Consider the following 56,865-nt stretch of genomic DNA (forward strand, 5'->3'; position numbering starts at 1 on the left):
CGACCAGGGTGGCGACACCGGCGGTCGCGCCCCACAGCGCCATCGCGCTGCCGCGACGGTCCACCGGGAAGATCCGGGTGATCACGGCCATGGTCTGCGGCGTCATCAGCGCGGCACCGAGACCCTGGGCCACCCGGGCGAGCACCAGCCCGGTGATGGAGCCGGTGAGACCGCACCACAGCGAGGCCAGGGTGAAGACGACGAGCCCCACCAGGTAGAGCCGCTTGGGCCCGTAGCGGTCGCCGAGCCGTCCGGTGATCAGCACCGGTACGGCGTACGCGAGCAGGTAGGCGCTGGTCACCCAGACCACCGAGTTCACGTCCGCGCCCAGGTCCTCCATGATCGACGGGGTCGCGACCGTGACGATCGTGGTGTCGACCAGGATCATGAAGAAGCCCAGACACAGCGCCCACAGGGCGGGCCAGGGGTTCTCCGGGAGGGTGGGCGCAGCACTGCGCGGCTGGGTGGTCTGGGTCACTGGAAAATCATGCACCTTGACTGGTTGGTGCGTGGCTCCAGGCCTGTGCTCGACTCAGCCCAGGAGTGCGTCGTACGCCGCGGGGCTGGAGTCGCGCAGGAACTCCGAGCAGCGCTCCCACTCCGGGGTCTCGCCGATCGCGCGGGCCGAGAGGGCGAGCAGGGCAAGCGCCCGCAGGAAGCCGCGGTTGGGCTCGTGCTCCCACGGCACCGGGCCGTGGCCCTTCCAGCCGTTGCGGCGCAGCATGTCCAGCGAGCGGTGGTAGCCCACCCGGGAGAAGGCGTAGACGGTGACGTCGTCGTCGCCGTTGTCGCGGGCCTCCTCGGCCAGCGCGGCCCAGGCGAAGGGGGAGGCCGGGTGGTGGCGCACTGCGGTCGCGGGGGCGGTGCCGGCAGCGAGCTCGGCGGCGGCGGGGTCTTCGGGGAGGAGCGTGGCCGGGGGGCCAGCCATCAGGTCTTGGTGAGTCATGCCGCCAGCATCGCACGCGACGACGAGCGCCCTGAGGTGGCCGTGGTGTTCCTCATCCGACCTGCCACCCGGACACGTAGGTGTCGGGTGCCGGGTCGTCGTTGTGGGACCAGCCGACCACGAGGCGTCCACGCTCCTGGTCGTAGGCGGCGGACTCGGCCCGGTAGGCCACGAGCTCGTCGAACCACATCCGCGTCGCGTCCTGCCACACCTTCGTGCCGTTCCACGTATAGGCCGCGACGGTTCGGGCGCCGATCAGCACCAGCCGGCGCTTCGGGTCGATCTCGATCTGGGCGACGTCGGTCTCGCCACGGGTGTGCTTGATGGTCCGGATCGGCTTGCCGTTGGCGCGCATCACGCGCACCCGGACGGTGTTGGCGTAGGTCCCCGCCGCGGCGACGAAGATCCGGTGACTCCTCGGGTCGACCGCGATCGCCTCCGCCCGGTGCGCCCGGTGCGCCCGGTGCGCCCGCTCGGCGCGCCAGGCCCGGTCGGCCTTGCGGTGCCCGGTGGCGCTCCACGAGACCAAGGTGATCCGGTTGCCACGGTGGGCGCCGGCCGAGTGGTGCCCCGCTACGTGGATGCGGTGCGATGCGGTGTCCACCGCCAGGGTGACGTCGGTGGTCTTGGTGGTCCCGCGGAGGTCACGGGTCCGTCGCCAGACCCGCTCCCGCCCCTCGCGGAAGGCCAGCAGCACGGTCCGGGTGTCGCCGCCCTTGAGGTGGGCCCCCGCGAGGTACCAGCGGTTGCGCGTCGGATCGACGGCGAGTGCGGTGTCGCCGGAGTCGGCGCCACCGTGTCGGAATTCCCGGTTCATCACCGTCGCGCCGTTGCGGTCCACGCAGTCCAGCCGCCAGGCGGTCGGGGTGCCCCACTTCGCCGACGCCTTGCTCACCCGGGTGACGCAGGCCGTCCCGGTCCGCGGGTTGACCTCGACGTCCTGCAGGGTGCCTGCGCCTCGGCACGGCCCTTCGCACTCGCGAGCCGACAGCGGGACCGACCACTGCACGGTCCCCTGGAGGTCCAGGGAGTGGACGACCGCGCCGCTGCGCAGGGCGGAGACCAGCACGATCCGCTGGCCCGCGGGGTCGATCGCCAGGTCGGCGAGGTCGGACTCCTTGTCGGGGCCCAGGCCGATCTCCCACTCGCTGCTCCCCGTCTCGCCGTCGAGGCGGCTCACCCTGATGCGCTCGTCGAAGTCGTCGTCGTACCGGGCGGCGAAGACGTCCCCGCTGGTGGGGTCCAGCACCACCCCGGTCCCGTAGACATGGCTGTCGTAGGGGCGGTCGCCCTCGAACGGCGTGATCCACAGCGCCTGCCTGTCCTCGGCGGGCTCGCGGGTCTCCGCGCTGGCGGGCACGACGGCTGCGCTGAGCGCGAGCGCGAGCGCGAGGATCGGGACGGTGACGCGGCTGATGCGGCTCATGCGGTGCTCCCCCGGTGGACGGCGGGTCTCAGGCGTGTGACGCGCCGAGGTGACGTCTGGTTGCCACCCACCGTAGATCGTCTCAGGCGGGAGCGGTGAGCAGTCCCCGCACGGTGTCCGCGCCGAGTGCCACGATCAGCGTCGGCAGTCGCGGGCCCCGGTCCTTGTCCACGAGGAGGTTGTAGAGGAGCTTGAAGAACTCCTTCTGGTCGGCCTTGACCTCGTCGGTGGGCGCGGCGTCGACGGCGAGGCCGTGGGCCAGCTTGGGCACGCCGTAGACCACGGTGGTGACCGAGTCCAGCTCCAGCTCCTCGGGCAGGTGCTCAAGCAGCAGCGACAGCCACCGCGCCTCGCGCTCGGTGAGGGCTGCGAGCCGCTCGGTGTCCGGGGCGCTGCGGACGATGGTGCGGTCCTCGGCGGGCACGAACTCCGCGGTCCACTGCATCGCCTTGGTCAGCCGGGGCTCCAGGTCGGCCACCGAGTCGTGGGCGAACCCGACCTGGCCGATGACGGCGCTGATCAGCTCCGCGGAGCCAGCGGTCACGTCGGCCACCGAGGAGAGGGTGCGGAACGGCACCACGACCCGCGAGGTGGGCAGCGGACCGGAGGCCGGGCCGATCGCCCGGTCGTGGGCCAGCACGGCGGCGTCGCGCTTGGCGGGGTCGGCGGCCTTGCGGCCCAGGGCGTCCCACTCGTCGTACAGGCGGACGACCTCGGGGCCGAAGTCGATGTTGAAGGTCTGCTTGGGCGCCCGGCGGACGTAGAGCCAGCGCAGGATCGGCGCCTCGAGGACCCGCAGCGCGTCGCTCGCGGTGGGCACCCCGCCCGCGGAGGAGGACATCTTCTGCATGCCGGCGAACCCGACGAAGCCGTAGGCCACGAACGACGGGGCGCGGCCGCCGAAGAGCTTCACCACATCCTTGCCGACGGTGTACGACGACCCGGGCGTCGCGTGGTCGGCGCCGCCGGGCTCGAAGTTGACGTTCTCGAAGGCCCAGCGCATCGGCCAGTCGGCCTTCCACACCAGCTTGCCCTCGTCCTGGGTGGCCAGGTTGGTGACGCCGGAGAAGGTGCAGGCGGTGCAGGTGTAGGCGAGGTCGGTGCTCTCCTCGTCGTACGCGGTGATCGTGGTGGTGTCGCGTCCGCAGTCGCGGCAGTAGGGCTTGAACGGGAAGCGAGCGAGGTCGTCGCCGGCCCCGGTGGGCGCGTCGTCGGCCTCGGCGACCGACTCCTCCAGCGACTCCGCCTCCTGCTCCGAGGTGGGCTCGGGGGCCTTGGCCTTGGTGCGGTAGCGGTCCAGGATCGCCTCGATCTCCCCCCGGCGGCGTACGGCGAGCAGGATCTGCTCGCGGTAGGTGCCGGCGCGGTACATCTGGGTCTGCGACACCTCCTCCATCTCCACGCCCATCTCGGCCAGCGCCTCGATCAGCGGCGCCTTGAAGTGCTCGGCCCAGGACTCGTGGCACTCCCACGGGTCGGGCACCGCGGAGAGGGGGCGGCCGATGTGCTGGGCCCACGACGGGTCGACGCCCGCGGGGACCTTGCGGAAGCGGTCGTAGTCGTCCCAGGAGTGCAGGTGGCGGACCGGGACCCCGCGGCGCCGCAGCTCGTCGGCGACGAAGTGCACGGTGAGGAACTCGCGCAGGTTGCCCAGGTGCACCGGGCCCGAGGGGGAGGCCCCCGAAGCGCAGGTGACGAGGTTGCCCTCCCCGGCGTGGCGGACGGCCTCGTCGGCGGCGCGGGTCACCCAGTCGACGGGCTCGGAACGGGCGGCTCCTGCGGACACGCTGAGTCTCCTGGCGATGATGGGATGGCGATGGGGGCCTGGGGCGGGCTGGCACACCAACGCTACCGCTGGCCGCCGACCTCCCGGGTGCTCAGGGCAGGCTCAGGGTAGGATCATCGAGTACGCGCCGGACTCGACGTGCCAGGTCCGGGTCCGCTCCGGGCCGTAGAGCTCGCCGTCGGCCGAGGCGAAGAACTCCTCGCCGGAGACCGAGACCTCCCGGCCGCGCAGGTAGGTGACGTTGTCCTGCTCGTGGTGGGTGCCGCGGGACAGCCTGGCGACGTAGGCGAACTTGGCCAGCGGGCCCGTGGCGCGCGAGACCATGATGTCGACGAGGCCGTCCTCGGCGTCCGCCTCCGGGGTCAGCTCCGCGCCGCCGCCGACCGAGGTGCCGTTGCCGACCGCGACCATCAGCACGGGCCGGTCGAAGTCGTTGACCACGCGGCCGTCCACCTCGACCCGCACGCGCAGCGAGGGCGGCAGGAAGGCGGCCTGCAGCGCGCCGAGCGGATAGCCGAGCCGGCCCAGGTTGACCTTGCCGATCCCGACCGAGCCCAGCCGGTTCTTCCAGCGGTGGCCGCGACGACTGGCCTGCGCGCCGGCGCCCACGTGCACGCTGTTGACCACCACCTCGCCGAGCTCGTCGACGATCAGGTCGACCGGTCGGATGTCGCCGGTGACCAGCACCCGGGCCGCCTCCTGCGGGTCCAGCGGGATCTCCATGTGGCGCGCGAAGTCGTTGCCGGTGCCGAGCGGGATCAGGCCGAGCACCTTGTCCTTCAGCTCGTTGCGCCGGTGCAGCACCGAGACCACGGCGTGCAGGCTGCCGTCGCCGCCGGCGACCACGATGCGCCGCGAGCCGGCGCGGTGCAGGACGCCGTCCAGCTCGCCGGGGTTCGAGGTCGCAGCCACCTCGACGGACGCCTTGCCGTGCAGCACTTCCAGCGCGGCGTCGAGCGACTGCTGGTCGGCGGTGCCCGCCTCCGAGTTGGTGATGACCAGCAACGATTCCATGGCACGGACCATAGCGGAGAGGCTGCACTCAGAGCCGAGCGAAAATGACGACTCCGGGCTGGGTCCCGGACTTTGGTAAGGTCTCGCTGCAAGAGCTCCGGTGCACTTGTGCCGGAGCTGCTTTTTTGTGTGCGAGTTCGTGGACCCGATCTCGCCACCGACGTGAAGGGGGCTGCGATGCCCGCGATCATGGTTCTGGGTGCCCAGTGGGGCGACGAGGGCAAGGGCAAGGCCACCGACCTGCTCGCCTCCACCACCGACAGCATCGACTACGTGGTGCGCACCAGCGGTGGCCACAACGCCGGCCACACCATCGTGGTGAACGGCGAGAAGTTCGCCACCCACCTGCTGCCCAGCGGCATCCTGACGCCGGGCGCGAGCTGCGTGATCGGCAACGGGGTGGTGGTCTCGCCCGAGGCGCTGTTCCGCGAGCTGGACGCCCTGATCGCGCGTGGGGTGGAGCCGGCGCCGCTAGTGGTGAGCGCCAACGCGCACGTCATCGCCTCGTACCACTCCACGATCGACAAGGTCACCGAGCGGTTCCTGGGCAACAACAAGATCGGCACCACCGGGCGCGGCATCGGGCCGGCGTACGCCGACAAGGTCAACCGGCTCGGCATCCGCATCGCCGACCTCTTCGACGAGAAGATCCTCGCCGCCAAGGTCGAGGGTGCCCTGGACGCCCGCAACCAGCTGTTGACCAAGGTCTACAACCGTCGCGCGATCGGGCCGGAGCAGGTCGTGGAGGAGCTGCTCTCCTACGCCGACCGGCTGCGACCGATGGTGGCCGACACCTCGCTGCTGCTCAACCGCGCGCTGGACGAGGGCAAGACCGTGCTGTTCGAGGGCGCCCAGGCCACGATGCTCGACGTCGACCACGGCACCTACCCGTTCGTGACCTCCTCGAACCCGGTCGCCGGCGGCGTCTGCGTCGGCGCGGGGGTGGGACCGACCCGGATCGACCGGGTGATCGGCGTGATCAAGGCCTACACCACCCGCGTCGGCTCGGGGCCGTTCCCCACCGAGCTGTTCGACGAGGACGGCGAGAAGCTGTGGCGCGTGGGCGGCGAGGTCGGTGTCTCCACCGGCCGCGACCGGCGCTGCGGGTGGTACGACGCGGTGGTGGCGCGCTACGCCACCCGGGTCAACGGCCTGACAGACCTCTTCCTCACCAAGCTCGACGTGCTCTCGGGCTGGGACCGGATCCCGGTGTGCGTGGCCTACGAGATCGACGGCGTGCGGCACGACGAGATGCCGATGACGCAGACCGAGTTCCACCACGCCAAGCCCATCTACGAGTACCTCGAGGGCTGGGGCGAGGACATCTCCGGCTGCCGCACGGTCGCCGAGCTGCCCGCCGCGGCGCAGGCCTACGTGACGGCGCTGGAGGAGATGAGCGGCACCCGGATCTGGGCGGTCGGCGTCGGCCCGGGCCGCGAGCAGACGGTCGTCGTCCACAACGACTGAGTCGGCACGGCTCGACTCAGGGCCGAGTCAGCGGGCCGCCCGCTGCACCCCGCGCGACCACGCGGCCCGCAGCTCGGCGGCCTGCTCCCCGGTGCCCCGTGACTCGGTGATCTCCGGCCCGGTGGGAGTCATCTCGACGCTGAACCCTACCGAGGGGGTGCGTCCCTCGGGATCGGTCGCCCGCACCCACAGCTGGTAGCGGTCGGTCTCGCCCTGGTGCCGCGCCAGCACCGAGGCGACCCGGGTCAGCTGCGGGGCCAGGGCAGCGGCGCGCACCTCGAGCCCGACGTACGGCGGCTCGTCCTCCTCCTGGGTGATCTCCAGGGTGCCCGTTGGTCCGGGGGAGGTGAGCAGCTCGTGCCCGAGCATCACCAGGGAGTCGTCTCCTCCGGGCACGATCTCGACCACGTCGCCCACCGCCGTCAGGAAGTGCAGCGTGGTGGAGCCCAGCGCCTCGCCCGCCTCGCGGCGCAGCAGCTCCATCAGGGGCATCGCGGTGGCCAGGGAGCCCTGGAGCCGCACCTCGACGGCCGGGCCCGCCAGGCGGGCCGACTCGACCCCCGGGCCACCGGACAGCACCTCGATCACCCGGGTCGGGTCCACCCGCTCCGCCGGGTCCTGGAACGAGGCCGTGAACACGTTGTCGGTGACCACCACCTCCACCGGCCCGAGGCCGGCGCCGTGCGGTCCAGCCGCCGCGGCCGCCTCGGCGGGGGCGACGGCGCGTGCGTCGGAGACCCCGAGGATCACGCCCTCGGGCTGCACGGCCAGCCCGGTCAGGGCGAACGCCGTACGCGCGCCGTCGTGCTGCGACTCCACGCTGCGCGCCAGGTCGACCGCGGCGGTCGGGAACTCGCCGGTCGCCCGCAGCAGCCGGTCCAAGCCGGTGGTGCCCTCCGCGGTGAAGGAGACCTCGAGGCGGGGGCCGGCGGCGGGGGCGACCAGCTCCCAAGCGGTCTCGGCCACGGTCCAGAAGTCCGCGCGCCGGGTCGGCCGGAGCGTCAGGTCCGCGCGCTCGGGGCCGAGATCGGCCTCGAGCACCGCGACGTCGGGGTTGTCCGCGGCCCAGGCGAGGGCCGCGCCGACGTAGGAGTCGTCGGCCGCGTCGCTGTCGGCGTCGATCCGGGCGGTCAGGTGCTGTCGCTGGTCGTGGGTGCGAGCGTCCTCCCACAGCGTCACCAAGATCTCCCGGGGGTCCAGGTCGCGGGCCACCTGGATCGCGTCGCTGATCTGCTCGGCTTCCGCGCCGAGCTGCAGGTCCAGCGAGATCGTGCAGGAGAACTCGGGGCAGCCGACCGTGGCCTCCTGGACCCCGGGCGCGTCCCGGAACGCCTCCTCGACCGTCTCGTCGCTGATCCCGCAGGCGGCCAGGCTCAGCAGCGCCAGTACGACGAGCGCCGCCGCGCGAGCTCGCCGGCGGACGGGACGAGGCGGTGCTGCTGGGCGGGGCATGCCGCAGATCGTGGCAGACGCGCGGTCTTCAGGGGCGCTGCTGCACCGCGTGGAGCAGATCGCTGCCCAGGTCGACCAGCTCGGCGCGGCTCAGCGGCAGCTCCTCGCCCAGCCAGGAGGCGAGCACCTCAGCGAACCCGGCGGCGAAGAGCAGACCGTGCAGCCGGGCCCGTTCCGGTGGCCACGCCGCCGCTCCGAACACGTGCTGCGCCTCGTCGCCGACGAGCTCGGCGAAGCCGGCCAGCAGCTGGTGGCGACGGGCGCGGAGCGCGGCGGTGCCGGTGGACTCCACCACCGCCACCCGGCCCTTGGCGGGGGAGTCGCCGATCAGGTCGACCACCGCGGTGATCGCGGCCCGCACCTGGCGCGAGGGATCGCCCGCGTGCTCGGTCAGCGCTGACAGGGCGGCGGCGGTCATCTCGGTGGCCACGGAGTCCAGGGCGGCCACCATCGCCTCGTCGCGGTTGCGGAAGGACTCGTAGAAATAGCGCTCGGTGAGCCCGGCCTCGGCGCAGATGGCGGTCATGGTGGTGCCGGGCTCGCCGCCGCCGGCCAGCGTCGCGATCGTGGCCGCGACCAGGCGCTCCCGTCGTACGGCGGCGCGCTCGGCCGCCGACCTGCCGCCGTAGCTCCGCTCCGATTCGCGCACCGCCTCATCCTGCCGTACCGCCCTTGACAGTGACCTGTATCACCGCAAAACTGACAGGACGTCCTGTCAGATGCCTCGAAGGAGCCCCATGAGCCGCACCTCCCGCACCCCCGGTCCCGGCGCCAGCCCCTTCGCGGGGCGCACCATCGCCATCACCGGCGGGGCCCGCGGTATCGGTGCCGCCACCGCCCGGCTGCTGCAGGAGCGGGGCGCGGACGTGATCATCGGCGACCGCGACGCGGCCCACCTGGAGGAGACGGCCCGGGAGCTCGGGGTGCGCTGGCACCCCCTCGACGTCACCTCGGTCGAGGACTGGACCGCCTTCGTCGCCGCGGCGGGGGAGATCGACGTGCTGGTCAACAACGCCGGGATCATGCCCGTCGGGCCGTTCCTGGACGAGGACGCGGGCGTCACCCGGCAGATCTTCGAGGTCAACACCTTCGGCGTCATCAACGGCACCCGGGCCGTCGCGCCCGGGATGGTCGCGCGGGGCCGCGGGCACGTCGTCAACATCGCCTCCGCCGTGGGTCGCGTCGCGCTGCCCAACGGAGCGTCGTACTCCGCGTCCAAGCACGCGGTGGTCGGCTTCACCGAGGCGATGCGTGCCGAGCTCGGGCCGTCTGGCGTCGAGGTCTCGATGGTGCTGCCGGTGATCGTCAACACCGCGCTCGGCGCCGGAGTAGCCCGGACCCGGGGGGTGCCCACGCTGGACCCCGAGCAGGTGGCCGCCGTGGTCGTCGACGTGATCCGGCGCCCGGTCCCCGAGGCCTGGGCACCGCGCTGGGGTCAGCCGGTCACCAAGGTCTCCCAGGCGCTGCCGCGCCGCTTCCAGGAGGTGGCCCGGCGGCTGATGGGGGCCGACGACGTGCTCACCCATGCCGACGCCGGCGTGCGGGCGGCGTACGAGAGCGAGGCCCGCCGCACCTGACCCGGTGACCGAGCAGGGGGAGCCGTGCGTCAGTCGACGTCGCAGTAGCTGGTGATCCCGAAGCCCGCGAGGAAGATCCCGACCGTGTCCAGCCCCGGCGTTGTCCGCATGGGCCGATCATGGCGCATCGCGCCCCCTTGCGGGCAGCGTCCTGGGGGCGGCTCGATCGAGACTAGAATCGCTCCACGTGAAGACCCTCGTGATCGGCACCGGCGGCCGTGAGCACGCCCTCGCCCTGGCCCTCGCGCGCGATCCCGAGGTCACCGAGGTGCACGCCGCACCGGGCAACCCGGGCATCGCCGAGGTCGCCACGCTGCACGAGGTGGACCCGATGGACGGCGCCGCGGTGGCCGCGCTGGCGGGACGCCTGGGCGTCGACCTGGTGGTCATCGGCCCGGAGGCGCCGCTGGTGGCCGGGGTCGCGGACGCGGTTACCGACGCCGGCATCGCCTGCTTCGGTCCCAGCCGGGCCGCGGCGCTCCTGGAGGGGTCGAAGGCCTTCTCCAAGGAGGTGATGGCCGCCGCCGGGGTGCCGACCGCTCGCTCGTTCACCTGCACCAGCGCCGAGGAGGTCGCGGCCGCTCTCGACGCCTTCGGCCCGCCGTACGTCGTCAAGGACGACGCCCTGGCCGCCGGCAAGGGCGTGGTGGTGACCAACGACGAGATCGAGGCGCTGGCGCACGCCTCGTCCTGCGAGCGGGTCGTGATCGAGGAGTTCCTCGACGGGCCCGAGGTCTCGCTCTTCGCCGTCTGCGACGGCACCACGGCGTACCCGCTGCAGCCCGCACAGGACTTCAAGCGGATCTTCGACGGGGGACTCGGCCCCAACACCGGCGGCATGGGCGCCTACTCGCCGCTGCCGTGGGCCCCAGCCGACCTGGCCGCCCAGGTGCTCGCGGACGTCGTACAGCCCACGCTGGACGAGATGGCCCGCCGTGGGACGGCCTTCCGCGGCTGCCTGTACGTCGGCCTGGCGCTGACCGCCGCCGGCCCGCGGGTCATCGAGTTCAACTGCCGCTTCGGCGACCCCGACGTGCAGCCGGTGCTGGCGCTGCTGGAGTCCGGGCTCGGGTCGCTGCTGCTCGCTGCCGCGCAGGGCCGCCTCGGCGAGGTCTCGCCGCCGCGGTTCCGCGACGGTGCCGCGGTCAGCGTGGTGCTCGCCAGCGCCGGCTACCCCGAGTCCTCCTCCAAGGGCGACGTCATCGTCGGCACCGAGACGCTGGCCGCCGACGCGGACGTCGACGTGATCCACGCCGGCACCTCCGGCGGGTCGCCGCTGCTCACCGCCGGCGGCCGGGTGCTCGCCGTACGCGCCGTCGGCACCGACGTCGCCGACGCCCGGGCCAAGGCCTACGAGGGCGTCGCCATGATCTCGTTCCCCGGCGCCCAGTGGCGCCGGGACATCGCAGCCGAACCGCTGGGCGTCGTCGAGGGCGCCGCCCTCCACGCCTGACCTCCGCCCCCTCCCCGAGGAGCCTCCCTGATGACTGTCCCCAACGTGCTCGCGACCAGGTACGCCGGTGCGGACCTGGCCGCGATCTGGTCGCCCGAGCACAAGATCGTGCTCGAGCGCCAGCTCTGGATCGCCGTGCTGCGAGCCCAGTCCGACCTCGGCATCGACGTGCCCGAGGGCGTCGTCGAGGCCTACGAGGCCGTCGTCGACCAGGTCGACCTGGCCTCGATCGCCGCGCGCGAGCGGGTCACCCGGCACGACGTGAAGGCTCGGATCGAGGAGTTCTGCGCGCTCGCCGGCCACGAGCACATCCACAAGGGCATGACCTCGCGCGACCTCACCGAGAACGTGGAGCAGCTCCAGCTCAAGCAGTCGCTCGAGCTGCTGCGCGACCGGACGGTGGCCACCTTGGCCCGGCTGGCCCGCCTCGCCGCCGAGCACGAGACCACCGTGATGGCCGGGCGCTCCCACAACGTCGCCGCGCAGGCCACCACCCTGGGCAAGCGGTTCGCCACCATCGCGGACGAGATGCTGATCGGCCTGCAGCGCGTCGAGGAGCTGCTGGCGCGCTACCCGCTGCGCGGCATCAAGGGCCCGATGGGCACCGCGCAGGACATGCTCGACCTGCTCGACGGCGACGCCTCCAAGCTCGCCGACCTGGAGACCCGGGTCGCGGCCCACCTGGGGTTCGACAACGTGCTGACCAGCGTCGGCCAGGTCTACCCCCGCTCGCTGGACTTCGACGTGCTCTCCGCGGTGGTGCAGCTGGTGGCGGGTCCCTCCAACCTGGCGACCACGATCCGGCTGATGGCCGGGATCGAGCTGGTCACCGAGGGCTTCAAGGAGGGCCAGGTCGGCTCCTCGGCGATGCCGCACAAGATGAACACCCGTTCCTGCGAGCGGGTCAACGGCCTGGCCGTCATCACCCGCGGCTACCTCTCGATGGTCGGCGAGCTCGCCGGCGACCAGTGGAACGAGGGCGACGTCTCCTGCTCCGTCGTACGCCGGGTGGCGCTGCCCGACGCCTTCTTCGCCGCCGACGGCCTCTTCCAGACCTTCCTCACCGTGCTCGACGAGTTCGGCGCATTCCCGGCCGTCATCCAGCGCGAGCTCGACCGCTACCTGCCGTTCCTGGCCACCACCAAGGTGCTGATGGCCGCCGTGCGCAACGGCGTCGGCCGCGAGGTCGCCCACGAGGCCATCAAGGAGGCCGCGGTCGGCGTGGCCCTGGACATGCGCAAGGGCCAGGTCGAGAACGACGTCTTCGCCCGTCTCGCCGCCGACACCCGGCTCGGCCTGACCCAGGACCAGATCGCCAGCCTGGTCGCCGACCCGATCGAGTTCACCGGCGCCGCGGTGGCGCAGGTGCAGGAGGTCTGCCGCCGGGTCGCGGTGGTGGCGGAGCGGTACCCCGAGGCTGCGGCGTACTCGCCTGGCGCGATTCTGTAAGCGGGGCTGGCAGGGATCCCCGCTCAGCCGGGGATCCCTGCGCCTAGGGGGGCATGCATGCCCCTCGAACCGTAGGAACACCCCACCAACCTCCTGTGGTGGTGCATGGATACCCGCCTGGGCGGGGATCCCTGCGCCTAGGGGGGCATGCATGCCTCTCCAGCCGCAAGGAACCCCCTCGAACCCGCCCGTACGCCGCCCCGTCGCGCGGTGCGCGTCCCCCGATTTGGGGGTTCCCTGGCAGTTACCGACCGGTAAGACTGCAGCCCATGCGCCTCCCTCACGCTCTCGCCGCCGTGCTCCTGGTCGGGATGGGCACGGGCCTGGCCGGTTGCGGCAACGACGACAAGCCCGTGCAGGGCACCCCGGGGCAGATCGGCTCCACCAGCGAGGACGGCCTCTCCGAGGACTTCCCCCGCGACGACGTGCCCATGCCCGACGGCGAGGTGAGCGACGCGCTCGGCTCCAAGCACGGCTTCATGTTCGTGCTGACCGTGGACCAGCCGCTCGAGGCCACGATGGGGGAGATCGAGTCGCTGATGTCGGAGGCGGGGTTCGTCGTCGACTCCGAGGAGAGCTCCGCCGGCACCGCCGAGGCGGTCTACGTCTCCGAGGAGTGGCAGGTCACCGCGGCCGCGCTCACCTCGGAGAGCGAGAAGGGCCGCGAGCTGGGTCTGCCGGCCGAGGTGACCCGGCTCAACTACGCCGTGACACCCGGCACCTGAGCCGTCCCGCCCGGTACGACGGGCGCCTGGCAGACGCCGTGTGACCCAGCCGACGCCCGCCGCAGTTTGGCGCAGCCCGGCCCGAGGACCGATCTTGGGCGGATGACCACCCCCGTGACCGTCTCCGTGACCCGCCACGTCGACCCCGCCCACACCGAGGAGATGCTGGCCTGGGTCGAGGCCGGATCAACGTTGGCCCAGCGCTTCGACGGCTTCCTGGGCAGCGGCTGGGTCAAGCCGCAGACCGGCTCGCCGGAGTGGCACATGCTCTACCGCTTCGCCTCCGCCGAGCACCTTTCGGTCTGGGAGGAGTCGCCGCAGCGGGCGTGGTGGCTGGCGGCCGGTCAGGGACGCATCGAGGAGACCCGCGTCGAGCGCCGTACCGGGATCGAGGGCTGGTTCGACGAGCCGGTGCACTTCGAGACCCTCGACTCCGCCGTGGCTCCCGTGGCGCCAGCGCCTCCGCGGTGGAAGCAGATGGTCATCATCTTCATGGTGTTCTTCCCGCTGAGCCTGTGCACCAACTGGCTCGCGGGGCACCTGATCCCCGACTGGCCGCTGGTGCCGCGGGTGCTGCTCATCATCACGGTGATGACGCCCCTGATGACCTACGTGCTGATGCCGTTCGCCACCCGCAAGATGCAGTGGTTCCTGCAGCCGGGCGTCAGGCCGAGGGCTTGACGTCCAGGACGACGTCGAACTCCAGCAGCTCCGCGCCGGAGGCGACCGGCTTGGCGGGGGCCTCGCCGGGCTTGGTGGCGTGCGCGGCACGGCTGTCCCCGTCGCGCCACGCGGCGAACGACTCCTCGTCCGCCCAGTGGGTGACCACGAAGTAGCGCGAGCCGCCGGCCGTGGGGCGCAGCAGCTGGAAGCCCAGGAAGCCCGGCGAGCCCTCGACGGCGCCGGCCCGAGCGGCGAACCGCTTCTCCAGCTCCTCGCCGGCGCCGGGAGGAACGGTGATGGCGTTGATCTTCACGACTGACATGCCACGAGCCTAGGCCCGATGCCATAGCCGTCCCGCCGCCGGCGTCGGTGCTCGGGACGTGCTCGCGCGTCGCTAGGCTCTGTGACGTGGCTGACCTCAACATTCCCGCTGCTCCCGCGATCGAGGGCACCACGCACGTGCACAGCGGGAAGGTGCGCGACCTCTACCGCATCGACTCCGGTGAGCACCAGGGCAGGCTACTGATGGTCGCCAGCGACCGGATCTCGGCCTACGACTACGTCCTGGACTCCACGATCCCCGACAAGGGCGAGATCCTCACCCGGATGTCGCTGTGGTGGTTCGGGCAGCTGGCGGACCTGGCGGACAACCACGTCGTCTCCACCGACGTGCCCGCCCAAGTGGCGGGACGGGCCGTGATCTGCGAGAGCCTGGACATGTTCCCCGTCGAGTGCGTCGCCCGCGGCTACCTGACCGGGTCCGGACTCGTCGACTACCGCCGTACCGGGGAGGTCTGCGGCATCTCGCTCCCGCCGGGCCTGGAGGACGCCTCCCGGCTCCCCGAGCCGATCTTCACCCCCGCCAGCAAGGCCGAGCTGGGCGACCACGACGAGAACGTCTCCTACGACGCGGTCGTCGCGACCATCGGCGACACCACCGCCGCCCAGCTGCGGCGGCTGACGCTGGAGGTCTACGGCCGGGCCGAGGCGATCGCCCGCGAGCGCGGCATCATCCTGGCCGACACCAAGCTGGAGTTCGGCCGCCGTCCCGACGGTACGACGGTGCTCGCCGACGAGGTGCTGACCCCGGACTCCTCCCGCTACTGGCCCGCGGACGAGTGGCAGCCCGGCCGCGCCCAGCGGTCCTACGACAAGCAGGTCGTGCGCGACTGGCTGACCGGCCCCGACTCCGGCTGGGACCGCACGGCCGGCACCCCGCCGCCCGCCCTGCCCGCCGAGGTCGTGGAGCTGACCCGCGGCCGGTACGTCGAGGCCTACGAGCGGCTCACCGGCGAGCGGTTCTGACCTCGTGGGCTTCTCCGTGACCGTCGACGTGGAAGCCCCCGTGGACCGGGTCTTCGACTACCTCTGCGAGCCCGCGAACCGCCCCGCCTGGCAGGCCAGCCTGCGCCGCGTCGAAGTCCTCACCTCCGGTCCTGCCGGCATCGGCACCCGCTGGTACGACGTCACCTGGCCCGGGGTGCGCCCGCTGATGGAGATCACCGCCTGGGAGCAGAACGTCCGCTGGGTCGAGCACGGCGTCTGGCGCGGCCTGGAGGTCACCCTCGACCTGGTCTTCGTCCCGCTGGACGAGCACCGCACCCGGGTGCGGGCCACCACCGACGTCCTGGCCCCCGGCTGGCGTCGCCCGCTGGGCTGGGTGCTGGACCGGCTCGGTCCGCTGGGCGCCCGCGACGACCTGAGGCGCGCGGCCCGGCTCATCCCCTAGATTGACGCCATGACCAATCTCGCCACGCTCCTCGAGGACTCCGTCGCCAAGTACGGCGACCGCGACGCGATCGTCCTGGGGGACACCCGGCTGACGTACGCCGCGGTCGACCAGTTCGCCAACATGTGCGCCAACCTGCTCGTCGAGCGGGGCATCAAGCCGGGCGACAAGGTGGCCCTGACCTGCCCCAACCTGCCGTTCTTCTCGATCGTCTACTACGGCATCCTCAAGGCCGGGGCGACCGTGGTGCCGCTCAACGTGCTGCTCAAGGGCCGTGAGGTCGCCTACCACCTCGACGACGCCGACGTGAAGGCGTACTTCTGCTTCGAGGGGACCCCCGAGCTGCCGATGGCCAAGGCGGGCCACGAGGGCTTCACCGCCACCGAGGGCTGCGAGCACTTCTTCGTCATCACCGCCGACCTGGGCGCGGCCTCCCCGATCGAGGGCACCGAGACGATGGCCGGCGCGATGATGACCCAGTCGCCGGAGTTCACCAGCGTGGCGACCGACGACTCCGACACCGCGGTCATCCTCTACACCTCCGGCACCACCGGTCAGCCCAAGGGCGCCGAGCTGACGCACAGCAACATGCTCTCCAACGCGCTGTCCGGAGCCGACCTCTTCAACGCCGACGCGGAGCACCCCGACACCTACCTGTGCGTGCTGCCGCTCTTCCACTCCTTCGGCCAGACCGTGATCCAGAACGGCGCCTTCGCCTACGGCGGCACCGTGGTGATGCTGCCGCGCTTCGAGGCCGAGCCGGCGCTGCAGCTGATGGCCCGCGAGAAGGTCACGTTCTTCGCCGGTGTCCCCACGATGTACTGGGGGCTGCTGGGCGTGCTGGACGACTCCGGCGTCGACGTGCAGGACCTGGCCGCCAACCTGCGGGTGGCGGTGTCCGGCGGTGCGGCCCTCCCGGTGGAGGTGCACAAGGAGTTCGAGCGCCGCTTCGGCGTCACCATCCTCGAGGGCTACGGCCTCTCGGAGACCTCGCCGGTGGCCAGCTTCTCGGTGTACGGCGAGCCGGTGCGGGTCGGCTCCATCGGCCCGGCGATCCCCGGGGTGCAGATGAAGCTGATCAAGGACGACTGGTCGGACTCCGAGCCCGGCGAGATCGGTGAGATCGCCATCCAGGGCCCCAACGTGATGAAGGGCTACCACGGCCGCCCCGAGGCCACCGCCGAGGCGATCCACGACGGCTGGTTCCGCACCGGCGACCTGGCCCGGGTGGACGAGGACGGGTGGTACTACATCGTCGACCGCTCCAAGGACATGATCATCCGCGGCGGCTACAACGTGTACCCCCGCGAGGTCGAGGAGACCCTGCTCACTCACCCTGACGTCTCCCTGTGCGCGGTCATCGGCGTGCCGCACGACAGCCACGGCGAGGAGATCAAGGCGGTGGTGATCCGCAACCCCGGCGCAAGCGTGACCGAGGCCGAGCTGGTGGCGTGGGCCAAGGAGCAGATGGCGGCGTACAAGTACCCGCGCATCGTGGAGTTCCGCGACTCGCTGCCCATGACCTCCACGGGCAAGATCCTCAAGCGCGAGCTCAGCTGAACCGTCCGTACGTAGAACACCGCACCCCCTGCTCGGTGACTCTGCCAAGATGTCGCCGGCAGGGGATCGTGGAGCGCGCCACGGGGGGTGCGCGGGTCTTCTGCCCACAGGTACGAGGGGCCGAGCATGAGATCGCGACGCGAGACCAGGCAGCACGCACGGCTGCGGCCGACGTCCGCGACGGCGGTGGCCCTGGTCGCCGTGCTGGGTGCCGGGTTCGTCCCGTCCGCGGGCGCGGCGACCTGGACCGAAGGGGAGCCGTTCAGGATCACCGCCGACGACGGCGACCGGGGCAAGGTGCTGCGGCTGCGCTGTACCGGACCCCAGGCCGCGCTGCTCAACGTCTCCGACGGCCGTACGTCGATCGGCCGGTGCAACCAGATCCGCAGCTTCCAGCTCGTCGGCGGACGTTTCGCCGTGGTCGACCTGCGTGAGCTCGCCCCGGGGTCCCTGGCCCCGGCCGCGGGCGCGTGGCTGGAGGTGCAGGACGCCCGCGAGACGTGGGGCACCTACACCGACGACCTCATCGGCGGCAGCACGATCGTCGACTCGGGCGCGGGCAACGACATCATCTCTTCGGGCTACTCCGCCAACGGCAAGCCCTTCACCTCGGACCTCCGGGTGGCCCAGGTCCGCGGCGGCGCCGGTGTGGACGAGTGGCGCGCCGGCTTCGAGGCATTCACCCAGGCCACCCGGTTCACCCTGGACGCCGCTCGGCTGCAGGTCACCGACGACCAAGGCCTCTCGATCGCCCCGGCGGTCGACGGGATCGAGGCGGCGACGGTGCGGCTCGAGGGTGACAACCACGTCTTCGACGCCTCTGCCTTCCCAGGAGTGCTCAGCATGGAGGCGTCGGGCCAGGTCACGCTCATCGGGACCCCGGGGCCCGACGTGCTGATGACCCAGGGGGGCAACGACACCATCACCGGCGGGGGTGGCCCCGACACGATCGGAGCCGGAGCGGGCGACGACGTCGTCGAGGCCCGTGACGGCGTCGCGGACTCGGTGGACTGCGGCGACGGCTACGACACGGTCCGAGCCGACGCGGTCGACACCGTCGTCAACTGCGAGACGGTGGTCCTGCCTCCCCCACTGATCGCCCCCACGAGCACCGGGACCCTGACCACGCCCGCGCCGGTGGTGCAGCCGCCCGAGACCAGTGCCATCGCCGGACCGAAGAAGGTGCGCAAGCCCCGCAAGGCGAAGTTCACCTTCACCTCGGCCACGCCCGGTGCGACCTTCATGTGTCGCCTGGACAAGCGGAAGGCCAAGCCCTGCACCTCGCCGTACCGGGTGCGGACCAAGAAGCTCAAGCAGGGCAAGCACCGGCTGTGGGCCTGGGCGGTCCTCGGCGCCGACGCGGACCCCGTCCCGTCCCGGCAGGTCTTCAAGGTCGTGAAGAGGAAGGGCAAGGGCCCCAAGCACCGCTGAGGCGTCCCCCGGCGGAGGGCAGCCGCCCCGGACGGACGCCGTACTGTTTCCACCATGGGTCGAATGGTGGGCGTGGGTCTCGGAGTCGTCATGCTCGTCGTGGGGGCGGTCTGGACCTTCCAGGGGCTCGGCTGGTGGGGCGGCAGCTCGATGAGCGGTGTCGACTTCTGGGCCAAGCTCGGCCCGGCCGTGGCCGGTCTGGGTGTCGCCCTGATCATCGTGGCCGCGCGCGGTCCCCGTACCTGAGCGGCGTCCGGCTGGTGACCGATCCCACAGCGACGCCGGCGCCCGGTGGCGCGGGTGCGTCGACCTAGACTTGCCGCACCCCGTCGTTCCCCAAGGAGTGCCCCGTGGCCCGAGTCGTCGTTGACGTCATGCCCAAGCCCGAGATCCTCGACCCGCAGGGAAAGGCCGTCCTCGGCGCGCTTCCCCGGCTCGGCTTCTCCGGTGTCACCGACGTCCGTCAGGGCAAGCGGTTCGAGCTCACCCTGGACGGCGAGATCACCGACGAGGTGCTGGCCGAGGTCGCCAAGATGGCCGAGACCCTGCTCTCCAACCCGGTGATCGAGGACTTCGAGGTGCACGTGGAGAAGCACTCGGTCGCCGAGGTAGCCGCGGAGGAGGGCCGATGAAGGTCGGCGTCGTCACCTTCCCGGGCTCCCTCGACGATGTCGACGCCCGTCGCGCCGTCGGCTTCGGCGGCCACGAGGCCGTGGCGCTGTGGCACGGCGACACCGACCTGCACGGTGTCGACGCCGTGGTGCTGCCGGGCGGCTTCTCCTACGGCGACTACCTGCGCTGCGGCGCCATCTCCCGCTTCTCGCCGGTGATGGAGAGCGTCATCGAGGCCGCCGAGCGCGGCATGCCGGTCCTGGGCATCTGCAACGGCTTCCAGATCCTGTGCGAGTCCCACCTGCTGCCCGGCGCGCTGATCCGCAACGACCACCGCAAGTTCAACTGCGTCGACCAGCGCCTGCGCATCGAGAACAACCGCACGCCGTTCACCGCGGCGTACGAGCAGGGGCAGGAGGTGACGATCGTGCTCAAGAACGGCGAGGGCGGCTACGTCGCCGACAACGAGACCCTCGACCGCCTCGAGGGCGAGGGCCGCGTGGTCGCGCGCTACCTGGGCGGCAACCCCAACGGCTCGATGCGCGAGATCGCCGGCGTCACCAACGCCGCCGGCAACGTGGTCGGCCTGATGCCGCACCCCGAGCACGCGGTGGAGGAGCTGACCGGTCCCGGCACCGACGGACTGGGCTTCTTCACCAGCCTCGCCGCCGGAGTGTTCGCGTGAGCCCCACCACCCTCTACCGCCGGGTCGCGGTCGCCGAGGCGATCACCTGGGCGCTGCTGCTGCTCGGCATGTTCCTCAAGTACGTCACCGAGACCACCGAGGTCATGGTCCGGATCGGCGGCATGATCCACGGCGCCGTCTTCCTGGCCTACTGCCTCACCACGGTTCTGGTCGCGGTCGACCAGCGCTGGTCGCTCAAGAACGTGGTGCTCGGCCTGCTCTGCGCGGTGCCGCCGTTCGTCACCGTCTGGTTCGAGCGGTACGCCGAGAAGCGCGGCCTGCTCGACTCCCGCTGGCGCCTGCGCGACGAGGCACCGTCCGGCCTCCTGGAGAGGCTGGCCGCCTGGCTGGTCCGCAAGCCCCTGCAGGGCCTGGTCGTCGGCGTCGTCGCGGTCGCCGTCCTCTTCGCCGGCGCCATGCTCGCCGGTCCGCCGGTCTGACCCGCTCGCCGTCCTGGGGGACCGGAGGACGCCGGTCAGAAACGACCCTGCTGCAGCCGGGTCCACACGGTCGAGTTGGCGATGCCGCTCTGGGTGGCGCGGATCCGCGACTGGTACTTCTTCACCGCGGCCTCGGTGGTGAGGTCGAAGACGCCGGTGGCCTTGACCTTGCCGGCCCCGGCCGCGTTCAGCGAGCGCTGCAGGCGATAGACCGCCGACCCGGCGGAGCCGACCTTGAGCACCGTCGGCTCGCCCTGGGCGTGCAGCCCGATCCAGTGGGCCTTGCGGAACTTCGGTGACACGGTGAATCCGTGCGCGGCCTGCCAGACGTTGGCCGCCGCGCGGGTGCGCTTGGTGTAGCGGCCGTTGATCTTGTAGGTGTACAGGCCCTGCTCGGCGAGCGCGCACTGCAGCGCCATCACCTTGCCCGCCTTGGGCCGCACCTTGCCGGGCTTGAGCACCGGGTACTTCTGGTAGGACGTACGCACGCCGCCGCAGCGGCTCTCGCCGTCCGCGACGCCGCCGCGGCCCAGCTCGAGGTAGTTGCTGTCGATGTTGATCGTCACGCCGCCCCAGGTCTCGTTGTGGCCGCCGCGGTACTGCTTCATCCGGCCACCCGGGCGCCAGCCGTCCTCACCGATGTAGCTGGTGGAGGTGTTGGCCAGGCCGTCCCAGCGGGCGATCCAGATCTGCTTGGGCAGCGAGAACTGGCCCGGTCGGCTGACCCGGGCGTCGTCGAGCATCTTGATGCCCGAGCTGGCGCTGGAGTACAGGCCGCTGACGTAGCCGTGGTACTCGATGCGCTCCACCCAGGCGGAGACGAAGGCGAGCGCCGACTCGCGGCAGTTGGTGTTGGCGTGGTCGAAGCCCTCGAGGTCGTACCAGATGGTGCTGGTCGGGCTGATCCCGTAGCTGCGGGCGTCGCCGGCGTTCTTGTCCGCCTCGGCCATGCCCTGGGCGCGGGCGGCGGCGTAGGTCTTGTCGGCTCCCGGGGTGGGGTTGATCTTGAAGTCGTCGGAGTAGCGCGGGAACCTCGGCTGGCAGGAGGCCTGCGGCCCGAGCGCGATGGGCAGCAGTCGCCAGCCCTTGGCGAGCTGGGTGCTGATCCAGGTCGGGCTGAGGTTGGGCTGGCTCCGGCAGGCGCGGGAGTCACCGGAGATGTAGATCCCGGCGGCCAGGAACGGCGAGTGCTCCAGCCAGGCGTCCATCGCCTTCTGCGTGGGCGCGACGCACTGGTCGAAGCCGTAGCCGGTGAAGTCCCCGGGAGTGACCACGTTCTGCTTGCGGGCGGCCTGCTTGGCCGCGGTGCCGACGGACGTGCCGACCGATGTGCCGACGGACGTGCCGACAGACGCGGTGGCGGACGTGGCGGGCGCGGTGGTGCCGGCGAGCAGCCCGGCGGTCAGCGCCAGGGTGGCCAGACCGGCCGTGAGACCAGTCTTGAGACGAGCCGTGAGACGGGGGGCGGAGGGGACGGTGAGGCGCATGCAGAAGGCTCCAGACGAGTGGCGGTCCAGGCACCATAACCTCACCAGTCCCACGAGTCCCACGGGTTGAGCAGAACTACAGCCCAGTAGTTCCTCGCTCCGGACTGCGGCGTCGGGTGGTCCGGGGGGTCGCCTAGGCTTGGCGACGTGCCCGCAGCCCAGAACCTCGACACCGTCGCCGCCGCCGCCCAGGACCCCGCCCGCGAGCAGCCCTGGCAGGACCTGGGGCTGAAGGCCGACGAGTACGCCAGCATCCGCGAGATCCTGGGACGGCGTCCCACCAGCAGCGAGCTGGCGATGTACTCGGTGATGTGGAGCGAGCACTGCTCCTACAAGTCGACCAAGGTGCACCTCAAGCAGTTCGGCGAGCTGCCCCAGGAGACCGCCGCGGGCAAGATGCTGGCCGGCATCGGGGAGAACGCCGGCGTCATCGACATCGGCCAGGGGTACGCCGTCACGTTCAAGGTGGAGAGCCACAACCACCCCTCCTTCGTCGAGCCCTACCAGGGGGCGGCCACCGGCATCGGCGGCATCGTGCGCGACATCCTGGCGATGGGTGCGCGGCCCGTCGCGGTGATGGACCCGCTGCGCTTCGGCCCCCTGGACGCCCCCGACACCCAGCGGGTGCTGCCCGGGATCGTCGCGGGCGTCGGCGGCTACGGCAACTGCCTGGGCCTGCCCAACATCGGCGGCGAGGCCGTCTTCGACGAGACCTACACCGGCAACCCGCTGGTCAACGCGCTCTGCGTGGGCGTGCTGCGCCACGAGGACCTGCACCTGGCCAACGCCACCGGCGTGGGCAACCAGGTCATCCTGTACGGCGCCCGCACCGGCGGCGACGGCATCGGCGGGGTGAGCGTGCTCGCCTCGGAGACCTTCGACGCCAACGCCGACGGCAGCAGCGGGCCGGCCAAGCGGCCCAGCGTCCAGGTGGGCGACCCCTTCATGGAGAAGCTCCTCATCGAGTGCACCCTGGAGCTCTTCGCGGCCGGCGTGGTGGCCGGCATCCAGGACCTGGGCGGCGCCGGCCTGAGCTGCGCCACCTCCGAGCTGGCAAGCGCCGGGGACGGCGGCATGCACGTCGAGCTGGACCGGGTCCCGCTGCGCGACTCCACGCTGGCTCCCGAGGAGATCCTGATGAGCGAGTCCCAGGAGCGGATGATGGCCGTCGTCGAGCCCGGCGACGTCGAGGCGTTCCTCAAGATCTGCGCCAAGTGGGACGTCGAGGCCGTGGTGGTCGGCGAGGTCACCGACACCGGCCGGCTGCACATCGACTGGCACGGCGAGCGGGTGGTCGACGTACCGCCGCGCAGCGTGGCGCACGACGGACCGACGTACCACCGGCCCTTCGCCCGCCCGGCGTGGCAGGACGCGCTCCAGGCAGACGGCGCCGAGGCGCTGCCCCGGCCGGGCACCGGCGACGAGCTGCGCGAGACGCTGCTGCGCCTGGTCGCCAGCCCCAACCTGTGCGACAAGTCCTGGATCACCGACCAGTACGATCGCTACGTCCGCGGCAACACCGTGCTGGCCCAGCCCGCCGACTCCGGCATGATCCGCGTCGACGACCAGACCAACCTCGGCGTCGCGGTCTCCACCGACTGCAACGGCCGCTTCGCCAAGCTCGACCCGTACGCCGGCGCGCAGCTCGCGCTGGCCGAGAGCTACCGCAACGTCGCCACCGGCGGTGCCCGTCCGCTGGCCATCTCCGACTGCCTCAACTTCGGCAGCCCCGAGGACCCCGACGTGATGTGGCAGTTCGCCGAGGCCTGCCGCGGTCTCAAGGACGCCTGCCTGGAGCTGGGCATCCCGGTCACCGGCGGCAACGTCAGCCTCTACAACCAGACCGGCGAGACCGCGATCCTGCCGACCCCGGTGGTCGCGGTGCTCGGTGTGATCGAGGACGTCACCAAGCGCACCCCCAGCCACTTCGCCGGCGCCGGGGAGCAGGTCTTCCTGCTCGGCGAGACCCGCGAGGAGCTGTCCGGCTCGGAGTGGGCGCACGTCGTGCACGGCCACCTCGGCGGCACCCCGCCGCGGGTAGACCTGGCGGCCGAGAAGGCGCTGGCCGAGCTGCTCGCCGACGCCGGCCGCGACGGCGTCCTGACCAGCGCGCACGACCTCTCCGACGGCGGCCTCGCCCAGGCGCTGGCAGAGGCGACCTTCCGCAACGGCGTCGGGGTCTCGGTCTCGCTGGCCGACGTCGCCGGCGGCGACGCGTTCACCGGACTGTTCACCGAGTCCGCGGCCCGGGCCATCGTCACCGTCGCCGACGACCGGGCCGAGGCGCTGCTCGCCCTCGCCGAGCGGTACGCCGTGCCGGTCACCGCCATCGGCACGACCGGCGGTGACGACCTGGTCGTGGCCGAGCAGTTCAGCATCCCGGTCGCGACGTTGCGCCAGGCGTGGGCGGCCACCATGCCGGCGGCCCTGGGCTGAGTCGATGAGCACCGTCGTCGCCCTGGCCACTCCCGCCCTGATCGAGGCGGTGGGGGAGGTGCCGGGTGTCGAGACGGTGCTCTGGGACGGCACCTCGGTGCCGGAGCGGGCCGCGGAGATCGAGCTGGTGGTGGCGCCGTACAACACCGGCGGCCTGCCCGACCTGAGCGGGCTCCCGCGGCTGCGGGTGGTCCAGGTCCAGTCCGCCGGGTACGACGGGATGGTCGCCCAGTTGCCCGACGGCGTCGCGCTGGCCAACGCGACCGGCGTCCACGACGACGCCACCGCCGAGCTGGCACTCGGCATCACGATCGCCAGCCTGCGCGGCATCGACGACGCGGTCCGCAACCGCGGCCAGTGGCTCCGGGACCTGGGTCGCCGCTCGCTGGCCGACAGCCGCGTCCTGGTGCTGGGCTACGGGTCGATCGGCCGCGCGGTGGCGGAGCGGATGCTGGCCTGCAAGGCCGTGGTCACCGGCGTGGCCAGCCGGCCGCGGCCTGACGACCTGCTCGAGAAGGTGCACGGACCCGAGGACTTGGCGCGGCTGCTGCCGGAGACCGACGTGGTCGTCGTGGTGCTGCCGCTGAGCGAGGCCACCCGGCACGTCGTGGACGACGCCTTCCTCGGCCAGCTGCCCGACGGGGCGCTGGTGGTCAACGTCGGGCGCGGACCCCTGCTGGACACCGACGCCGTGCTCGCCCACGCCGGACGGCTGCGCTTCGCCCTCGACGTCACCGACCCCGAGCCGCTGCCGCCCGAGCACCCGCTGTGGCAGGCGCCCGGGGTGCTGATCACCCCGCACCTCGGTGGCGGCACCACCGCGATGCTGCCCCGGATGGCCGCGTTGGCACGCGCCCAGATCGAGGCGTACGTCGCCGGGGAGCCGTTGCGCAACGTGGTGCACGACCCCGCTGCATCCTGAGCCGCGACTGGGAGAGCTCCCGGTCTGGGCTCACGGTTGCAGCGATGACCTGCCGAGGGTGAACTCGTCCCAGGCGTCGATGTACGCGCGGCTCCGCGGGCCCAGCACAGCAGCAAGGGCTGGCCCCGAGAGTCGTCCGTCCGACACGGCATTGGCGAGGGCTTCGAGTAACCCCGTGGCGATCCCGGTGCTAGTGCGGCGTTCAGCTGGAGCGGCGCATCGCCCGGACGCCGACCACCAGCCCCAGGGCGGCCACGGCCCCCGCGCCGGCGAACCCGGCTGCGATGGTGTCGGCCGGCCACTGCCCGGCGAAGAGGGCGCGCACCGCCTCCACGACGTACGTCATCGGGTTGAGGTCGGAGGCGACCTGCAGCCAGCGCGGCGCGTCGTCGATCGGCAGCAGCACCCCGGCCAGCAGCAGCACCGGGAACAGCAGCGTCTGCTGGACGGTCCAGAACATCCAGTCCTGTCCCTTCGAGGCCAGCGCCAGCGCGAACGACAGCGCACCGACGCCCACGCTGAACAGCGCAAGCACCAGCACGCCGACGAGCACGCCGCCCAGGTGCAGGTCGAAGCTGAACGGCGTGACCACCGCCAGGATGATCGCGGTCTGCATCAGCATCGGCACCACCTCCTTGAGGGCCCGGCCGACCAGCAGCGCCGGGCGGCGCAGCGGCGAGACGAGCTGCCGCTCGTGTGAGCCGGTCTGCATCTCCTCCATCAGGTTGGCCCCGGTGAAGGAGCCGCCCATCAGGCAGGTCATGGTGACGATGCCCGGCACGAACCACTGCAGCGCCGACCCGGTCGCCAGGTCCGGCAGCAGCGGGGCGAACAGCCCCAGGAAGACCAGCGGCTGGATCATCGCGAAGACGACGGCCATCGGCTCGCGCCAGACCGGCTTGAGCTCGCGGTTCATCACGTTCAGGGTGTCGGCGAGGAAGCTGCTGCGGGGGGTGTCCGCCGCCTGCAGTCCGGTCCGGCTCTGGGTTTCTGTCGTCATCGTGCTCATGCCGCCACCTCGGTCTTGTCGTCGGTCTCGGTCGGTGAGTCGTGCGCCTCGCGCAGGCTGCGGCCCGTCAGGTCCAGGAAGACGTCGTCGAGGGTGGGCCGGACCACCTCGACCCGGGTCACCGGTGCGTGGTCGCCGAACAGGTCGACCACGAGCCCCGGCACCAGCTCCGCACCCCCGGCCACCCGCAGGGTGATCTCGCTCGCGGTGTGCTCCACCCGGGAGCCCGCGATCCGGCTGGCCCGGGCGGCGGCCGTGGCCGCGGCGTCGGCGGAGGCGAAGCCCAGCCGGACCAGGTCGCCCAGCCCGGACTTGAGGCGGGTGGCGGTGTCGTCGGCGATCACCAGGCCGTGGTCGATGACGATCACCCGGTCCGCGATCGCGTCAGCCTCCTCGAGGTAGTGGGTGGTGAGCACGATCGTGCTGCCGGTCTCGGCGTGCAGCCGCTGCACGATCGCCGCCAGGTTGGCCCGGTTCTGCGGGTCCAGACCCGTGGACGGCTCGTCGAGGAAGAGCACCCGGGGCAGGTGCACCAGGCCCATGGCGATGTCGAGGCGGCGCCGCTGGCCGCCCGAGAGCGTGGAGACGTTGCGGTCCACCACGGCCTCCAGGTCGAGCTCGGCGACCAGCTCGTCGGTCCGGCGGCGGGCCTCGGAGCGGGAGAGCCCGTGGGCCCGGCCCTGGCTGAGCAGCTCGTCGCGGCCGCGCTGCCGGTGACCGGCCCCGTTGCCCTGACCGACGTACCCGATGGCGCGGCGTACCTCGCGCTGTCCGGTGAGCACGTCGTGGCCGGCCACCGAGGCGCTCCCGGAGGTGGGCGGGATCAGCGTGGTGAGCATCCGCAGGGTGGTCGACTTGCCGGCCCCGTTGGGACCCAGGAAGGCGACGAGCTCGCCCTGGCCGATCTCGAGGTCGAGGCCGCGGACGGCCTCCACCGGCTGCTTCCTCTTGGCTGAGCGAGAGGCGAAGTGGCGGGTGAGCCCGCGAGTCACGATCGCCGGCCCGCGGGACGTCTGGGTGTGGGTCGAAGTGGTCATGACGACCACGCTAGGAACTCATGCGGTCAGGCTGTGACCTCAATGGAATCTAGTCTGGGGACATGAGCACGAGTGCCCGGATGCTGCGGCTGCTGTCCCTGCTGCAGACCCACCGCTACTGGCCCGGTGGGGAGCTGTCGCAGCGCCTGGAGGTCAGCCCGCGCACGCTGCGCCGCGACATCGAGCGGCTCCGGGACCTGGGCTACCAGGTGGACGCGGTCCGTGGGGTCGCCGGCGGCTACCAGCTCCGGGCCGGCGGCTCGCTGCCCCCGCTGCTGCTGGAGGACGAGGAGGCGGTGGCCGTCGCGGTGGGGCTGCGGTCGGCGGCCGCGGCGTCCGTGGGCGGTATCCAGGACTTCTCGGTGCAGGCGCTGGCCAAGGTGATCGCGCTGATGCCGCCGCGGCTGCGCCGTCAGCTGGACGCCGTGGCCTCGGAGACCGAGACGCCGGGGCCGTGGGCGGGCGGGCCCGTGGTCGACGCCGGGGTGCTCACCACCCTGGCCCAGGCCTGCCGCGACCAGGAGCCGGTCACCTTCGACTACTCCGCGGTCGGCGCCGAGACCACGCACCGCCGGGTGGAGCCGCTCAAGATGGTCTCGCTCGGACGCCGGTGGTACCTGGTGGCCTACGACCGCGACCGGCTGGACTGGCGCAGCTTCCGGCTCGACCGGATCACCGCGCCGGTGCCGGGTGGGCCCCGGTTCCGGCCCCGGGAGCTGCCCGCCGCCGACGCGCTCTCCTTCGTCCAGGCCGGCATCCGCCGCCGCCCCCAGCGGTACGCCGTCCGGGTGCGCGTCGCCGCCGAACCCGAGCGGCTGATGGCCCTGACGGGCCGCTGGGCCGAGGTGAGCGCGGTCGAGGGCGGCTGCCTGCTGGAGATGAACACCGACTCGCTCGGCTGGCCGCTGATGGTGCTGGGGGAGTGCGGTGCCGACTTCACCGTGGAGTCGCCGCCCGAGCTCGTCACGGCAGTCGCGGAGGTCGCCGCCAGATTCGGCCGCTGTCCCCCTGACCCACGTTGTGTAACAGCGCCGAGAACTTCCCCGGAAGGCCGTTAATAGGTCGTTACGGGAGGCAGTACGCCCGATTTCGGCTCCTAGGCTCCGTCTCATCCGAACCGCCGAGCACCCAGGAGGCCGACGCCATGCACGACATCGTGGGACAGTCCACCGGCCACTCGTGGGCCCACACCCGGCCCCGGCCGCTGGTGGAGTTCCGTGGCGTCGGTCGCTCCTTCGGCGCCGTGGAGGCCCTCGCCCCCACCGACCTGACCGTGCGCCGCGGCGAGCTGGTCTCCCTGATCGGGCCCTCGGGCTGTGGCAAGTCGACGCTGCTGCGGCTGGCCTCCAAGCTCGACCAGCCGACGGTCGGCTCCGTCGAGTTCACCACCGACTCCGTCGGGTACGTCTTCCAGGACGCCACCCTGATGCCGTGGCGCACCGTGCGGCGCAACGTCGGGCTGCTCGCCGAGCTCAGCGGCCTGAGCCGCGCCGGCACCGCCGCGCTGGTGGACGAGGCGCTGGCCACCGTCGGGCTCAGCGACTTCGCCGACCACCTCCCGCACCAGCTCTCCGGCGGCATGAAGATGCGCGCCTCGCTGGCTCGGTCCCTGGTGCTCAACCCGGAGGTCTTCCTCTTCGACGAGCCGTTCGGGGCGCTGGACGAGATCACCCGCGGCCGCCTCAACCTGGTGCTGCTGGACCTCTTCCGCGAGCACAGCTTCGCCGGGCTGTTCGTCACCCACTCGGTCGAGGAGGCGGTCTTCCTCTCCACCCGGGTGGTCGTCATGTCCGCCCGCCCCGGCCGGATCACCGAGGAGTTCGACGTGCCCTTCGACTTCCCCCGCAGCCTGGACCTGCGCTACACCCCGCAGTTCGCCGAGCTCGCCGGCCGCGTCGCCAAGGCCCTCGAGGCGGCGTCGTGATCGCCCGAGCCTCCGGCCGCGTCCGCTCGCTGGCCGTGGTCGTCGTCCCACCGCTGCTGGTGCTGCTGGCGGCGCTCGGGGTCTGGTACCTGATGAGCTACCAGGTGCTGGAGGAGACCGAGAAGTTCCTGCTGCCGCCGCCGCACGAGCTGTTCACCGACGCCCTGATGGTCGAGGAGGTCCGGGCCGACGTGCTGGACGCCCTGTGGGTGACCACCAAGACGGCCCTGGTCGGTCTGGCGGTCTCGCTGGCCATCGGCGTGGTGCTCGCCGTCGCGATGGCCAAGGCCCGCTGGATCGAGCGCTCGGTCTACCCGTACGCGGTGTTCCTGCAGACCGTTCCGATCCTGGCGATCGTGCCGCTGGTCGGCTTCTGGTTCGGCTACGAGATGTTCGCCCGGGTGCTGATCTGCGTGATCATCTCCCTGTTCCCGCTCATCATCAACCCGCTCCAGGGCCTGCTGAGCGCGGACCGCGGCCTGCACGACCTGTTCACCCTCTCGGGGGCCTCCGGCTTCACCCGGCTGATCAAGCTGCAGGTGCCCGCGGCGCTGCCCGACGTCTTCGTCGGGCTGCAGGTGGCGGCCGGCCTGTCGGTGGTCGGCGCCACCGTCGGCGACCTGTTCTTCGGCCGCGGCGCGATCGGTCTGGGCCTGCTGATGCAGCGCTACAGCTCGCGGCTGCAGTCCGCGGAGCTGCTGGCCACCGTGATGGTCACCTGCCTGCTCGGGCTGGTCGTCTTCTGGATCTTCGGCGCGCTCGGGCGCCGGTTGGTCGGCCGCTGGTCGCCGGCCTGGGGAGCGCGCTGACGCGTCCTGCCCTCTTCTCGGACCCGCCCCACCCCCGCTCGCCCACCCCGAAGGGACATCCATGTCTGCTCGATCGCTTCCCGCCCGTTCCACCGCCCTCGCCTCGACGCTGCTGCTGGGGTGCCTGGCGCTGACCGCCTGCGGCTCCGACGACGAGCCCGCCGCAGCCGGCTCGGGCGACGGCGCGCTCTCCGGCGTCTGCCCCGACACCGTGGTCTTCCAGGCCGACTGGGAGCCTGAGGCCGAGCACGGCGGCGTCTACGAGATGCTCGGCGAGGGCTACGAGATCGACACCGACGCCAAGTCGGTCACCGGTCCGCTGGTCGCCGGCGGGGAGGACACCGGGGTGGCGCTGGAGATCCGCATCGGCGGCAACAGCGTCGGCTTCCAGTCGGCCCAGTCCCTGCTCTACCAGGACCGCGACATCCTGCTCGGCTACGGCCGGGTCGGCGACCAGCTGATCGCCCAGCAGGACACCCCGGTGACCGCGGTGATGGCGGCGATGGAGAAGAGCCCGTACGCCGTCTACTGGGACGCCCAGACCTACCCCGACGTCAAGACCATGGGTGACCTCAAGGCGACCGGCGCCACCATCCACGTCGGCAGCCTGCCGGAGACCTGGATCGACTACCTGGTCGCCGAGGGTGTGCTGGACAAGTCCAAGCTGGACCGCAGCGACGCCCCCAAGCCCGCCACGTTCGTGGCCGCCAAGGGCAAGGACGCCGAGGTCGGGTTCATCACCGCCGAGCCGTTCATGTACGAGGAGGAGATCGCCGAGTGGGGTCGCCCCGTCGTGGGCGACCTGGTCGCGGACAACGGCTACCCGGAGTACTTCCAGGCCATCTCGGTGCGCACCTCCGACGTGGAGGCGCAGGCCGACTGCCTCAAGGCGCTGGTGCCGATCATGCAGCAGGCGCACGTGGACTACGCCGAGGACCCGACCGCCACCAACGAGCTCGTCGTCGAGCTGGTCGAGGCCTACGACACTGGCTGGGTCTACACCCCCGAGGGCGCCGAGTACGCCCACGACAAGGGACTGGAGCTCGGCATCGTCGCCAACGGCGCCGACGGGGCGATCGGCTCGTTCGAGGCCGACCGCGTGCAGACCCTGATGGACATCGTGGAGAAGCACGCCGGTGCCGACCTCGACGGGCTGGGCCCCGAGGACATGTTCACCAACGAGTTCATCGACCCCTCGATCTCGCTCGGCTGACCCACCGCCTCGGCGCACCACCACCGGACGTCGTGCCCGGGTCAGTCCGTCCCGACCCGGGCACGACCCCGTGACCCACCCGACCCGCACCCGATCCGCACCCGTCGGATCCGCACCGCCAGGAGTACGTCGATGACCACCACTGACCTGCCCCCCTCCGACCTGCACCCCGACGCACGTCTGACGTCCTCGCGCCGCAAGATCCGCGCGCCGTTCGTGCTGGACGACTCCATGCGCTTCTACTCCCCGCAGACCAACGTCGAGGCGCTCGAGCACCCGCGGGTCCGCGCCCTGACCGAGCGCGTGCGCGACGAGTGGACCCCCGCCCCGGTCCCCACCGCCGGCTCCGGGACCCGACTGGCGCTGCTGGTGCCCTGCACCAAGTACAAGCCCTACGTCACCAGCCGCGAGCACCGCGGCATCAACGGCGCCCTGCTGGCCGCCGGTTGGCGTCCGGTCCGCGGGTACGACGGCCCGGTCGCACTGCTCTCGGTGCTGGACCCCGGGGAGGACCCCGACGTCCTCAACACCGCGCCGCTGGAGCGGGACGGGGTCGTCCTGGACCGGTTCGTGATCTCCGAGCCGCTCGCCCTGGTGCCCTACGAGCTGACCATGTACGTCGACGGGGAGCAGTCGCCCGCCACCTCCTACGACGACCCCGGGCTCTTCGAGGCCCGCGGCACCTCCATCTCTCCCGAGCGTCCCGACTGCACCGCGACCCAGCGAGCCGACGGCACCTGGGCCTGGGGCCCGGCCGAGCGCAGCGCCTACGTCGCGATGCACAACGCGATGGCTGACACGCTGAGCACGGCGCTGGGCCGGCTGTCGCCGCACTACCGGGCGATCGTCTCCTGGGTCGCGCCGGGACTGACCCACCGCAGCTTCCTCGCCGACGCCGCCACCCGGCGTACCGACTCCATCCCGTCCACCCGCATGGGGCTCGACGGACGGGCGATGGCGCTGCGCGGGGTGCTCGACGCGCTGCCCGGTGCGGTGGAGATCCTGCCCACCAAGGAGCAGCAGGGCGCGGCCCGCGAGCAGCTCGCGACCCGGCTGGCCGCCGAGGGCCGGGCCAGCGGACCGGGCTCGGTGCGGGCCGTCTACGCCCGCGGTGACGGCCACGACACCCCCCTCGGCCTGCCCGAGCTCACCGCGATGCTGGTGGAGCGCTTGGACCGGCTCGTGGCCGCCACGGCCTCCGAGCCCGGTGCCGCATGAGCGCCGTGGTGGCCGGTGACGTGCGCCAGGTCCGGGCTCCGGCCGACGGCGAGCTGCTCGGCGAGGTCGCCGCGCTGGCGGTCCAGGCGGTGCCCGAGGTGGTGTTCACCGCCCGCCGGGCGCTGCCCGACTGGGCCGCCGCGGCCCCGCACGCCCGGGCCGACCTGCTCCTCGCCGCCGCCGACGAGCTGGCCGGCATGGTGGAGGAGCTCGCCGTCCGGCACGCGAGGGAGTCCGGCAAGATCGCTCCGCAGGCGCTGCACGAGGTCCGCGGCGCGGTGGCGCTGCTGCGCCGCAACGCCGAGCTGGGCCGGATGGCCGCGGGCGAGCTCGCCCCCACCGGCAGCCTGCCGGGCGGGGAGCGGGACATCACCCTCGTCGAGCGGGTGCCGCTCGGCGTGGTGGTCGCGGTCATCCCCTTCAACTTCCCCGTCGAGCTGACCATGGAGAAGGCCGCGGCGGCGCTCGCGGTCGGCAACGTGGTGGTGGTCAAGCTGCCGCCGCAGAACCCGCTGACCACAGCGGCCGTCCTCGACGTCCTGGCCCGCCACCTGCCGTCCGGGGTGGTCCAGCAGGTGTACGCCGACGTGCCGGCGTCCGCGGCGCTGTGCAGCGCTCCGGGCGTGGACGCGGTCTCGCTGACCGGCTCGGTGGCTGCGGGCCAGGCGGTGGCCGCAGCAGCCGCCCCGCTGCTGCGCCCGCTGCACTTTGAGCTCGGCGGCAACGGTGCCGCCATCGTGCGCGCCGACGCCGACCTGGAGCACGTGGTCTCGGAGTCGCTGCGCGGTCGGCTGCTGATGAACGGCCAGGCGTGCGCGGCCACCAAGCGGCTGATCGTGCACCGCTCGGTCGCCGCCGAGCTGACCGAGCGACTGGTCGCGGCGCTGGCCCCGGTGATCCCGACCGACCCGCTCGCCGAGGGTGCCCTGCTCGGCCCGCTGATCGACGCCGCCTCCGCGGCCCGGGTCGAGACCCAGGTGCAGTGGGCGGTTGACGCCGGGGCCCGGCGGGTGCTCGGGAGGGCGCCCGACGGCGCCTTCTTCGCGCCCACCGTGCTGGCCGACGTACCGCACCAGGCAGCGGTGCTGCACGACGACGAGATCTTCGGCCCGGTCTTCCCGGTCGCCGTCGTCGACGACGACGAGCAGGCCCTCGCCCTGGCCAACGACACCCGGCTGCGGCTCACCGCCGCCGTCTTCTCCGCCGACCTGCCCACCGCGCTGGCGATGGCGGGACGGCTGGACTTCGGGGAGTGGTGGTCAACGGCACCAACAACTACCGGCCGCCGATCGTGCCGTTCGGCGGCGTCGACCTGGCCGGAGCCGGCCGCGAGGGCCTGGGCTGGACGCTCTCGGAGCTGACCCGCACCAAGTTCATCGCCCTGCGCGGCGTACGCCCGGCGGGCACCGTCCCGGTGCCCGCGACCCTGAGCACCGGAGGAACCCCGTGATCGACCCCGCCCCCACGATGACCGAAGCTGAGGCGGACTCCTACCGCGACCGCTTCGTGGCCCACCTGTCCCAGACCGTGCCGGGTCGCAAGGAGTTCGTGGTGGCCAGCGCCTCGGGCTGCTGGGTCACCACCACCGACGGCCGCTCCTACCTCGACATGACCTCGGGCATCGGCGTCGCCAACGTCGGCCACTGCCACCCCGACGTGGTGGCCGCGATCACCGCCCAAGCCGCGCGCTACTCCCACGTCAACGTCTACGGCCGGTTCGTGGTCCCCGAGCAGGTCGAGATGGTGGAGCGGCTGGTCTCGGTCGCCGGCGGGCTCGACATGGCCTACCTGACCTCCTCGGGCGCCGAGTCCACCGAGTGCGCCCTCAAGCTGGCGCGCAAGCACACCGGGCGGCCCAAGTTCGTCGCGTTCGAGCGCAGCTACCACGGCCGCACCCTGGGGGCGCTGTCGGTGAGCTGGCGCGAGGAGTGGCGCAAGCCCTTCGAGCCGCTGCTCGAGGAGGTCGCCTTCGCGCCGTACGACGACCTGGCCGCCGCCGCGGCGGTGATCGACGAGCACACCGCCGCGGTGATCGTGGAGCCGATCCAGGGCGAGGGCGGCATCCGGGTGCCCTCGGACGACTTCCTGCCCGGTCTGCGCCGACTGTGCGACGAGGCCGGAGCCCTGCTCATCATCGACGAGGTCCAGGGCGGCATGGGCCGTTCCGGCCAGTGGTTCGCCCACCAGCACTGGGGCGTGCTGCCCGACATCATCACCACCGCCAAGGCGGTCGGCGGCGGACTGCCGCTGGGTGCGGTGCTGGCCCGCTCGGAGGTCTTCGAGACCTTCACCGACCCGCCGCTGTCGCACCTGACCACGATGGGCGGCAACCCCGTGGCGTGCGCCGCCGGGATCGCGGCCTTCGACATCATCGCCGACGGACTCCTGGACCACGTCGACTCCGTCGGCGAGCACCTGCGCGGTGCCCTGCGCGGCCTGGCCGCCGACTTCGGCGGCCTCGTCGTCGACGTCCGCGGCAAGGGCCTGTGGAACGCCATCGAGCTCTCCGTGGACGCCAACCCGGTGGTGCGCCGGCTCCAGGAGCTGGGGGTGCTGGTCGGCTCGGTGCTCAACCAGTCCGGGACCATCCGGATCATGCCGCCGCTGGTGATCAGCGTGGCCGAGGTCGACCAGTTCGTCGCCGCCCTGCGCACCGTGCTGGCCGCCGTCGCGGCCCAGGAGGGCACGGCGGCATGAGCACCGAGTTCCTGGTGCGCGGTCGCTACGTGCTGACCATGGCCGGGCTGCCCGGCCCGGGCGAGCGGGACCGTACGCCGGGGGCGCACCTGGACGGCGTGCTCGCCGACGCGTGCGTGCACGTGCGCGACGGGGAGATCGTCGCGGTCGACGACGCCGCGCGCCTGGTTGCCGCCCACCCCGCGTTGCCGGTGCACGGTGACGGCACCGGCCTGGTCATCCCCGGTCTGGTCTCCACCCACACCCACCTCTCCGAGGGCCTGGCCACCGGGATGGGCTCGGAGCTCTCGCTCTTCGAGTGGGGCGAGGGGATCGTCGGCCCCGTCGGGGCGGTGCTGACCCGCGAGGACGCCGCCGAGGGCACCGCCCTCAAGGCGGTCGAGATGCTCATGTCGGGCGTCACCTGCGTCAACGACATGTTCTGCCACAACCACGTGGGCTCCCGGGCCAGCCTGGGCGTGGTCGACGGGCTGACCCGGGCCGGGCTGCGCGGGGTGGTCTCCTTCGGGGCCGAGGACGTGGGCCTCGCCGAGCCCGGCAGCGAGGCCGCCGCCGCGGTGGTCGCCGACGTGCTGGCCGAGCAGGTGGACCTGGCCACCCAGGTCGCCGGCGCCCCGCTGCTGGAGTTCAGGTACGGCGTCGGCACCCTGCTGGGCCAGACGGACGAGCTGCTGGCCGCCGGCGTCGACCTCTGCCGGCAGCGCGGCTGGGGTGTGCACACCCACCTGGCCGAGGTGCGCGAGGAGCTCACCGCCGCCCGCGCCCGGTGGGGACACCGCACGGTGGAGCACGCCGAGCGCCTGGGGATGTTCGAGCGGCCGCTCATCGCCGGGCACGGGGTCTGGCTCACCGAGGCCGACGTCGCCTCGCTGGCGCGCCACGACGTGGCGATCGCGCACAGCCCGGTGGCCAACATGATCCTCGGCTCCGGTGTCTGCCCGGTGCCGCGGCTGCGTGCCGCCGGCGTGACCGTCGGCATCGGCACCGACGGTGCCGCCTCCAACGACGGCCAGGACATGCTCCAGGCGCTCAAGATGGCGGCGCTGCTGCAGAAGGTGCACCACCTCGACCCGTTGGTCGTCGACGCCCTCGACGTGCTGACGATGGCCACCATCGACGGTGCCCGCGCCCTGGGCCTGGACCACCTGGTCGGCTCCCTGGAGCCCGGCAAGCGCGCCGACCTGGTGCTGCTCCAGGACACCGTGGAGGTGGCGGTGCTGCACGACCCGGTCTCCCAGCTGGTCTACGGCGCCTCGCCGCGGGCGGTCCGCGACGTCTGGGTCGACGGCGTCCAGGTGGTCCTCGACCATGCCTGCGTCTCCGTCGACGAGGCCGCTCAGATCGAGCGGTGCCGTCCGCTCGCCGCCCGGCTCGGCCGCGACGCGGGGCTGGTGGCCGCGGGGCACTCGGTGATCGGGTGACCCGCCGTACCGCGGGGATCGTCGGGGGCGGGCACAACGCCCTCGTCGGCGCCGTCACCCTGGCCCGGGCAGGTCTGGACGTCACCGTGCTGGAGCAGGCTGACGAGGTCGGCGGCTGCCTGTGGACCCAGCGGCACGCCACCGGGGTGCTGCTGGAGCGGGGAGCCTGGGAGCACGGCGGGGTGCGCGAGGTGGCCGACGCCCTGCGGCTCGCCGAGCACGGCCTGGAGTACGTCGACCACCCGCTGCTGGCCGGCTTCGTGTTCGGTGACGGCGAGCGCCGGCTGTTCTGGTCCGACGTGGACCGCACCGCCGCGGAGCTCGGCGCGGACGGGCCGGCGTACCGGGCACTGGTGGAGCGGGCCGGGTCGCTGTTCGGGATGCTCGACGCCTTCCCGGCGCCGCCGACGCTGACCGAGGTGGCCGCGGCGCTGGCCGGCCTGCGCGGCGGCGACGACCTCTTCCGCTCGCTGCTGATGCCGGCCGAGACCTTGCTCTCCGCCACCTTCGAGGACCCCCACCTGGTGACCGCCCTGGGCCTCTACGCCTCCCACTCCCAGGTGCCGGTGTGGGCACCCGGCTCGGGGATGATGGCGCTGGTCCTGCCCAGCGGGCACGGCCACACCTCCTGCCGCCCGGTCGGCGGGTCGGGGGCGCTGCCGGCCGCGCTCCGGGCCGCGCTGGAGGCGGCCGGTGGCCGGGTGCGCACCGGCGCGCTGGTGACCGCGCTGGCGCCCGCAGCAGCGGGTGGCGGGACCGTGACCCTGGCCTCGGGCGAGCAGCTGGCGTTCGACGTGGTCGTCTCCTCGGTCGACCTGCCCCGCACCTCGGCGCTGCTGGGCGCCGCGGCGCCCCGGATGCAGCGCTCGTCCGTGGGGCTGCACAGCGGCCACTTCAACATCTGCGAGCTCACCGTCTCGCTGGTCTACTCCACCCCGCCCGACCTGCCCGCGATGGCGGTCGACCCGGCGGCGGTCTGGTTCGCCGCCGACCGGCTCGAGGACCTGCGTCGCGGCTTCGGCGAGGTGGTCGCCGGCCGGCTGCCGTCCTCGCCCTGGTCGATGGTGGGCCAGGTCGCCCAGCCCCCGGACGTCGCCGGGGGAGCGGTCTGGCTCTCCTCCATCGTGCCGCTGCACCGGGCCGACGGCCCCTGGACGCCGGTCGCCGAGCGCGCCGCCGCCGACCACGTCATCGACTCCGTGGCCCGCATCCTGGGGGTCGACCTGCGAGCGCACCTGGTCGACGTGGTGGTCAGCGGACCGGCCACCTGGGGGGAGCGGCTCGCCGGCGACGGCAACCCCAACCACCTGGACAACACCATCGACCAGCTGCTCGGCTGGCGTCCGCCGGGCCACGCCGACCTGACCACCGAGCTCGACTGGCTCCACCTCACCGGAGCCGGCCAGAACCCCGGCGGCGGCCTCAGCGGCGCCTCCGGCCTGGCGGCGGCCGCGAGCGTCCTCTCCGCCGGGCCGGGCCGGCGTACCGGCGCGGTCTCCCGCCTCTCGGCCGAGGTCCGCGGGCTCACCCGCGGCCTGTCCGCCTACCGCTCGATGCGCAAAGGAACCCTGCGATGACTGTTCTCCCGCCCGCCGCCCCGACCCCCGCCCCGACCCCCGCCCCGGCCGCCGACGGCGAGCTCGGTGTCTTCGACGTGATCGACCTGATGACCGGCTACCAGGGCGCAGCCACCCTGACCGCCGCCGCGCGGCTCGGGGTCTTCGACCTCCTGGTCCAAGGTCCCCGGCTGACCGAGGAGGTCTCGACCCTCCTCGAGCTGGACCCGCTGGCCACCCGTGCGCTGCTGGACTCCCTGGTGGGCCTGCACCTGCTCCAGGTCGACGACGACCTCTACTTCGTCACCCCGGTCGCGGCCCGGCTCACCCACGGCGGTGACCTGCGCCTGGTCGCGGAGAAGGAGGCGTTCTTCGCCCGCGCCTGGCTCGACCTGGAGGAGTCGGTCCGGTCCGGCACCCCGCGGCTCGACCCGTGGGCCTCGCGCCTGGTCTCCGACCCGGCACAGGCCCGTGAGTTCCTCCGCGCGCTGCTGGTGCTGGCCGACGAGACCGGCCCCGACCTGGCGCGGCTGGTCTCGCCCGGGATGCGGGTGGCCGACCTCGGCGGGGGCCTCGGGGCGTACGCCGTGCGGCTCGCCGCGGCCGGGGCCTCGGTCACCGTGGCGGACCTGCCGCTGGTCGCGCAGTGGTGCGCCGAGGAGGTCCCGGACCGGGTCGCGGCGCTGGGGCTGGGCGCGGAGGTGGCCGGGCTGGTCACGGTGCGCCCGGTCGACCTGCTCGCCGTCGAGGCAGCCTCGACGCTGGGCGCGGGCTACGACGTGGTCCTGCTCTCCCACCTGCTGCACGACCTCACCGACGAGGACTGCCACCGCGTGCTGTCGCTGGCCGCCACGATCGTGGCACCCGGAGGGCGGGTGGTGGTCTTCGAGCTGCCAGGGGACCCGCCGGGGGCGTTCGGCCCGATGTTCGACCTGATGATGGAGGTGGAGACCCCGGGCCGGGCCCGGCGGCTGTCCGAGCTGGTGGGGCTGATGACCGACGCCGGGTTGACCGATGTGGCCGTCGACCCGGCGTACTCGTTGCCGCACGGGGTGGTCGTCGGGCGGCCGGGGGATACGGTCTAGAGGGAGCAGGAGCGACCCGGGGCACGCCGCGGGTCGGGTCCTGAGGGCCACCAACGAGAGGCAACCTCATGCACGTGGGCGTCGACAGCTTCGTCTCCACCGTCACCGACCCCAGGACCGGCCACGTGGTCGGCCCGGCGGAGCGGATGGAGCACCTGCTGGAGGAGATCGCGCTCGCCGACCGGGTGGGGCTGTACTCCTTCGGCATCGGCGAGCACCACCGCAGCGAGTACTACGACTCCGCGCCGCCGGTCATCCTGGCTGCCGCGGCCGCGCGCACCGAGCGGATCCGGCTGGGCAGCGCGGTGACCGTGCTCAGCGCCGCCGACCCGGTGCGGATCTTCCAGCAGTTCGCCACGCTCGACCTGATCTCCAAGGGCCGCATCGACCTGGTGGTCGGCCGGGGCTCCTTCACCGAGGCGTTCCCGCTGTTCGGCCTGGACCTGGCCGACTACGACTCGCTGTTCGCCGAGAAGCTGGAGCTGCTGCTCAAGATCCGGGACGAGACCGAGGTGACCTGGTCCGGGCGGCACCGCCCGGCGCTGCGGCGGCAGCCGGTCTACCCGCGCCCCCTGCAGGACCCGTTGCCCATCTGGGTCGGGGTGGGCGGCACCCCGGAGTCCTTCGTCCGCGCGGGACTGCTCGGCCTGCCGCTGATGGTGGCGATCATCGGTGGCGAGCCGCGCCAGTTCGCGCCGCTGGTCGACCTCTACCGGCGGGCGGGCGCCGAGGCGGGGCACCCGCCGGAGCGGCTGCAGGTTGGCATCCACGTCTTCGGCTTCGTCGCCGAGAGCACCCGGGCGGCCGCCGACACCATCTATCCCGGCTGGGAGGAGATGTTCGCCAAGATCGCCCGGGAGCGCGGGTTCGCCCAGCCCAGCCGGCGCCAGTTCGACGCCACCTCCGGGCCGGACGGGGCCTTCTTCATGGGTGACCCGGAGACGGTCGCGACCAAGATCCGGCGCGTCTCGGAGCAGCTGGGCGGGGTGGACCGGCTCTCGCTGCAGATGACCAACCCGCGGCTGGCCCACGAGGACCTGCTCCGCGGCATCGAGCTGCTCGGCACCGAGGTGGCGCCCCGGGTGGCCTCGGTCTAGCGGTCCGCGGCCGGCGGTCCCGTGACCCGGTCGGGATGGGAGTAGAGGTTCACGCTGGCCCCGCGGGAGAACGCCGCCAGCGTCAGGCCGCACTCCTCGGCGAGCGCGACGGCCAGGGACGAGGGAGCGCTGACGGCCGTGAGCACCGGGATGCCGGCCATGGCGGCCTTCTGCACCAGCTCGAACGAGGCCCGCCCCGACACCTGGAGCACGCTGTCGCTCAGCGGCAGCCCGCCCTCGCGCAGCGCGGCCCCGACGACCTTGTCCACCGCGTTGTGCCGCCCCACGTCCTCCCGCACCAGCAGCAGCTCGCCGTCGGGGCTGAAGAGCCCCGCCGCGTGCACCCCGCCGGTGCTGCCGAAGAGCTCCTGCTTGGCCCGCATCGTGTCCGGCAGGCCCAGCAGCACGCCGAGGTCGATCCTCCCGGCGTCCGGGTCCAGCACGTACGGCGACTTCTTGCGCACCTCGTCGATGGAGCTGGTCCCGCAGATCCCGCAGGCCGAGCTGGTCACCACGTTGCGGGCCGAGGCCGGCGGCCGGGCACCGGCTCCCAGGCCTGCCTCGATGACGTTGAACGTCTGGTTGCCCTCCTCGTCGGTGCCGGCGCAGTAGCGCATCGAGGTGAGGTCGTTGGGGTGGCTCACGATCCCCTCGGCGACCAGGAACCCGGCGACCAGGTCGAAGTCGTCCCCCGGCGTGCGCATCGTGGTGGTGAACGGCGTCGACCCCAGCCGGATCTCCAGCGGCTCCTCCGCGGCGATGCGCTCCTCCCGGCGCGTCCGGGCACCCGCCGCGGTCGCCACCACGATGCGCCTGCGAGCAGTCCTGCGTCCCATCCTCGCCACGTACCCTTCTGCCGGGATCTGAGCCCTCGCGGAAGCCTCCGCTCGAGTCACCCGTCCACGGTAGCCAGCCGCCGGTAGACGTTCGCCTCAGCGGCGCCTGGCTCGCAGCACCGAGTCCCGCACGGTGACCTGCTCGCCGTCGTGGCCCGTCGCGGCGCGGGGCCGGACGTCGGTGACCTCGACCTCCCACTCGGCCGGGTCGAGCGCGGGCAGCAGGTCCTCGGGGGTGAACAGGAAGCCGTGACCACCGTGCCGCAGCCCCGTGGCGTGGTCGTCGGGGTGGTGACCGACCACCAGCAGCGTGCCGCCGGGCGCGACCGCGCCGCCGAGGCGCCGAGTCAGGTCCACCATGGCGCCGTCGGGCAGGTGCATGAACTGCGAGGTGACCAGGTCCCAGCGCTCCGGGCCCGGGTCGAAGGTGCGGACGTCGAGGTGGCGCCACTCGATCCGGTCCGCGACCCCGGCGGCGCTGGCGTGCTCGGCGGCCCGGGCCAGCCCGGTGGTGCTGAAGTCCACCCCGGTCACCGACCAGCCGTGCCCGGCGAGCCACACCGCGTCGGCACCCTCGCCGCACCCGATGTCGAGCGCGCGGCCCGGCGCCAGGGTGGCCGCCTCGGTCTCCAGCTGCGGGTTGACCCGGCCGCTCCAGATCGACTCCCCGGCGTACCGCTCCTCCCAGGCGGGCTGCTCGAAGAGGCTGGCGCGGTGGGCGGCCACGGCTTCCCGGGTCTCCTCCCCGATCAGGTCGGCGTTGATCATCGCGCCCGCCCGCAGACCGGCGGCCGCGGACGCGACCACCTGGGCCATCGGGTCGGTCACGTTGCCGGCCACCCAGACCCCCGGCACGGTGGTCGCGCCGTGCGGGTCGGCGGTTGGGACGCGGGTCCCCAGCACGTGCTCGCCCAGCTGGAACGGCTCGGGCGCCAACCCCAGCGGGGCGAGGAAGGCGGCGTTGGCCTCGAACCGCGGCGAGACCACCACGGCCCGGCAGTCGAGCTCCGCGCCGGAGGCCAGGCGCAGGCCGCGGATGGCGTCGTCGACGACGAGCACCTCGGTCGGCGCGTCGTCGAGCACCCGGATGCCGCGGGCGACCAGCTGCTCCACCTCGTCGTCACCGGGCTGCGGCGCGCCCTCGGCCAGCACGACCACGACGTCGTCGCTGAGCTGGCGGAAGAGCGAGGCCTGGTGCGCGGCCATCACGTTGGTGGCCAGCACCACGATCGGCTGGTCCTGGACCTCCCACCCGTGGCAGTAGGGGCAGTGCAGCACGTCGCGTCCCCAGCGCTCGGCGAGACCGGGGACCTCGGGCAGCACGTCGGTGGAGCCGGACGCCACCAGCAGTCGGCGAGCCGTGGTCTCGCGGCCGTCGTCGAGGCGCACCACGAACCCGGTCCCGGCGCCGTCCCAGGGGCGTACGTCGCTCACTCGGGCGGCGGCCACCTCGACGCCGTACCGGGCGGCCTCCTCGCGACCGATCGCGGTGAGCTCGGCCGGCGGGGTGCTCTCGCGGCCCAGGTAGTTGTGCACATGACCGGCCGTGGCGTTGCGCGGAGTCCCGGCGTCGAGGACGAGCACGGAGCGGCGCGAGCGACCCAGGGCCACCGCCCCCGCGAGTCCTGCCGCGCCGCCGCCGACGACGACCACGTCGAAGTCCTGACCAGGTGCTGAGGGTGTCTGTCGAGTCATGTCCTCGAGTCTGCGCACCCCGCCGTCGATCGACAAACATCTTTGCCATTCCGGCAAGGCCGACCGTCGCACGTAGGCTGCTTCCCGGCGGTGCTCTCCGCCGACGACGACACCGACGACGACACCGACGAGGAGCCCGACATGGTCGCCAGCCGATCCGCCCGCGAGCGGAAGGCCGCCGTGGAGGCCGGCCCCCTGGCCAAGGTGCGGATCGACCTCGACGACGAGCGGCAGTTCGTCTACAAGGTCGCCTGCACCACCTGCACCGGCAAGGGTGAGCGCAGCTGGTCGACGTACCGTCCCGGGGAGGACAACGGCTACATGGCGGCGATGGACCGCTGGATCTTCCACCTCGACGAGAAGCATCCCGGCACCGAGGCGCCGTGCCTGGCCTACCGTGCCGAGGCCCAGCAGCGGCTGCACGAGCGCCGCGAGGGCGACTGAGCCGCGAGGCCCACCGCCGGGTTCAGGCTGGGTTCAGGTGTCGTGCGGTGGGATGGGCGAGACTGGTCCTGAACCCCGGGAGGCTGCGATGCGCGTGCTGGTCGTCGACGACGAGAGACGGCTCGCCCGTTCCCTGAAGGTGGGCCTCGAGGCCGAGGGCTTCGCCGTGGACGTCGCGCACGACGGCACCGACGGGCTGTGGCTGGCGCGGGAGAACGACTACGACGCGATCGTGCTCGACCTGATGCTGCCGGGGATCAACGGCTACAAGGTCTGCGAGACCCTGCGCGCGGAGCAGGACTGGACCCCGATCCTGATGCTCACCGCCAAGGACGGCGAGTGGGACCAGGTCGAAGGGCTGGACACCGGCGCCGACGACTACCTGACCAAGCCCTTCTCCTTCCCCGTCCTGGTGGCCCGGCTGCGCGCGGTGGCGCGCCGCGGCGCCCGGGAGCGCCCCACCCAGCTGGAGGTCGGGGACATCACGATCGACCCTGCCGCCCGGCGCGTGTGGCGGGGGGAGAAGGAGATCGAGCTGACCGCGCGCGAGTTCTCGCTCCTGGCCTTCCTGGGGCGGCACGCCGGCGACGTGGTCTCCAAGCGACAGATCCTCGACGCGGTGTGGGACCTCGACTTCGAGGGCGACCCCAACATCGTCGAGGTCTACGTCCGGCACCTGCGCAACAAGCTCGACCGTCCGTTCGGGCGCGAGGGCATCCAGACGGTCCGGGGCGCGGGCTACCGGTTGGCGAGCAACGGTGGCTGACCGGGCTGCCGGCGCCCGGTCGCTGCGCGCCTCGGTGCGGCTGCGCACCACGGCCGCCGCGGTGGTGGTGGTCGCCCTCGCGCTGCTCGTGGGCACGTTCGTGCTGCTGGCACTGGTGAAGGACTCGCTGCGCGACGGCGTGGAGACCACAGCCGAGCAGCGGGTCTCCTCCCTGATCGACCAGATCGAGACCTCGGGGCTACCGGCTCCCGGTGCCGGCGACGGGCGCGGGCGCGGCGGACCGGGCGGCCCCGGTGATCCCGGTGGTCCCGGCGATGACGGTCCCGACGGCGAGCTGGACGACGACCTCGACGATCCCGAGGAGCCGGACGAGCTGGTGTGGCAGGTGATCGATGCCTCGGGCTCGGTGGTCAGGTCCTCGGAACCGCTGGAGGGCTCGCTGCCCACCGAGGACACCGACGAGGTGCACCTGCCCGGAGCGGGCCCGCCGTACCTGGTGGTGGCGGGCGTGGCGCGCACGGAGGGGCGGGAGTACGCGGTCGCGGTGGCCGCCTCGTTGGAGGGGGTGGAGGAGTCCGCGGAGGCGCTGGTGGGGCCGCTGCTGGTCGGGCTGCCGCTGCTGCTGCTCCTGGTCGGGGGCACCACCTGGGTGGTGGCGACCCGGGCGCTGGCGCCGGTGGAGCGCATCCGCCGGGAGGTGGAGCAGATCACCGGCGACCGGCTGGACCGTCGGGTCCCCGTGCCCGCCTCGCGCGACGAGATCCATCGCCTGGCCCAGACCATGAACTCGATGCTCGGCCGGTTGGAGAGCTCCCGGCACCGACAGCAGCAGTTCGTCGCCGACGCCTCCCACGAGCTGCGCTCGCCGTTGGCCAGCATCCGGCAGACCGCCGAGGTGGCGCAGACCCACCCGGGGGCCCTGCCCGAGGGCGAGCTCGCCGAGGCGGTGCTGGAGGACTCGCTGCGCATGCAGCGGCTGGTGGAGCAGCTGCTGCTGCTCTCCCGCGCGGACGAGGGGGCCGTGGTGCGGACGCACCAGGAGGTCGATCTCGACGACCTGGCCCTGACCGAGGCCCGCCGGGTACGCCGTGCCGGGCTGGACGTCGACACCACCGGCGTCGGCGCCGGTCGGGTGCTGGGCGACCGGACCTCGCTCGGCCAGGTGGTGCGCAACCTGGTCGAGAACGCCGCCCGGCACGCCGAGAAGACCCTCGCGGTCTCCGTCCGCGAGAGCGCCGGCGCGGTCGAGCTGAGCGTCGAGGACGACGGGCCCGGGATCCCCGAGGCCGACCGGGAACGGGTCTTCGAGCGGTTCGTGCGCCTGGACGAGGCCCGCACCCGGGACGCGGGCGGCAGCGGCCTGGGCCTGGCGATCGTCCGGGAGATCGTCACCGCGCTGGGTGGCAGCGTCCGGGTGGACTCCTCGCCGCTGGGCGGCGCCCGGTTCGTGGTCCGGCTGCCGGCTGCCCCCTAGGGCCGACCCAACCTGAACGCCCCTTCAGGTGCCTTCAGGTTGGCTTCAGCGACCTCGTCGCATGCTGGATCCATACCTGGTCCGGAGCCCCGGACGAGCACGAGAAGGGAGACAGCATGAACACCGAGAAGCTTCGCACCAAGCGCGTCATCATCCCCGCCGTCGGGGTGCTCGCCGCCGCCGTCATCGGAGGAACCGCCTGGGCGGCCACGTCCAACGACGACGTGGACGGCTCCGAGCGCGACCGCGTCGCGGAGGCCGCCGTCCAGGCGGTTGGTGGCACGGCGGTCGACGTGGAGACCAGCGACGACCCGGGCGAGGCCTACGAGGTCGAGGTCGAGCTGGAGGACGGCACCGAGGTCACCGTGGCCCTGGACGACGACCTCAAGGTCGTCGACGTCGAGCGTGACGACATGGACGACGCCGACGGTCGGGACGGGCAGTTCCCCGGCCACGGCCCCGAGGACGGCTACGGCCCCGACGGTGACCGGCCCGACAGTGACCGGCCCGACGGCGACGAGAGCACCGGACCCGGCGCCGGGCCCCACGACGACGACGGCCACGGTCCGCGCGGCGACGACTTCGGTCGCGGCGACGACAGCCGGGACGACAGCCGGGACGACAGCCGGGACGACGACCGGGCGCTGAGCGACTCCGAGCGCAAGGCGGCCGAGAAGGCGGCCCTGGCCGCGGTCGACGGTGGCACGGTGCTCTCCGTCGAGCGCGAGGACGGCCCCGGCGCGGAGGCCTACGAGGTCGAGGTCCGCGACTCCAAGGGTGCCGTCTGGGAGGTGGAGCTGGACACCGACCACAAGGTGCTGCACAAGCACCAGCACGAGCTGTCCGGCAAGAAGGCCGACTCCTGAGCGGTGCGGCGAGGGGCCGACCAGGAGCCCCGCCGCAAGGACGAACCCCGCGAACCCCGTGGACCCCGAGGTCCGCGGGGTTCGCTGCGTTCCGCGTCTCGGACGGGACGTGCGGGACGTGCGGGGCCGAGGCCCGGTCAGCGTCGGGACATCGCGAACGCGATCAGATAGGTGCGGCTGACCGCGTCGTCGATCGCCTGGTCGGGACGCACTCGGGCGGCGGAGAGCGCAGCGTCGGCCTCGGCGTCGCCGGCGAGTGCGGAGTACATCAGGACGTAGTCCGACAGCGGTCCTTCGAAGCCGTCCACCTCCGCCACGGCCGCCCGGATGCGGGCCGGGTCGCCGGCGAGGTAGCCCGACGACGGGCTCATCGGGATGAGCTGGATGCCCAGGATCGCCGACGGCTCGGGGGAGAACCAGGTCGCGTAGTCGCGCTTGCCGCCCCAGCTGATCCCGAAGACCTGGTGCTCGAAGCCGGTCGGAAGGTCGGGCTGCGTCCAGTACGCCCGGGCGCTCGCCGCCTCGGACGACAGCAGCCAGGCCGCCTGCGTGGCGAGGGCGTCGTCGCCCGTGGCGTCCGCCCACAGCGCGAGCCCGGCCCACGCGGTGACCGCCTCCGAGCTCGACTCCTGGTTGTTGCCGTCGGCGAAGGGGGCCGTGCCGGAGGCCCAGGAATGGCCTGCGTAGACGTCGAAGACCCGCAGTCGCGGCGTCAGCCCGGTGTCCTCGCCGCCGGCGATGTCGGCCGCCAGCAGGTCCATCACCGGACGCAGCCGGGCCACCACGGACGGGTCGTGGGCGGCGAGCACACCGGCGGCGTAGAGGAAGTAGCCGTAGTGGAAGTGGTGGTCGTTGAACTCCTCGGAGCCGAAGGCGGGCGCCAGACCGACCACGCCGCGCCAGGCGGGGTCGTGGACGAAGCACTGCGTGGTGCGCTCCTCGCAGCCCGCCGGCTCCGCCCACCGCTGCAGGGTCGTGGTGAGGGCCCGCCGTGCCGCCTCCTCCGCGTCGGCCGCGCCGACCTGCGAGGCGATGTCCAGCAGCTGGGCCTGCCGGTAGAGCCACTTCCCGCCGAAGTAGGTGTCCTCGGGAGCGGGCTCCGACGCGGCGACGTCGGCGGCGACCTGCTCGGCCAGCTCGGCGCGCTCGGCCGCGTCCAGCCGCGACAGGTCCAGTCCGGCGGTGGCCGGCCGTCGCGGCACCGACCAGGTCAGCGCCGGCCCCCGGCACAGCGCCAGCTGGCCGTACACGCTGGGGAAGGTCCCCAGGTCGCAGGTCACCTCCTCGGACAGTCCCGCGGCCTGGGAGGGCAGGACGACGAACGCGGTATCGGTGCCGGCGTCGGTGCCGCTGTACGACAGCGAGGTCGTCACCTCATCCTGTCCCACGGAGTACGTCGTCGCTGTTGCGGTGAGCGGAGCGGCGAACCGAGCGAGCGTGGCTGCGTCCTGCCCCCGCGGGACGGGGAAGAAGGTGGCGCTCCCGCCCTCCTCGAGATCGATGGCGCGGCCCGCCACCCGGCCGCTGCGGACGGCCAGGCCCCAGGTGCCGGTGGGCGTCACCGCGGTCCACCCGTCGTGGTCACCGGACCAGCTCACCGAGGTGGTCAGCCGCTCGGCGCGCACCGCGACGTGGCTGACGAAGGGTGACCCCTCGGCGACCACCGTGCGGCCGGTCTCCTGCTCGTCCTGGTCCCGCCCGCTGACCGTGACGGAGGCGTCGTCGTACGCCGTGACCACCTGGTCGGCGACCCCCTCGATCCGCACGCTGAGGTCCTCCTGGTGGCTGCCCACCACCGCGGCGGCCGAGGTGACCACCTGCGGCAGCCCGAACCCGAAGCCGCGGGGGCCGAGGGTGAAGGCCAGGGGGAGGGGGAACACCGGCTGCGGCTCGTCGCCGAAGACCAGGCCGGAGAACCAGCGGTTGGTGGGCGGGGTGAGACCGTCGGCGAGCCGGTGCGGCGGCATCGGGGCCACGGTGCGCCGGGGCAGCGCCTCGGCGAGCGGGACGACGGTCGGGGCGGGGAGCGCCCAGGGCGCGTCGAGGGGCGGGTCGGTGGCCGAGTCGATCGAGCCCCTCGCCTCCGCGTCCGCCGGTGACGTCCCCGGGCCGGCGTCCCGGCAGGCGCTGACCGGGCAGAGCAGCCCGAGTGCCAGCGCGGCGCCGAGCACGCCCCGGACGGTCACCGCACGCCCACCCGGTGGAGGAACTGCACGAGGCTGTCCGTGGGGCCCGCGAGGATGCCGGAGTCGGCGAGCGTCAGCGTGACCGAGACCGGGCTCCCCGGCTGGTTCAGCGAGGCCAGGCTCTCGGACTCCAGGCGCGGCACGGCGAGCTCGACCGTGGTCACCGCGACCCCCTCGGAGGTCTGCACCGAGACGTCGGAGACCGTCCCCGGCATCCGGCTGCGCGAGGGCAGCTCGACCTGCGCCTCGCCCCCGATGCGGATCCGCCCGTACTGCTCGGGCGTGAGCCGGAACTGCGCGGTGACGTACTGCGTGCCGCCATCGGTGATCGTGGCCATCTCGCCCGCGGCCAGGAAGGTGCCCCGCTCCGCCCTGAGGTCGGTCAGGGTGCCGGCCATCGGGGCCAGGAAGGTCACGCGGCCATGCCTGGCGTCGACCTCGTAGGCCCGCGTGGAGATGGACTGGAGGCCGTTGGAGAGGTCGCGCTTGAGGCTCAACGACGAGATCGTGAACAGCTCCTGGCCCAGCTCGACCTCGTCACCCTTCTCGGCGTACTGCTCCACCACGACCCCGCCGTACTCCGAGCCGATCGTGGACAGCTCCGCCCCGACCTGGGCGTTGCTGCTGAACGCCTGCCGTGAGCGCTGGTTGACCACCAGGGTGAGCGCGGCGACCACGCCCACCACCAGCAGCAGTCCGCACCAGAGCCGGAGCCGGTTGCGCCACGTCATGCCCGGCCTCCGTCCAGCACCTGCCGGGCGACCCGGTCGGGCCGGTGCCGCGGCCTCGGCACCGCGACCGGCACCGGCGGGTCCACCGTCCGGGTGGGAGGGGGCGAACGGCGGGCGGAGCGCACGGCTCGGCGGTTGCGGCGCGACTCGCCCAACGCGACGACGATGAAGGCGCCCAGCACCAGGGCGTTGGTCACGCACCACGCCGTGCCGAGGGTGAACCGACCGGTCACCAGGTTCTGCCAGACCCCGACGGCTCCGGTCAGGGCCAGGAAGACGAAGGTCAGCACCTGCGGCACCATGAAGTTGAACGGCGACGCGGTGCGGGTGGTGCTGCCGGTGACGTGCCACTGCTGCTCCCGCCCGACCAGGGCGTTCACCAGGGCCTTGAGGTAGATCGGGTAGGAGACCGCGGCCAGCATCAGGACCTCCCAGCGGAAGCTGCCCACGCTGAAGAAGGCCAGCGCCACCTGCAGCAGGTAGAACCCGGCGTACATCAGCAGCCACTGACCCACCCCGACCGTCAGGTTGACCGGGCGCAGGTCGAAGAAGATCTCCATCGGCGGGACGAAGAGCAGCGCCCCGGGGACGATGCCGGTCAGGTAGTGGGTCGAGGTGATCCCGTACATGATCCGCTGGTCCGGCGTCAGCCGGCGCCGCGGCGAGAAGGGATTGGCCCGGAACCAGATCTCGAAGCCGCCGGTGGCCCAGCGCAGCTGCTGCTTGGTGTAGGCCTCGACGGTCTCCGGGGCGTCGCCGACGGCCAGGGACTTGGCGAGGTAGATGCTGCGCCAGCCCCGCTCGTGCAGCCGCAGCGAGGTCCAGACGTCCTCGGACTTGGAGTCGACGCAGATGCCGCCGATCTCGTGCACGGCGCTGCGGCGGAACATCACGTTGGTGCCGACGCAGAAGGCGGCGTTGAAGTGGTTCCGTCCCGGCTGGACGAAGCGGTAGAACATGGTCTGCATGTAGCCCGCGCCGCGGGAGATGAGGTTGGACAGGTTGCCGTAGGTCTGCGGGGTCTGGACGAAGGCCACGGTGTCGTCGGTGAAGAACGGCAGCGTGTGCTCGATGAACTCCGGGTGCGGCACGAAGTCGGCGTCGAAGATGCAGAAGAAGTCGCCCTTGGCGATCGACAGCGCGTGGTTGATGTTGCCCGCCTTGGCGCCGGTGTTGCTCAGCCGGCGCAGGTAGAGGCAGCCGAGCTCCTCGGCCAGGTCCCGGATCTCGTCCGAGCGACCGTCGTCCAGGATCCAGGTGCGGTGCTCGCCGTGGATGGCCAGCGCCGCGGTGGCGGTACGCCGGACGGTCTCCACCGGTTCGCCGTACACCGTCACGAAGACCTCCACGCCGGGCCGGCGACCCCGGAGGGACAGCTCCCACCGGGAGGCCGGCTCCTGCCCGCGACGCACGAGCAGGGAGTCCCTCGCCGCCCAGTAGGCGTAGGTCCGTGGGTCCTTGGTGCCCGAGAGCACCGTCCACATCGCCAGCAGGGTGTGCACCACGAGCACCCCCTCGGCCAGCACCACGACCAGCCACGGCACCAGGTCGCCCCGGTTGTTCGGGTTGAGCAGGAAGGACGCGTAGAGCAGCACTCCCAGGGTGGCGAGCAGGGTGAGGACGATCAGGAGTGGCGAGTGGTGCTGGTCCGAGGCCGCCCGCCGCGTGCTCGGAACATGTCGGTCGAGCTGCAGGATGTCGTCGTGGTGCATGTGCCGTCCCCCCGGACAAGGTGGGCGTCGGATCGCCCACCGGCATCACGGTAGGCGGCCTGGACCACGCCTTGTTTTCGCGCACGTGTCCGGCTTGTAACGATCCAATTTTGGGTATTCATCACTGGATCCGAGCCGTCCCGCCCTGCTGCTGTCGCATGATCACCCTGGTCGGTTGTGCCGTGCGAGCCCGACCGAGGGGGGACGAGAGATGGCCCGGATCTGCTTCCAAGACGTGACCCGGCACTTTTCCGGGGCCGACGAGCCGGCGGTCGCCGGGGTCGACCTGGAGATCGCCGACGGGGAGGCGGTGGCCCTCGTCGGGCCGCCGGGGGCGGGCAAGACCACCCTGCTGCGCCTGGCCGCGGGACTCGAGGTGCCCGACCAGGGGCGGGTGCTGCTGGGCTCCGGGGGTGACGGCGAGGGGGGTGACGGCGAGCAGGTCGAGGTCGTGCTGCTCTACCAGAACTACGCGACGTACCCGAACCTCAGCGTGCGGGACAACATCACCAAGACCCTGCCCGGGAGCCGCTCGCGCCGGGACATCGAGGCGAACCTGGACGAGGTCATCACCCTGCTGGACCTGGGGTCGCTGGTGAAGCGCCCGGTCTCCTCGCTGTCGGCCAGTGAGCGGATGCGAGTGGCGATGGCACGCTCCCTGGTCCGTCGTCCCGGGGTGCTGCTGATGGACGAGCCGCTGGCCAACCTCGAGCCAGGGGTGCGCACGGACCTGCGCGATCGCCTGGTCGCGGCTCAGCGGGCGCTGCGGGTCACCGCCCTCTACGCCACCGAGGACCTCGAGGAGGCGAGCGCGGTGGCCGACCGGGTCCTGGGCGTCCGGGGCGGCCGGGTCCAGGACCTGCTCCCGGACCGTTGAGCCTGGGGTGCCGCTCAGCACCCGGTGCCGGTGCTCCTGACCAGCAGCAGGGCGAGGTCGTCGGCGAGGTGGTCGCCGTGGAAGCCCCGGACGGCGTCGATCACCACCCCCGCCAGCTCGTCGATCGGCAGGTCGCCGTACTTCCTCAGCAGCTCGGCGACGCGCTCGGTGCCGAACATGTCGCCGTCGCGGCGGGCCTCCACCAGTCCGTCGGTGAAGACGCACAACACCTCGCCCGGGGCGAGGTCGTGGGTGGTGTCGTGCAGCTCGGGCTCCTCGAACATCGCCAGCGCGGTCCCCGCCTCGCCAGCCTCCTCCACCTCCCCGGTGGTCCGCAGCAGCAGGGGCGGGTGGTGGCCCGCGAGGGCGAGGGTGACCAGGGTCCCGCGACTGCTGGGCCTCAGATAGCCGTAGACCAGGGTGCAGTGCCGTTCGGTGTCGGTCTGGGTGAGCAGCTTGGTGTTGACCCCGCGCAGGGTCTGGGCCGGGCTGTGGTCCGCGCGTGCCAGCGCGCGCAGCGTGTAGCGCGCGGCCGTGCTCACGGTGGCCGCCTCGGCGCCCTTCCCGCTCACGTCGCCGAGCACGAAGGCCCAGGTGTGCGGGTCCAGGTCGAAGACGTCGAGGAAGTCGCCGCCCACCTCGCTGCCGTTCCCGGCCGGCTCGTACCTGCTGGCAAGCTCGGCGCCGCCGATCTCGGGCAGTGCCCGGGGAATCATGCTGGCCTGGAGCGAGGCGGCGATCCGGGACTTCTCGGCCAGCACCTTCCGCAGCCGCTCCTGGTCGCGGACCCGGTCGGTGATCTCCCGCAGCACCACCAGCCCGCCCGCCGTACGACCCGAGCTGTCGGTGAGCTCGCGGTGCGAGACGTCGAAGGTCCGACTGTGGAGCCGCTCGGCCTCGTCGCCGGGTCGGGCACCGAGGCCGGGCAGGGTCACCTCCGTCGGCTCCGTCACCGCTGCTGCGGGCAGGACGTCGTCCAGACGTCGACCGAGCAGGGCGGCCCGGCCGGCGGCGCCCAGCTCGACGGCGGCCGGGTTCACGTCGACGATCCGGCCGAACGGGTCGAGGACGAACACCGCGTCGGACATCGAGTCGAGCACGGCGCTGCGCGCCAGCGGCGTCAGGTCGACCAGCCGCTCGTGGAACAGCCCCCACACCAGCACCGCGCCGGTGACGGCGAACGCGAAGGGCGTCAGGTCCATCCGGGCGAACCAGCCGACCTGGAAGTTGTGCAGCAGGTTCGCCGCCCAGGGCAGCAGCGCGCCGGCCAGCAGTCCCAGCGCCATCCGACGGTAGGTGCGGGCCAGCCGCACCATGCTGATCACGAAGAGCGCGGTCGAGCCCACCAGGAGGGCGTTGTTGTAGACGAGGATGACCCAGAACGCCGGTCCGGACGCGACGATCGGCAGCTCGTCCCCGGCGCTCGCCTCGGGGTAGTAGCGCATCAGGTCGTGGGTGGCCGGGATCGCCAGGATCGCCATCACGAGCACCGGCTCCACCGCCAGGAACGCCAGCAGGCGCCGGGTCACCAGGCGGGAGCGACCGGTGTACTGGAGCACGAAGACCAGCCAGGCCGGCGCCAGGGTGGTGATGCCCAGGTACTTCAGGTCGCCCCAGCGGCTCTTCACCGCGATCTCGTCGACCGAGAGCTCCACGGTGTAGGCCAGGCTCCACCAGGCGACGGAGACCAGCAGGACCGCCAGGGCCCAGCCCATGCGCGACTCCCGCCGCCACGCGACGTACGCCGCCATGCCGGCCAGGACCATCGTGGCGAGCGCCGTGAGGGTCGCTAAGAGGGTCAGCACGACGACTTCCTTCCGCACCATCAGGCACCCCGCGGCTCACCGAGAGGCCGCGGGATCACGCTAACCGGGACTGGCTGCCACGTCCCGGGATTGGCCGTAACGAGATGATCTCGGTGCCGGCCCCGGGCGTGGTAACTGCAGGACGCTGCTCAAGCTGGCTGTGGGGCCCGCGGTGCGGGCATCCTGGTCCCATGGCGTACGACGTGCACCTCGCGGATCGGGTCCGCAGCGTGGTCCGCTTCGAGATGCGCGGGCGCCCGCTCCACGACTGGCTGCACGTGGCCCCGTCGGCCACCGCCGACGACCAGGACCTCACCCGGTGGGTCGAGGTCGGGCTGGCCTACGCCGCGTCGCTGCCGCCGAAGTAGCCGGCGCCGGGCCGCCGTACCCGCCCGGCGTAACTGCGCATATGAACCCAAGGGTCGCGTGACCGCCGCAACTGCGCATCTGCACCGGCGGGGCGGCGGCGGTGCCGCCGCGCGGTCTAGCAGTCCAGGGCGTCGGCCCGAGGGAGAGCGGACTGCGCGCCGTGGGCCTGCACCGCGAGCGCGGCTGCCGCGGCGGCCCTCTGCGCCGCGTCGCCTGCCGCCATCCCGCGGATCAAGCCGTCGACCAGTGCGCCGACGAAGGCATCACCAGCACCCGTGGTGTCCACCGCCTCGACACCGGGCGGCACCGACCAGGTGGACTCCTGCTCGCCGGCCAGCACCCCACCCGCGGAGCCCAGGGTGATGACTGCCAGCCCGCCGACCCGCTCGCGGAGTCGCGCGACCGCCGTGACCGGATCCCACGGCGAGCCCTTGGGGTCGTCTTCTCCGGCGACGACGCGGGCCTCGTGCTCGTTGACGACCAGCACGTCCACCAGGGCAAGGGTCTCCTGGGCGACGCGTGCAGCAGGGGCTGCGTTGAGCACGAGCAGGTCGGACACCTCGACGGCCCGGGAGATGGTGTGCGCCACGACGTCGAGGTCCAGTTCGTGCTGGAGCACCACCGCGTCGTACCTCACCCCTGTCGCCCGGGCCTCGGCGAGCGCCTCGTCCACCTGCTCGCACGTCACCGTGTCATTGGCGCCTCCGTGGATGATGATCGTGTTGTCGGCTGCGTCGTCGACCATCACCAGGGCGATCCCGGTCGACCCGTCGGTCACTCGGACGTGCCGGACATCGACGTCTTCCTCCTGCAGAGCGGCCAGGATCATCCTGCCCTCGTCGTCGTCGCCCACGGCTCCGACCATGCTCACCCGGGCGCCCAGTCGGGCCATCGCGACCGCCTGGTTGTTGCCCTTGCCTCCGGGCAGCCGTGCCAAGGTGCGGGCGCGCGAGGTCTCGCCCTCGCGTGGGAGGTGCTCAACCCGCACCATGGTGTCGCAGCTGAAGCTGCCGACAACGAGCACGCGTGGTCGGGTCACGTGTGCTCCCCGACGAGCGGCGGCAGGCCCTTGACCTGGGCGAGCAGCTGACTGCCGAAGTTGTCCTCGATCTCCCACTCGACGCCGACCACCTCTACGTTCGCCGGCAGGGCGAGCACGGCCGCGTTGTTGACCACCACCGCCGTGGCGTCCTCAAGGACGGACGGATCGTGACTGCCGGCCAGGAAGCCGCTGATATCGCCGCTGTAGTACTGGCTGACCAGGGCGCACATCCGCTGCACCCCCCGCTCGGTGGGGGCGACGGCGAACACGCGACCCGCGGGATCGAGGGTGGCGAGCCGCCGCAGCACCCGCGGAGCCGCGCGCACGTTGACCGGCACCAGACGTTCCGGGCGTTCCAGCCGCCCGGACACCTCGGCCAGGTGGAAGTAGGGGACGACCACCACGTCGGCGTCCGCGTCCAGCGGACCCTCGCCGGGGTCACCGATCAGTCTGGGTATCACCTCGAGGCCGCTGATCGCCGCCACCCGCTCGGACATGGTGGCCAGGTCGCGGTCGTTGCACTCGAGGAGCACCACCCTGGGAGTGAGCACCTCGGAGGTGACGACCTCCTCGAGAGCCCTGCGGATCTCGGTGACGGTGATCCCGGACAGGACCGCTCGCTCGACGAGCGAGGAGAGCTCGCCAGTCAGCTCCACGGTCCCGAAGACGCGCGGCACGTCGGTCGTTCTCACGAACGTTCCTCGTCTCGGGACCGTGCGCAGGACACCTCGCTCCGCCAGTCGCCGCACAGCACGGTCCACGGTCGAGGGGTTGGACTCAAGCTCACCGGCAAGGGCGCGGCACGAGGGCAACCGGCTGCCCACGGCGTACACCCCCCGGCTGAGCCGGTCGGTCAACCGCGCCTCGACGTCCTCGACCGATGGAGGCTTCGCCTTGCTCACGCGTCCACGCTCCTCGTCACCGGCGTCCGGACCGATCCTAGAGGTGCCCCCGGCAGCACGACCGGCTTCACGACGCGTCCCGAGGCGAGGTCCGCCTCCGCCTCGGCCGCTGCGGTTAGGGGGTAGGTGGTCACGAGCCGCTCGTAGGGCAGCAGTCCCCGCTCCCACATCCCCAGCAGCATCGGCACGGCGAGCCGGGGCACGGCCCCGCCCTGCGAGAGATAGGTGACGCTCCGCCCCACCAGTGCCTCCGCGCGCCAGGGCAGGTCGGTCCCGGCCCCGCCGACCAAGGCCAAGTCGCCGAGCGGTGCCAGCGACGCGAGGGCGCTGCCCAGCGCCGGACTGGCACCGGAGGTCTCGAGCACCCCGTCCAGCTGCCCCCGCAGCCCGTCGGCCTCGTCATCGAGATGATCGGGGTGGTGCGCCTCGGTGGCGCCCAGCTCGAGGGCCAGCGCCCGGCGGACGGGATCCGGTTCGACGACGACCACCCGGTCCGCGCCGGCCGCTCGGGCGGCCATCACGGCGGCCAGTCCCACCGCACCTGCACCGAAGATCCCGATCCGCCGACCCGGACCGGCGCGCAGGTGACCCAGCGCCGCCAGTGCGCCGGTCGGCAGGCTGCAGCCGAACGGGCCGAGCAGTTCGAGCGGAAGATCGCGGTCGACCACGACCACGCTCCTCGCCGCCACCACTGCGTGCTCGGCCAGGCTGGACTGGCCGAACCACTCGGACCCCACGGGCGAGCCGGCGCGGTCCCGCAACGTGGCGGATCCGTCCGGACGGAGTGGGGAGAAGTTGAGAAGGGAGAAGTCGGCGCAGTACGACGGTCGACCGGTCCGGCACGGCACGCAGTCGGTGCACCAGGCGTACGAC

The 56,865-nt window shown here is 72.6% G+C and carries 53 protein-coding genes (2 of these 53 only partly in view); 33 read left to right on the forward strand and 20 right to left on the reverse strand.

Annotated features, from left to right (window positions below; genetic code table 11):
* The 5 genes from C0R66_RS02185 to C0R66_RS02205 all read right to left on the reverse strand — a co-directional run.
* Positions 1-478, reverse strand: partial view of a DHA2 family efflux MFS transporter permease subunit gene (locus tag C0R66_RS02185; protein ID WP_277869153.1) — the beginning only. It extends 1,004 nt beyond the left edge of the window; 478 of the gene's 1,482 nt are visible here — the first part of the coding sequence; it begins with the start codon at positions 476-478; its stop codon lies beyond the left edge, outside the window.
* A gap of 54 nt (positions 479-532) precedes the next feature.
* Positions 533-946 (reverse strand): DUF3151 domain-containing protein, encoded by a 414-nt coding sequence (locus tag C0R66_RS02190; protein WP_101523317.1) that lies wholly within the window; start codon positions 944-946, stop codon positions 533-535.
* A gap of 52 nt (positions 947-998) precedes the next feature.
* Positions 999-2,372 carry a hypothetical protein gene (locus C0R66_RS02195; protein WP_101523318.1) on the reverse strand — a complete coding sequence of 458 codons (1,374 nt, stop codon included), beginning with the start codon at positions 2,370-2,372 and terminating at the stop codon, positions 999-1,001.
* Positions 2,373-2,454: 82 nt separating this feature from the next.
* Positions 2,455-4,158, reverse strand: a complete 1,704-nt coding sequence (lysS, locus tag C0R66_RS02200) for a lysine--tRNA ligase (protein ID WP_101523319.1) — start codon at positions 4,156-4,158, stop codon at positions 2,455-2,457.
* Between the two features lie 102 nt (positions 4,159-4,260).
* Positions 4,261-5,172: a diacylglycerol/lipid kinase family protein gene (locus tag C0R66_RS02205; RefSeq protein ID WP_101523320.1), complete on the reverse strand. Its 912-nt coding sequence runs from the start codon at positions 5,170-5,172 to the stop codon at positions 4,261-4,263.
* A gap of 177 nt (positions 5,173-5,349) precedes the next feature.
* Between C0R66_RS02205 and C0R66_RS02210 the strand changes: the two genes are divergently transcribed.
* Positions 5,350-6,639: an adenylosuccinate synthase gene (locus tag C0R66_RS02210; protein WP_101523321.1), complete on the forward strand. Its 1,290-nt coding sequence runs from the start codon at positions 5,350-5,352 to the stop codon at positions 6,637-6,639.
* A 27-nt stretch (positions 6,640-6,666) separates the two neighbouring features.
* Here the strand turns inward: C0R66_RS02210 and C0R66_RS02215 are convergent, their stop codons facing one another.
* Both C0R66_RS02215 and C0R66_RS02220 read right to left on the reverse strand, forming a co-directional pair.
* On the reverse strand, positions 6,667-8,091 hold the full coding sequence (locus C0R66_RS02215) for a hypothetical protein (RefSeq protein WP_101523322.1): 1,425 nt from the start codon (positions 8,089-8,091) through the stop codon (positions 6,667-6,669).
* Positions 8,092-8,119: 28 nt separating this feature from the next.
* On the reverse strand, positions 8,120-8,740 hold the full coding sequence (locus C0R66_RS02220) for a TetR/AcrR family transcriptional regulator (protein ID WP_101523323.1): 621 nt from the start codon (positions 8,738-8,740) through the stop codon (positions 8,120-8,122).
* A gap of 88 nt (positions 8,741-8,828) precedes the next feature.
* Between C0R66_RS02220 and C0R66_RS02225 the strand changes: the two genes are divergently transcribed.
* The 5 genes from C0R66_RS02225 to C0R66_RS02245 all read left to right on the forward strand — a co-directional run bounded on the left by C0R66_RS02225 (position 8,829) and on the right by C0R66_RS02245 (position 13,976).
* Entirely contained in the window at positions 8,829-9,668 is an 840-nt protein-coding gene (locus C0R66_RS02225; protein ID WP_101523324.1) for an SDR family oxidoreductase, read from the forward strand.
* A 187-nt stretch (positions 9,669-9,855) separates the two neighbouring features.
* Complete coding sequence (purD, locus tag C0R66_RS02230) at positions 9,856-11,121, forward strand: phosphoribosylamine--glycine ligase (RefSeq protein WP_101523325.1); 1,266 nt, start codon at positions 9,856-9,858, stop codon at positions 11,119-11,121.
* Positions 11,122-11,151: 30 nt separating this feature from the next.
* Positions 11,152-12,570, forward strand: coding sequence for an adenylosuccinate lyase (gene purB, locus C0R66_RS02235; protein ID WP_101523326.1), 1,419 nt, complete (start codon positions 11,152-11,154; stop codon positions 12,568-12,570).
* Between the two features lie 269 nt (positions 12,571-12,839).
* Complete coding sequence (locus C0R66_RS02240; protein WP_101523327.1) at positions 12,840-13,295, forward strand: hypothetical protein; 456 nt, start codon at positions 12,840-12,842, stop codon at positions 13,293-13,295.
* Positions 13,296-13,397: 102 nt separating this feature from the next.
* Entirely contained in the window at positions 13,398-13,976 is a 579-nt protein-coding gene (locus C0R66_RS02245) for a putative antibiotic biosynthesis monooxygenase (RefSeq protein ID WP_101523328.1), read from the forward strand.
* On the opposite strand, the gene C0R66_RS02250 is transcribed toward C0R66_RS02245, so the two are convergent.
* Positions 13,960-14,280 carry an antibiotic biosynthesis monooxygenase family protein gene (locus tag C0R66_RS02250; protein WP_101523329.1) on the reverse strand — a complete coding sequence of 107 codons (321 nt, stop codon included), beginning with the start codon at positions 14,278-14,280 and terminating at the stop codon, positions 13,960-13,962. The genes C0R66_RS02245 and C0R66_RS02250 overlap by 17 nt on opposite strands.
* An 86-nt stretch (positions 14,281-14,366) precedes the next feature.
* Between C0R66_RS02250 and C0R66_RS02255 the strand changes: the two genes are divergently transcribed.
* The 8 genes from C0R66_RS02255 (at position 14,367) to C0R66_RS02290 (ending at position 20,415) form a co-directional block, all read left to right on the forward strand.
* Positions 14,367-15,263, forward strand: coding sequence for a phosphoribosylaminoimidazolesuccinocarboxamide synthase (locus C0R66_RS02255; protein WP_101523330.1), 897 nt, complete (start codon positions 14,367-14,369; stop codon positions 15,261-15,263).
* 16 nt (positions 15,264-15,279) lie between these two features.
* Positions 15,280-15,687, forward strand: coding sequence for an SRPBCC family protein (locus C0R66_RS02260; RefSeq protein WP_158647843.1), 408 nt, complete (start codon positions 15,280-15,282; stop codon positions 15,685-15,687).
* 9 nt (positions 15,688-15,696) lie between these two features.
* Entirely contained in the window at positions 15,697-17,247 is a 1,551-nt protein-coding gene (locus tag C0R66_RS02265) for a long-chain-fatty-acid--CoA ligase (protein WP_101523332.1), read from the forward strand.
* Between the two features lie 126 nt (positions 17,248-17,373).
* On the forward strand, positions 17,374-18,678 hold the full coding sequence (locus C0R66_RS02270) for a calcium-binding protein (RefSeq protein WP_158647844.1): 1,305 nt from the start codon (positions 17,374-17,376) through the stop codon (positions 18,676-18,678).
* Positions 18,679-18,732: 54 nt separating this feature from the next.
* Positions 18,733-18,924: a hypothetical protein gene (locus C0R66_RS02275; RefSeq protein WP_101523334.1), complete on the forward strand. Its 192-nt coding sequence runs from the start codon at positions 18,733-18,735 to the stop codon at positions 18,922-18,924.
* A gap of 104 nt (positions 18,925-19,028) precedes the next feature.
* A complete protein-coding gene (purS, locus tag C0R66_RS02280; RefSeq protein ID WP_101523335.1) occupies positions 19,029-19,310 on the forward strand; it encodes a phosphoribosylformylglycinamidine synthase subunit PurS in 282 nt (93 codons plus the stop codon).
* The gene (gene purQ, locus C0R66_RS02285; protein WP_101523336.1) at positions 19,307-19,975 is read left to right on the forward strand and encodes a phosphoribosylformylglycinamidine synthase subunit PurQ; all 669 of its coding nucleotides are present in this window, start codon (positions 19,307-19,309) and stop codon (positions 19,973-19,975) included. Before purS ends, purQ begins: the two co-directional genes overlap by 4 nt.
* Positions 19,972-20,415 carry a DUF3817 domain-containing protein gene (locus C0R66_RS02290; protein WP_101523337.1) on the forward strand — a complete coding sequence of 148 codons (444 nt, stop codon included), beginning with the start codon at positions 19,972-19,974 and terminating at the stop codon, positions 20,413-20,415. The genes purQ and C0R66_RS02290 overlap by 4 nt, the downstream gene beginning before the upstream one ends.
* Before the next feature lie 35 nt (positions 20,416-20,450).
* On the opposite strand, the gene C0R66_RS02295 is transcribed toward C0R66_RS02290, so the two are convergent.
* A complete protein-coding gene (locus C0R66_RS02295; RefSeq protein WP_101523338.1) occupies positions 20,451-21,902 on the reverse strand; it encodes a glycoside hydrolase domain-containing protein in 1,452 nt (483 codons plus the stop codon).
* 147 nt (positions 21,903-22,049) lie between these two features.
* Here C0R66_RS02295 and purL point away from each other — a divergent pair, with 147 nt between their 5' ends.
* The gene (gene purL, locus C0R66_RS02300) at positions 22,050-24,338 is read left to right on the forward strand and encodes a phosphoribosylformylglycinamidine synthase subunit PurL (protein ID WP_101523339.1); all 2,289 of its coding nucleotides are present in this window, start codon (positions 22,050-22,052) and stop codon (positions 24,336-24,338) included.
* 4 nt (positions 24,339-24,342) lie between these two features.
* Entirely contained in the window at positions 24,343-25,260 is a 918-nt protein-coding gene (locus C0R66_RS02305; RefSeq protein ID WP_101523340.1) for an NAD(P)-dependent oxidoreductase, read from the forward strand.
* 202 nt (positions 25,261-25,462) lie between these two features.
* On the opposite strand, the gene C0R66_RS02310 is transcribed toward C0R66_RS02305, so the two are convergent.
* Both C0R66_RS02310 and C0R66_RS02315 read right to left on the reverse strand, forming a co-directional pair.
* On the reverse strand, positions 25,463-26,269 hold the full coding sequence (locus C0R66_RS02310; RefSeq protein ID WP_101523341.1) for an ABC transporter permease: 807 nt from the start codon (positions 26,267-26,269) through the stop codon (positions 25,463-25,465).
* On the reverse strand, positions 26,266-27,306 hold the full coding sequence (locus C0R66_RS02315) for an ABC transporter ATP-binding protein (protein WP_101525987.1): 1,041 nt from the start codon (positions 27,304-27,306) through the stop codon (positions 26,266-26,268). Before C0R66_RS02315 ends, C0R66_RS02310 begins: the two co-directional genes overlap by 4 nt.
* Before the next feature lie 62 nt (positions 27,307-27,368).
* On the opposite strand from C0R66_RS02315, the gene C0R66_RS02320 reads away from it, so the two are divergent.
* The 11 genes from C0R66_RS02320 to C0R66_RS02370 all read left to right on the forward strand — a co-directional run bounded on the left by C0R66_RS02320 (position 27,369) and on the right by C0R66_RS02370 (position 40,326).
* On the forward strand, positions 27,369-28,364 hold the full coding sequence (locus C0R66_RS02320) for a helix-turn-helix transcriptional regulator (RefSeq protein WP_101523342.1): 996 nt from the start codon (positions 27,369-27,371) through the stop codon (positions 28,362-28,364).
* 86 nt (positions 28,365-28,450) lie between these two features.
* Complete coding sequence (locus tag C0R66_RS02325) at positions 28,451-29,230, forward strand: ABC transporter ATP-binding protein (protein ID WP_101523343.1); 780 nt, start codon at positions 28,451-28,453, stop codon at positions 29,228-29,230.
* Positions 29,227-30,039: an ABC transporter permease gene (locus C0R66_RS02330; RefSeq protein WP_199286769.1), complete on the forward strand. Its 813-nt coding sequence runs from the start codon at positions 29,227-29,229 to the stop codon at positions 30,037-30,039. The genes C0R66_RS02325 and C0R66_RS02330 overlap by 4 nt, the downstream gene beginning before the upstream one ends.
* Before the next feature lie 61 nt (positions 30,040-30,100).
* Complete coding sequence (locus C0R66_RS02335) at positions 30,101-31,252, forward strand: substrate-binding domain-containing protein (RefSeq protein ID WP_158647845.1); 1,152 nt, start codon at positions 30,101-30,103, stop codon at positions 31,250-31,252.
* Between the two features lie 132 nt (positions 31,253-31,384).
* Positions 31,385-32,470, forward strand: a complete 1,086-nt coding sequence (locus tag C0R66_RS02340) for a hypothetical protein (RefSeq protein WP_101523344.1) — start codon at positions 31,385-31,387, stop codon at positions 32,468-32,470.
* Entirely contained in the window at positions 32,467-33,831 is a 1,365-nt protein-coding gene (locus C0R66_RS02345) for an aldehyde dehydrogenase family protein (protein WP_199286770.1), read from the forward strand. Before C0R66_RS02340 ends, C0R66_RS02345 begins: the two co-directional genes overlap by 4 nt.
* A gap of 85 nt (positions 33,832-33,916) precedes the next feature.
* Positions 33,917-35,167: an aspartate aminotransferase family protein gene (locus tag C0R66_RS02350; RefSeq protein WP_199286771.1), complete on the forward strand. Its 1,251-nt coding sequence runs from the start codon at positions 33,917-33,919 to the stop codon at positions 35,165-35,167.
* Complete coding sequence (locus C0R66_RS02355; RefSeq protein ID WP_101523345.1) at positions 35,164-36,588, forward strand: amidohydrolase family protein; 1,425 nt, start codon at positions 35,164-35,166, stop codon at positions 36,586-36,588. The genes C0R66_RS02350 and C0R66_RS02355 overlap by 4 nt, the downstream gene beginning before the upstream one ends.
* The gene (locus C0R66_RS02360; RefSeq protein ID WP_158647846.1) at positions 36,585-38,165 is read left to right on the forward strand and encodes a phytoene desaturase family protein; all 1,581 of its coding nucleotides are present in this window, start codon (positions 36,585-36,587) and stop codon (positions 38,163-38,165) included. Before C0R66_RS02355 ends, C0R66_RS02360 begins: the two co-directional genes overlap by 4 nt.
* A complete protein-coding gene (locus tag C0R66_RS02365) occupies positions 38,162-39,229 on the forward strand; it encodes a methyltransferase (protein WP_101523346.1) in 1,068 nt (355 codons plus the stop codon). Before C0R66_RS02360 ends, C0R66_RS02365 begins: the two co-directional genes overlap by 4 nt.
* 74 nt (positions 39,230-39,303) lie before the next feature.
* A complete protein-coding gene (locus tag C0R66_RS02370) occupies positions 39,304-40,326 on the forward strand; it encodes an LLM class flavin-dependent oxidoreductase (protein WP_199286772.1) in 1,023 nt (340 codons plus the stop codon).
* Here the strand turns inward: C0R66_RS02370 and fdhD are convergent.
* Complete coding sequence (fdhD, locus tag C0R66_RS02375) at positions 40,323-41,162, reverse strand: formate dehydrogenase accessory sulfurtransferase FdhD (protein ID WP_101523348.1); 840 nt, start codon at positions 41,160-41,162, stop codon at positions 40,323-40,325. The genes C0R66_RS02370 and fdhD overlap by 4 nt on opposite strands.
* Positions 41,163-41,258: 96 nt before the next feature.
* A complete protein-coding gene (locus tag C0R66_RS02380) occupies positions 41,259-42,857 on the reverse strand; it encodes a bifunctional NAD(P)/FAD-dependent oxidoreductase/class I SAM-dependent methyltransferase (protein ID WP_101525992.1) in 1,599 nt (532 codons plus the stop codon).
* A 90-nt stretch (positions 42,858-42,947) separates the two neighbouring features.
* Here C0R66_RS02380 and C0R66_RS02385 point away from each other — a divergent pair, with 90 nt between their 5' ends.
* The 4 genes from C0R66_RS02385 (at position 42,948) to C0R66_RS02400 (ending at position 46,368) form a co-directional block, all read left to right on the forward strand.
* Positions 42,948-43,301 (forward strand): hypothetical protein, encoded by a 354-nt coding sequence (locus C0R66_RS02385; protein ID WP_241901543.1) that lies wholly within the window; start codon positions 42,948-42,950, stop codon positions 43,299-43,301.
* 88 nt (positions 43,302-43,389) lie between these two features.
* The gene (locus C0R66_RS02390) at positions 43,390-44,067 is read left to right on the forward strand and encodes a response regulator transcription factor (protein ID WP_101523349.1); all 678 of its coding nucleotides are present in this window, start codon (positions 43,390-43,392) and stop codon (positions 44,065-44,067) included.
* Positions 44,060-45,502 carry a sensor histidine kinase gene (locus tag C0R66_RS02395; protein ID WP_199286773.1) on the forward strand — a complete coding sequence of 481 codons (1,443 nt, stop codon included), beginning with the start codon at positions 44,060-44,062 and terminating at the stop codon, positions 45,500-45,502. Before C0R66_RS02390 ends, C0R66_RS02395 begins: the two co-directional genes overlap by 8 nt.
* A gap of 116 nt (positions 45,503-45,618) precedes the next feature.
* Positions 45,619-46,368 (forward strand): PepSY domain-containing protein, encoded by a 750-nt coding sequence (locus tag C0R66_RS02400; protein WP_101523350.1) that lies wholly within the window; start codon positions 45,619-45,621, stop codon positions 46,366-46,368.
* 137 nt (positions 46,369-46,505) lie between these two features.
* Here the strand turns inward: C0R66_RS02400 and C0R66_RS02405 are convergent, their stop codons facing one another.
* The 3 genes from C0R66_RS02405 to C0R66_RS02415 are packed head-to-tail and all read right to left on the reverse strand — an operon-like array spanning position 46,506 to position 50,997.
* Entirely contained in the window at positions 46,506-48,554 is a 2,049-nt protein-coding gene (locus C0R66_RS02405) for a glycosyl hydrolase (RefSeq protein WP_101523351.1), read from the reverse strand.
* Entirely contained in the window at positions 48,551-49,285 is a 735-nt protein-coding gene (locus C0R66_RS02410; RefSeq protein WP_101523352.1) for an HlyD family secretion protein, read from the reverse strand. The genes C0R66_RS02405 and C0R66_RS02410 overlap by 4 nt, the downstream gene beginning before the upstream one ends.
* A complete protein-coding gene (locus C0R66_RS02415) occupies positions 49,282-50,997 on the reverse strand; it encodes a glycosyltransferase (protein ID WP_101523353.1) in 1,716 nt (571 codons plus the stop codon). Before C0R66_RS02415 ends, C0R66_RS02410 begins: the two co-directional genes overlap by 4 nt.
* 235 nt (positions 50,998-51,232) lie before the next feature.
* Between C0R66_RS02415 and C0R66_RS02420 the strand changes: the two genes are divergently transcribed.
* On the forward strand, positions 51,233-51,874 hold the full coding sequence (locus tag C0R66_RS02420) for an ATP-binding cassette domain-containing protein (RefSeq protein ID WP_158647847.1): 642 nt from the start codon (positions 51,233-51,235) through the stop codon (positions 51,872-51,874).
* Between the two features lie 14 nt (positions 51,875-51,888).
* On the opposite strand, the gene C0R66_RS02425 is transcribed toward C0R66_RS02420, so the two are convergent.
* Positions 51,889-53,679 (reverse strand): histidine kinase N-terminal 7TM domain-containing protein, encoded by a 1,791-nt coding sequence (locus tag C0R66_RS02425; protein WP_158647848.1) that lies wholly within the window; start codon positions 53,677-53,679, stop codon positions 51,889-51,891.
* Between the two features lie 191 nt (positions 53,680-53,870).
* Between C0R66_RS02425 and C0R66_RS18870 the strand changes: the two genes are divergently transcribed.
* Entirely contained in the window at positions 53,871-54,047 is a 177-nt protein-coding gene (locus C0R66_RS18870) for a hypothetical protein (RefSeq protein WP_199286774.1), read from the forward strand.
* Positions 54,048-54,163: 116 nt separating this feature from the next.
* Here C0R66_RS18870 and C0R66_RS02430 read toward each other — a convergent pair whose 3' ends face one another.
* The 3 genes in view from C0R66_RS02430 to C0R66_RS02440 are tightly spaced (each overlapping or abutting the next) and all read right to left on the reverse strand, a layout consistent with a single transcriptional unit that may run on beyond the window.
* The gene (locus C0R66_RS02430; protein ID WP_101523356.1) at positions 54,164-55,087 is read right to left on the reverse strand and encodes a ribokinase; all 924 of its coding nucleotides are present in this window, start codon (positions 55,085-55,087) and stop codon (positions 54,164-54,166) included.
* On the reverse strand, positions 55,084-55,992 hold the full coding sequence (locus tag C0R66_RS02435; RefSeq protein WP_158647849.1) for a GntR family transcriptional regulator: 909 nt from the start codon (positions 55,990-55,992) through the stop codon (positions 55,084-55,086). The genes C0R66_RS02430 and C0R66_RS02435 overlap by 4 nt, the downstream gene beginning before the upstream one ends.
* A protein-coding gene (locus tag C0R66_RS02440) for an alcohol dehydrogenase catalytic domain-containing protein (RefSeq protein WP_199286775.1) crosses the window boundary here: on the reverse strand, positions 55,989-56,865 show its 3' portion. Its footprint extends 272 nt past the window's final position; 877 of the gene's 1,149 nt are visible here — the last part of the coding sequence; its start codon lies beyond the right edge, outside the window; the stop codon is at positions 55,989-55,991. The genes C0R66_RS02435 and C0R66_RS02440 overlap by 4 nt, the downstream gene beginning before the upstream one ends.

It is taken from the genome of Nocardioides houyundeii (genome assembly GCF_002865585.1).
Classification (GTDB): domain Bacteria; phylum Actinomycetota; class Actinomycetes; order Propionibacteriales; family Nocardioidaceae; genus Nocardioides; species Nocardioides houyundeii.

Coding starts and splice junctions, on each gene's coding strand:
- C0R66_RS02190 (WP_101523317.1), bottom strand. CDS start 946: ATGACTCACCAAGACCTGATGGCTGGCCCCCCGGCCACGCTCCTCCCC.
- C0R66_RS02245 (WP_101523328.1), top strand. CDS start 13,398: ATGACCACCCCCGTGACCGTCTCCGTGACCCGCCACGTCGACCCCGCC.
- purQ (WP_101523336.1), top strand. CDS start 19,307: ATGAAGGTCGGCGTCGTCACCTTCCCGGGCTCCCTCGACGATGTCGAC.
- C0R66_RS02195 (WP_101523318.1), bottom strand. CDS start 2,372: ATGAGCCGCATCAGCCGCGTCACCGTCCCGATCCTCGCGCTCGCGCTC.
- C0R66_RS02365 (WP_101523346.1), top strand. CDS start 38,162: ATGACTGTTCTCCCGCCCGCCGCCCCGACCCCCGCCCCGACCCCCGCC.
- C0R66_RS02335 (WP_158647845.1), top strand. CDS start 30,101: ATGTCTGCTCGATCGCTTCCCGCCCGTTCCACCGCCCTCGCCTCGACG.
- C0R66_RS02305 (WP_101523340.1), top strand. CDS start 24,343: ATGAGCACCGTCGTCGCCCTGGCCACTCCCGCCCTGATCGAGGCGGTG.
- C0R66_RS02400 (WP_101523350.1), top strand. CDS start 45,619: ATGAACACCGAGAAGCTTCGCACCAAGCGCGTCATCATCCCCGCCGTC.
- C0R66_RS02275 (WP_101523334.1), top strand. CDS start 18,733: ATGGGTCGAATGGTGGGCGTGGGTCTCGGAGTCGTCATGCTCGTCGTG.
- C0R66_RS02325 (WP_101523343.1), top strand. CDS start 28,451: ATGCACGACATCGTGGGACAGTCCACCGGCCACTCGTGGGCCCACACC.
- C0R66_RS02390 (WP_101523349.1), top strand. CDS start 43,390: ATGCGCGTGCTGGTCGTCGACGACGAGAGACGGCTCGCCCGTTCCCTG.
- fdhD (WP_101523348.1), bottom strand. CDS start 41,162: ATGGGACGCAGGACTGCTCGCAGGCGCATCGTGGTGGCGACCGCGGCG.
- C0R66_RS02295 (WP_101523338.1), bottom strand. CDS start 21,902: ATGCGCCTCACCGTCCCCTCCGCCCCCCGTCTCACGGCTCGTCTCAAG.
- C0R66_RS02415 (WP_101523353.1), bottom strand. CDS start 50,997: ATGCACCACGACGACATCCTGCAGCTCGACCGACATGTTCCGAGCACG.
- C0R66_RS02410 (WP_101523352.1), bottom strand. CDS start 49,285: ATGACGTGGCGCAACCGGCTCCGGCTCTGGTGCGGACTGCTGCTGGTG.
- C0R66_RS02205 (WP_101523320.1), bottom strand. CDS start 5,172: ATGGAATCGTTGCTGGTCATCACCAACTCGGAGGCGGGCACCGCCGAC.
- C0R66_RS02340 (WP_101523344.1), top strand. CDS start 31,385: ATGACCACCACTGACCTGCCCCCCTCCGACCTGCACCCCGACGCACGT.
- C0R66_RS02265 (WP_101523332.1), top strand. CDS start 15,697: ATGACCAATCTCGCCACGCTCCTCGAGGACTCCGTCGCCAAGTACGGC.
- C0R66_RS18870 (WP_199286774.1), top strand. CDS start 53,871: ATGGCGTACGACGTGCACCTCGCGGATCGGGTCCGCAGCGTGGTCCGC.
- C0R66_RS02345 (WP_199286770.1), top strand. CDS start 32,467: ATGAGCGCCGTGGTGGCCGGTGACGTGCGCCAGGTCCGGGCTCCGGCC.
- C0R66_RS02240 (WP_101523327.1), top strand. CDS start 12,840: ATGCGCCTCCCTCACGCTCTCGCCGCCGTGCTCCTGGTCGGGATGGGC.
- C0R66_RS02210 (WP_101523321.1), top strand. CDS start 5,350: ATGCCCGCGATCATGGTTCTGGGTGCCCAGTGGGGCGACGAGGGCAAG.
- C0R66_RS02215 (WP_101523322.1), bottom strand. CDS start 8,091: ATGCCCCGCCCAGCAGCACCGCCTCGTCCCGTCCGCCGGCGAGCTCGC.
- C0R66_RS02250 (WP_101523329.1), bottom strand. CDS start 14,280: ATGTCAGTCGTGAAGATCAACGCCATCACCGTTCCTCCCGGCGCCGGC.
- purB (WP_101523326.1), top strand. CDS start 11,152: ATGACTGTCCCCAACGTGCTCGCGACCAGGTACGCCGGTGCGGACCTG.
- C0R66_RS02315 (WP_101525987.1), bottom strand. CDS start 27,306: ATGACCACTTCGACCCACACCCAGACGTCCCGCGGGCCGGCGATCGTG.
- C0R66_RS02270 (WP_158647844.1), top strand. CDS start 17,374: ATGAGATCGCGACGCGAGACCAGGCAGCACGCACGGCTGCGGCCGACG.
- C0R66_RS02225 (WP_101523324.1), top strand. CDS start 8,829: ATGAGCCGCACCTCCCGCACCCCCGGTCCCGGCGCCAGCCCCTTCGCG.
- C0R66_RS02355 (WP_101523345.1), top strand. CDS start 35,164: ATGAGCACCGAGTTCCTGGTGCGCGGTCGCTACGTGCTGACCATGGCC.
- C0R66_RS02310 (WP_101523341.1), bottom strand. CDS start 26,269: ATGAGCACGATGACGACAGAAACCCAGAGCCGGACCGGACTGCAGGCG.
- C0R66_RS02380 (WP_101525992.1), bottom strand. CDS start 42,857: ATGACTCGACAGACACCCTCAGCACCTGGTCAGGACTTCGACGTGGTC.
- C0R66_RS02320 (WP_101523342.1), top strand. CDS start 27,369: ATGAGCACGAGTGCCCGGATGCTGCGGCTGCTGTCCCTGCTGCAGACC.